Genomic DNA, 54,699 nt, shown 5'->3' on the forward strand with positions numbered 1-54,699 from the left:
GCGCAGCGCGCCAATATGATACTGCTGTGCCCAGCCACGGCGTGCATATTCGCTACCCAGCCACACCAGCACTGCCGTTTTAAACTGTGCCACCTCTTCTTGCGTCGGTGTAGCCCCTTGCAGACGGCGCGCCAGAATGCCATCCAGCGTGCTTTCGTCGGCTTCGGCAAACAGCACCACGTCCAGCGCATGGTCAGAGATTTTGCAGCCGTGTGCCGCAAAGTGGTCGAGCCGTTGACTTAAGCCACGCAGCAGATCATCAAAGCGTTGCACGTTGATGTCGGTGACCTGCTCCAGACGCTGAATCCACGGCAGGAAAGTATCCAGTTCAATATTAAATGCCTTGTCAGGACGCCAGCTCGGCAACACTTTGACGTTAAAGCTGGCATCTTCAGACAGCGTGCGGTGGTGTTGCAGATCGTCCAGTGGATCGTCTGTGGTACCGACCATTTTGACTTTCATCTGCTGCATGATGCCGCGTGCGTGAAAAGCGTCCTGTGCCAGCAGTTCGTTGCACTGCTGCCAGATGCGGTCGGCGCTTTGCTCATTCAGCAGCACATCGGTGATACCAAAAGGACGGCGCAGCTCAAGATGCGTCCAGTGGTAGAGCGGATTGCCGATAGTGTGCGGCACGGTGCGCGCCCAAGCGTTAAATTTATCCTGATCGCTGGCGTCCCCGGTACAGAGTGCCTCTGGCACGCCATCCGCGCGCATCGCACGCCATTTGTAGTGATCGCCTTTCAGCCAGATGTCATAGAGGTTGGTGAATCGGTAATTTTCGGCAATCTGCTGCGGCGGCAGGTGGCAGTGATAGTCGAAAATCGGCTGGTCTTTGGCGTAGTCATGGTACAGACGACGGGCGAACTCGCTATCGAGTAGAAAATCCTCACTCATAAAACGCGACATACCTGCTTCCTCATGTTTGGTGCCCTTAGGCTTCTGACTTAAAGTTATCATACCAATTTTCGCAATCGACAAAATTGTTTGCGATACATCTCACAATAATGACAGTTTCACTGTGGGTATATGGACAAAAATGTCAGGCATAATGCACTAAATTGCTGTTATGAAGGCTTTTGTGGCGAACACACACAGCATGCAGGGTTTTTGTGATGGCATTCAACTTTTGAAGTTGTATAACAAGTTAACCTCTCGCCTCGTTGTTGCCGAACTGAATGGCACAGGTAAGGAAAACAAGGCGGCTCGATAAAGCGCCTGCGGGCGTGAAGCCAGGTGCTTCATGGCGGTCCCGATCCAGATAACTACAGCGGCATCGCCGCAACGACAGACTGGTAGAGGTTAATGATGCGTAAGATTAAAGGGCTACGCTGGTACATGATTGGGCTGGTGACGCTGGGCACTGTGCTCGGCTACCTGACGCGCAATACCATTGCAGTTGCCGCACCGACGCTGGAAACCCAGCTGGGTATTACCACACAGCAGTACTCGTATATCGTCGCCGCCTATTCGGCGTGCTACACCGTCATGCAACCTGTGGCCGGTTATGTGCTGGATTTGCTGGGCACCAAGATCGGCTACGCGGTATTTGCCGTACTCTGGGCGATCTTTTGTGCTGCCACCGCTATGGCAGGGAGTTGGGGAGGCTTTGCACTGGCGCGCGGTGCTGTTGGCGCGGCAGAGGCGGCGATGATTCCTGCCGGGCTGAAAGCCAGCAGCGAATGGTTCCCAGCCAAAGAGCGCTCAGTGGCAGTGGGTTACTTCAACGTGGGATCGTCGATTGGTGCGATGCTGGCACCACCACTGGTGGTATGGGCGATTCTGGCACACAGCTGGCAGCTGGCCTTTATTATCACTGGCGTGCTCAGTATGGCTTGGGCGCTCTGCTGGTTAGTGTTTTACAAACATCCAAAACAACAAACCAAATTGAGTGAAGAGGAGCGCCACTACATTATTTCCGGCCAAGAGGTGCAACATCAGACCGGGAATAACAGCAAAATGTCAGCGCGCCAGATCCTGCGCAACCGCCAGTTCTGGGGGATTGCGCTGCCGCGTTTCCTCGCTGAACCGGCATGGGGCACCTTTAATGCGTGGATCCCGCTGTTTATGTTCAAGGTCTACGGCTTCAACCTGAAAGAGATTGCCATGTTCGCTTGGATGCCGATGCTGTTTGCCGATCTCGGCTGCATTGTCGGGGGCTATTTGCCGCCGCTGTTCCAACGCTGGTTTGGCGTGAATCTGATCGTCTCACGCAAACTGGTGGTGACCATGGGAGCGATACTGATGATTGCGCCGGGCACCATTGGCCTGTTTACCAGTCCGTATGTCGCCATTGGCTTGTTATGTGTCGGTGGCTTTGCTCACCAGGCGCTTTCCGGCGCACTGATTACGCTCTCTTCCGACGTATTCGGGCGTAATGAAGTCGCTACGGCGAACGGCTTGACTGGCATGGCCGCCTGGACCGCAAGTACCCTGTTCGCGCTGGTCGTGGGTGCACTCGCCGATACCCTTGGCTTTAGCCCTCTGTTTGCCGCACTGGCGGTGTTTGATCTGCTCGGCGCTTGCGTCATCTGGACCGTTCTGAAGAACCAACCGGTCTCTGAACTGGACGATCACAACCTTGCTCAACCGGCGACAGCACGCAGTTAATCTCTTCGGGCTGACGCACGTCAGCCCATTTCCTCCGTTCTGCCAAAGTGGTATAACAACTCTACCTTTACCACTACAGCGAACCGCGCAATGGATCTGAACGAATCCCGTCGTCTTTACCAACAACTTGCCAGTGAACTTAAGCGACGTATTGAAGCGGATGAATATCGCGTCGGCGATAAGTTACCCGCTGAACGCCTGATTGCTGAAGAGATGGAAGTCAGCCGCACGGTCGTCCGTGAAGCGATCATTATGCTCGAAGTGGAAGGTTACGTTGAGGTCCGTAAAGGTTCAGGCATTCACGTGATTAGTAATCAACAGCAGAATCGTGAAACCACCCCGAGCCAGCTGGAGTTCGCCAGTTTTGGGCCGTTTGAACTGTTGCAGGCGCGCCAGTTGATTGAGAGCAATGTCGCTGAATTTGCCGCCACGCAGGTCACCCGTCAGGACATCATGGCGTTGATGGCGATTCAGGAAAAAGCGCGCCAAGAAGATTATTCCCGTGATTCCGAATGGGACATGCATTTCCACGTGCGCATTGCACAATCAACACAAAACAGTGCGTTAGCCGCGATTGTCGAAAAGATGTGGTTACACCGCCTGCACAATCCTTACTGGCTGAAGTTGCACGAGCATATTGATGAGCGCAACCTCACCAGCTGGTGCGACGATCACGACCAGATTCTGAAAGCACTTATGCGCAAAGATCCCGCCGCCAGCAAGCTGGCAATGTGGCAGCACCTGGAAAATACTAAACAGATGCTGTTTAACGCCACCGCCGATGATTTTGAATTCAATGTCGACCGTTACATGTTTGCGGAAAATCCCGTCATCCTGCCGGAAGGTAGTGACAATTCACATTGATTCTGCTGAATTTCCAGGCGAATAAGTCAGTTAATCTGCAATAGTGTCAGCTCATGTAAAGCTCCTTTTGACCATCTGCGTCAAAAGGTAAAACTCCTGTGCGGCGGCCACTTTACACTGTCTGACTACCGTGATTTTTGTTACAGTTATCGCCCTTTTCTTACCCTTTGCGACAGGGCTTTAAAAAGTCGCTGATTTAACAATCAATTCTGGAAGGATCCGGAAACCCGCTCAGGCTGCATACCTAAAATGTATAACCTAACCAGCCTGCGCCTCAGCCCCTCACGGGCACGATTAACAATGATGTTCAGGAATGATTGATGGATATTTTGAAAGCATTGCTGCATGCCTTGTGGCAGCAGGATTATGAAATGCTCTCCGACCCGACGCTGGTGTGGGCCATATACGGTTTGCTGTTCCTGATCCTGTTTTTGGAGAATGGCCTGTTGCCCGCGGCTTTTCTGCCGGGTGATAGCCTGTTGATTCTTGTAGGTGTGCTGATCGCCAAAGGCACCATGGGCTTCCCCCTCACATTACTGGTCCTCACCACTGGCGCCAGTCTCGGCTGCTGGGTCAGTTATATTCAAGGACGATGGTTGGGTAATACGCCCACCGTGCAAAAATGGCTCTCGCATTTGCCTGCACAATACCACCAACGCGCCCATAGCTTGTTCCATCGGCACGGTTTGTCTGCCCTGCTGATTGGCCGCTTCATTGCCTTTGTGCGCACCCTCCTGCCAACCATTGCTGGGCTTTCTGGTCTGAGTAATGCTCGTTTTCAGTTCTTCAACTGGATGAGTGGCTTCCTGTGGGTGTTGATTCTCACCGTGCTCGGCTTTGCACTGGGGAAAACCCCAATTTTCCGCCGCTATGAAGATGAACTGATGTTCTGTCTGATGCTGCTGCCGCTGGTGCTGCTGGTGATCGGATTGGTGGGTTCTCTGGTGGTGTTGTGGCGTAAACGTCAGGCATCTCGTAATGGGAATTCACAGTCATGATTGCGCTTCGTGGATTCCCCAGGCGTTTCCTGCCCTGGGCGGTAGCGGGTGCCTTGGCGCTGCTGGCCGTGATTATTGTCCCTTCGTTGATGCAGCACGATACGGTCGTCAAAATTCGTGTTGCTCATAGCGGCACCAATCTGCCTGATGGTTTTTACCTCTATCAGCAACTATCGGCACAGGGCGTGCGTATCAAAAGTATTACACCTTCGGGTGATGCGCTGGTCATTCATTTCGAAAACGAAGAGCAGAGCCTGGCCGCGCAGAAAGTGCTGCGTCGCCTGCTGCCACAAGGTTTTGTGGTGGCAAGCGGACCGCAAGCTTCACAGCAAGTCCCCGACGCCAATCGTCCAACTTATAGCTGATTTTACCCGTCTGGCGATAAGCCAGACGGTAGATCAATCCTCGCTATCCCCGCGTCTTCTTTGAATTTTTTCGTCTGCTGTCTATGCTTAAAGTAGCGCGCTAAGACAAGCTGGGATGCCTCTCCTGCCCGGTTTGTGGCAGGTCATTAACAATGGAAGGTCAAAACCTGATGAAACATCAATTACTACTGGGTGCTATTCTTTTCTCTCTTTCGGGTTCACTGCTGGCAGCCGAGTCACTTTGCCAGCAAAAAGAGCATGATATTCAGCGCGAAATCGACATGGCTAAACAGCATGATAATCAGCGCCGGGTCACTGGGCTGGAGCGTGCGCTGACCGAAGTCCGCGCTAACTGCACTGACGAGAGATTGAAATCCGCCCATAGTGAACGTATCGCAGCACAGAAGCAGAAAATTGCAGAACGTGAGCGTGAACTTCAGGAAGAGCGCAAGGATGGCGATGACAAAGAGAAAATTGAGAAGCGCGAACGTAAGCTGGAAGAGGCCCAGCACGAGCTGAAGAAGCTCGAAGCTGAGCCTTACTAATCGGACTTAAATAAATGATGTAATGGAGAACTTCATGTCAAAAGACACCACATCTGAACATCTGCGTGCGGAATTGAAAAACCTTGCTGACACCCTGGAAGAAGTGCTGAGCAGCTCAACGGATAAATCCAAGACTGAGCTGGACAAACTGCGCAGTAAAGCGCGTGGTGCTATCGAAAGTTCACGCGAGCGTCTGGGTGACTCAGGCGAGCGTATCGCACAGTCCACGCGTGAAGCGGCGGAGAAAGCTGACGAATACGTGCGCGACAACCCGTGGCACGGCGTGGGCATCGGTGCAGCTGTCGGTGTACTGATTGGCATCCTGATCTCACGTCGTTGATATGAGCGATAGTCAGAGCCAAGGCCCAGGCAAAGGGGTCTTCAACATTGGTCAGCGCGTAGTGACCACGCTGGTAGGCATGGTAGAAACGCGTGTCCGCCTGGCAATCGCCGAGCTGGAAGAGGAAAAAGCCAATCTGATTCAGATGCTGATGATGGTTGGGCTGACCATGCTGTTTACCGCTTTCGGTTTAATGAGTCTGATGGTGCTGATCATCTGGGCGGTGGATGCGCAATATCGGTTGATGGCGATTGCCATTACGACCGGCGTCCTGTTTGCGCTGGCGCTGATTTTCGGCTTGTGGACACTGCACAAGTCACGCCAATCCACATTGCTCCGTCATACACGTAAAGAGCTGGAAACCGATCGCAAACTGCTGGAGGAGCACCGCTCATGAGCCGCCGTGAACGTGAAGCGCGTATTCACGAACTGCTGAACCACGTGCAACAACAACGGTTGGACCTCAGTGCCGCCCGCCGCGACTGGTTGGACAGCACCGCACAGTATGATCGAGGTTGGTTAACGCTCATCAGTATGCGTCGCTATCTGGCTATTGGCAGCAGTGCGCTGGCTATATGGTCCATTCGCAGCCCTAACCGTATTTTACGTTGGGCAAAACGCGGTTTTGGCCTGTGGAGCACCTGGCGCATGATCAAATCCACGCTCGAACCACGCTAATTCCTTCATTTAAAACCGGATCGATAAGGTCCGGTTTTCTCTCCATCAGAATTCCTGAATAACATTGACAGTTTATCTCGCTTACAACTGTTCCATCCTGCGACTATCATCTCTTTCCATCAGCCCAGCGAATTAAATCATTCGATTCGCCGGGATTAAAACCTTGCAGGCCAACAACCTGCTACATAATTCTTGTTGGAGTAAATGATGAAAAAATTCGAAGACTCAGGTCTGCTGCTGGCACGTGTACTGATGACTATTCTGTTCATTACTGCAGGTTGGGGCAAAATCACCGGTTACGCGGGTACCGCACAATACATGCAGGCGATGGGCGTCCCTGGCTTCCTGCTGCCACTGGTCATTTTGCTGGAGTTTGGCGGCGGTCTGGCAATTCTGTTTGGTTTCCTGACTCGCTTCACTGCACTGTTCACCGCTGGCTTCACCCTGCTGACCGCGTTCCTGTTCCACAGCAACTTTGCTGAAGGCGTTAACCAGCTGATGTTCATGAAAAACCTGTCCATCGCCGGTGGTTTCCTGGTGCTGGGTCTGGTAGGTCCAGGTGCTTATAGCATTGACCGTCTGATTCGTGCTCGTTTCGCACCAGCAGCCGCACGCTAAGCACACAAGCGTTGCCAGAACACATATACTGATTTGCAGGGGCGGGGATTTTCCTCGCCCTTTTTCTTTATGGAGGGCTTATGGGACAGCTGATTGACGGTGTCTGGCATGACACCTGGTACGATACGAAGTCAACCGGTGGCCGCTTCAAACGTACAGAAGCAGTCTGGCGTAACTGGGTAACGGCGGATGGCAGTGCTGGCCCAACCGGCAATGCCGGATTTGCCGCCGAGCGCGACCGCTATCACTTATATGTTTCTCTTGCTTGCCCATGGGCGCACCGCACACTGTTAATGCGGCAGCTTAAAGGGCTGGAGGAGATGATTTCCGTCTCCGTGGTACATCCCTTGATGCTGGAAAACGGCTGGACCTTTGACGATGATTTCCCAGATGCAACAGGGGACTCACTCTATCAGAACGAATTCCTTTACCAACTTTACCTGCACGCCGACCCGCAATACACAGGCCGCGTGACCGTTCCGGTGCTATGGGATAAAACCCAGCACACCATCGTCAGTAATGAATCGGCTGACATCATCCGTATGCTCAACACGGCCTTTGATGCGCAGGGTGCCCGCGCCGGAGATTATTATCCGCCAGAGTTACGCGACAAGATCGATGAGCTGAACGGCTGGATTTACGACACGGTGAATAATGGCGTGTACAAGAGCGGGTTTGCTACTTCGCAGGCGGCTTATGATGAATCAGTCACGGCTTTGTTCCACTCGCTGGCGCGCCTTGAGCAAATTCTTGGCCAGCATCGCTATCTGACTGGCGATAGCCTCACTGAAGCGGATTTGCGTTTGTGGACCACATTAGTTCGCTTCGATCCGGTATATGTGACCCACTTTAAGTGCGATCGCCACCGCATCAGTGATTACCGCAATTTGAGTGGCTTCCTGCGCGACATTTACCAGATGCCGGGCATTGCCGATACCGTCAATCTGCCGCATATTCGCCATCACTATTATTGCAGCCACAAAACTATCAACCCGAGCGGCGTGATTTCGCTGGGCCCGGCGTTTGACTGGGATGAGCCACACGGCCGCGGTTGAGTTTGGTGCGGATCGTTGTGCTCAACACACTCTTTTCCTAAAGGAGTGCGTTGAGCACGGTTTTACAGGTTAACTGCGAGGCGTAAAAACGCCGACTGATCATTCCTGTTACGCGCAAGCAGGTGAGCAACCGTGCCACTGCACCCACTTTTAAGCGAACTTGATTAGCAGCATCCCAGCAATCAGCAACCCAACGCCTAGCCAGCCGATGCGATTCAACCGTTGACCAAACAGCACCCAGCCGGCAGCAACCGTGGCCACCAAGCCAAACCCACCCCACAACGCATAAGCTACCGAGAGGTCGATCCCTTTTACCGCTTGAGACAAGGCACTGAATGCCCCCAGCACCGCGACCAGCGAGATCACACCATATAGCACGCGACGAAAACCATCGGAGTATTTGAGAAAGATATTCGCGACGATCTCCAGCCCAATCGCCAGCGCCAGCCAGGCCACATGCACAAGATTAAACGAGCTCATGCTGTTGCTCCTTACGTGTCAGCGTACCGGATTTGATCAGCGCGATCCCCGCCACCAGCGTGATTAAGCCCGCCACTTTCATCAGCGATAGGGTTTCATCAAACAACGTCACGCTAAACAGGGTAATAACAGGATGCCAATGCCTTCCCACATGGCGTAAGCGACACCCAAGGCAATGCGTTTTACAGCAAAAGATAAGAAAATATAAGAAAGTGCGATCATCACCAGCATAAAAATAAAACCCGCACTGTCATCATTGACGCTAGCCCATTTCATTGACAGCGTACCGGTTATTTCAGCCACGATGGCCAATGCTAATAAAAGCCAATACCACATGATTTCTCTCCCTAATGAGAAATAGCGTTTCGCCACGCAAAAAATTGCGCGTGAGAAAATTTAGATAAAATATTTTGCTAAGGAGAGAATGGAACTAAAGCGCAAAGCGCCAGTGCTGGTCGAAGATCAGGCAGTTGGATTGAGTATGCAGAGAAGAAGGGGATGCCATCATTGGGGCGAACATTTTGTCCATAATTTTACAACTTATCCACGTTGTTGCTTTTCCTCAGTGTGGATGAAAAATTGTCCTCAGTAGTTATACACGCGCCTATTCTGGCATAAGACCGAAATTTTTAGATGGGATTTTCATTTCTTTACGCTACAGGTGATTCAAACTATGCATAGAGTGATGCTGAGACCTAACATAAATGAAAATTTCTTATCTATAAGCCCTCTAAAATACTTTGAATAAATACTGAGATCATCTTTGCAGGAGGGATGCTAATTATCAGATTAGTAACGTTAATTCTCTAAAAAATCCCATTAAGTAGCCTTATAGCATTAGTTGACATCGTCATTATTTTACCTTATCAACCATCGAGACAATAACTGTTATCGGATCTTCCTCGATACCTACTGATACATTTATGTTGGGTTCATTGCCGGTCCAACAAACTCCTCGATAATCACAAACACCACCTTTTTTAAATCCATTCCTTTCTAAATAGATATCTATTTTACTGGTGTCACTTGTGCCGATAAATCTTATCTGGTGAATCAGTGCGGGGTTGGGCCCAGACTCATTGTTGTAAGTGAATCTAAAATCCTTAGTAATTCGCGGTATATTTTTAAGTAATTCTGGCGTATAAAAATCGTAGTCTCGCCTATCCTTTTCTGAATATTCAGCGCCTTCTGCGAATACCATCTTAAGGTAGTGCAAACCATAGGTCATACCAATAGCTAAAATCGCAAAAGTGATGAGCACAGGCTTTATTGCATTTTTCATAACCGTGACACTCCCTTGCCAAAGTGAATAAATCCACGATTAGAGTCGATGATACCAACATCTCCCGATCTCCAATTTTTATAGGGAGAGACAGCTTTCATAAAATTCGGCAACTCCCCTAAGTAAGGTCTTGTGTTTGGAAAAAAGGATGGGTCAGGAAAAAGTAGCGGTCGGAATGTTTCATTTTTCCAAGAACCTACTTTTCCGTAATGATCCCACCGCTTTAGGGCATCCGCTTTACTTATCGGTTTCAAGTAGCTAAATATATTATTCATGCAAGACATAACCCGGTAATAACCTAACAGGTCAGAAACAAGGTCTTCACAACTAAATCCGCTGTCAGTCACCCAGTTGTAGGGGAAAGAACCTTGAAGATCTTCAAACCTGCGAGCCAGTGTCATCATCATCGTAAGAGCAATACTTTGCTTTTGCTGATATGACAAACCTTTTTTGATGCGCCATGTGATTGATTTCCCGACCGTGAAACGCTGTCCAAGACCGACCATTGACTGTTTATAAGTCACATCATAAGTTGACCCGCTTCTAGACTCGCCTTGGAGCAACTGCGACCACAACATTCTAATGTCTGTGCCCTGCGCATGACCAAGATCCACCCAGCCTAGGACTTCTGTATATATAAGCCCGTGCCTGGCTGTTTCAGCTGCTGCAGCATCAAGTATATCCGTTCGTTTGCTCATCCCTGACATCCTTACTTTTAATTAATCAATTTTCCATTTGTAGACTCAAACGCCCAGAAAAGTAGCCCATTGAGTTTGAACATAAAGGTTTTCACTGTTTATCAACAGTCAATGCTTTGAGCTAAAAGTAAGCTCTTAATATGGGTTTTTTAGGTATGAAAATCTCCAAGAAATTTCTTGTTTTTTCTCATGAGCTAAAAAATGTGACGTAAAGGATTCGAATTAAATTTCGGGATATATTCTTAGAATAGTGCGCAACAACAACATAATTTAGCAATCAATTGCGAAGAGTTATGAAGTGGACCATTATTCATCTCACCACTGTGAGCCAGATAGCAAAAACCCCGCCGGAGCGGGGTTTTCACCTGAAAAGTCGAAACTGACCGGTAAGCCGGGTTCTGTCTTGGACAGTCATTCATCTAGGCCAGCAATCGCTCACTGGCTCAAGCAGCCTACCCGGGTTCAGTACGGGCCGTACCTTGTGAACCCCTATTTGGCCTTGCTCCGGGTGGAGTTTACCGTGCCACGAACTGTTGCCAGTCGCGCGGTGCGCTCTTACCGCACCCTTTCACCCTTACCTGATCCCATTACTGGGCCATCGGCGGTTTGCTCTCTGTTGCACTGGTCGTAGGCTTGCGCCCCCCAGGCGTTACCTGGCACCCTGCCCTATGGAGCCCGGACTTTCCTCCCCTCTGCCCGTCTCCCCCGAAAGGGACGACGACAAAGCGGCGACTGTCTGGTCAGCTTCGGCGCGGGATAATAGGCGATCCGCCCGCGTTTGTCACGCCTCTTGCTGCTCTAGCGCGTACTTATACAGTGCGTTCTTCTTAACGCCATGAATTTCCGCTGTAAGCGCTGCGGCTTTTTTCAACGGCAACTCCGCTTGTAGCAATGCCAGCGTACGCAGTGCTTCAGCCGGTAGAGCCTCTTCATCGGCTTTATGACCTTCAACGATCAGCACCATCTCGCCTTTGCGACGGTTTTCATCTTCCAGCACCCATGCCAGCAGCTCACCCACCGGCGCGCCCTGGATGGTTTCCCAGGTTTTGGTAATCTCGCGCGCCAGCACCACATAACGATCGGCCCCCCACACGCTCACCATATCCTGCAGGCTATCAATCAAACGGTGGGTGGATTCATAAAAAATGAGGGTACGAGGTTCATTCTCAAGGGAGCGCAGCACATCGCAACGGCCTTTACTTTTGGCGGGCAGAAATCCTTCGTAACAGAAACGATCTGACGGTAACCCCGCCGCGCTTAATGCTGTAATCGCCGCGCAGGCACCCGGCAACGGAACCACGCGCACACCTGCTTCACGGCAGCGACGCACCAGATGATAGCCGGGATCGTTAATGAGAGGCGTGCCCGCATCCGAGACCAAGGCAATGCTCTGGCCCTCTTGCAGCTTGGCTAACAGCACCTCTGCTTTCTGTTGCTCGTTGTGGTCGTGAAGTGCGAACAGTCGCGCATTGATGGCGAAATGTTGTAGCAACAGCCCGGTATGACGTGTATCTTCCGCTGCGACCAGATCGACGCTCGCGAGCACCGTCAACGCACGTTGTGTGATATCACCCAGGTTACCGATCGGGGTAGGAACGATATAGAGCGTACTGGCAGAAATCTCTGCCCGATCGAGTTGTTTCATTGTTTCATCCGAATTGCCGATTTAATATTGAGCATCTAGAAAAAAACATCACTGGATACAGTATGCTTCCTTCAAAAGTCGTACGTCATAAAGCAGGACGCTTTGTACCTGTTCTTCTCGCTGGACTGATTTTAGCCGCATGTAGCGGTCAGGGGCCGCAGCAAACCTCTAACGTCAATATTCAGGGCCCTGCAACAGGCCGATCTGACTATTATCTGCAGCAGGTGCAGCAAAGCAGCGATGATAGCAAGACCGACTGGCAATTACTTGCCATCCGTGCCCTGTTGAAGGAAGGAAAGTATCCGCAGGCAAACGATCAGATATCGCAACTGCCGCAACAGCTCTCCGCTGTGCAGCAGCAGGAGCTGCTGTTACTGCGTGCGCAAATGCAGATTGGTCAACAAGATTTCGGTGGTGCTCAGCAGACGCTGGGGCAGGAAAAAACCGATGGCCTCTCTGAAGATCAGCAAGTGCGCTACTACGCACTGCAAATCGCCGCAGCACAGAATCGCCCTTCTCTGGCCCTGCTGCGCGCCTATATTGCTCAGGAACCGCTGCTGAAAGGCGCCGACCACCAGAGCAATATTGACGCCACCTGGCAAGCACTGACGCAGATGACACAAGACCAGTTGAACGCGCTGGTGATCAATGCCGATGAAAATACTCTGCAGGGCTGGCTGGATCTGTTGAACACCTGGCACACCAATAGCCAGGACCCGCAAATGCTGAAAGCCGCGATCAAAGACTGGCAAACGCGCTATCCGCAGAACCCAGGCGCGAAGTCGCTGCCTACTCAGCTCAGCCAGGTACAAAACTTCACGAAAGCTTCGACCAGCACCATCGCGCTGCTGCTGCCAGTGAATGGACAAGCACAGGTTTTTGCCAATGCGATTCAAAAAGGCTTTAACGATGCCAAAAATGGCGTGTTAAATGCCCCAGCAGCGCAGCCCGCCCCTGCTGCAACCGATGCCAATGCCCAGCCGTCAACACCTCAGACTGGCGCCGCCAATGCTCAGCAACCTACAGAGGCCAACGCCGCCGCTAACACGGTTGTCAGCCCGGCCATGGCGGGCAATATGCCGCCGCAGACCGAACAGTCTCAGCCCGCCGCACAACCGGCAACAGCTGCCGCTCAGCCAGACAGCAATGCGCAGGTCAAAGTGTATGACACTAGCAGCCAGCCGATTGCGCAGGTGATGCAGCAAGCCCAGCAAGATGGCGCCACTATCGTGGTCGGCCCACTGCTGAAAAACGACGTTGAATCGGTGGTTAACAGCCAGACGCCACTCAACGTATTGGCGCTGAATGAGCCAGAACAGGTCCAGAACCATCCGAATATTTGTTATTTTGCGCTTTCTCCTGAAGACGAAGCGCGCGATGCCGCGCACCATATCTACGAGCAAGGCAAACGCCAGCCACTACTGCTGGTGCCGCGCAGCAGCTATGGCGATCGCGTCAGTAAAGCGTTCGCGCAGGAATGGCAACAGCTGGGCGGTTCCACCGTACTGCAACAACGTTTCGGTGGCGTTTCCGAGCTGAAGCAAGGTATCAATAGCGGTGCAGGTATCGCGCTGAGTGGTACACCGCTAACCGTTGAACAGCCGCAATCCGCGGGTGTAGCCATTGCGGGCCTGACCATTCCGGCGCCACAAACCAGCACACCAGCGCCAGCGGCGGATGCCAGCAGCGGTGGCAGTGTGGATGCGGTGTATATCGTGGCCAGCCAGGATGAACTGCAGCTGATTAAGCCGATGATTGCGATGCGTACCAGCAGCCGCAATAACATCGCACTGTACGCCAGCTCACGCAGTGCGCAGGCGGGTGCCGGCCCTGATTTCCGTCTGGAAATGGAGGGTCTGCAGTTCAGCGACATTCCGCTGCTCTCCGGGAGTAATCCTGGCCTGATGCAGCAGGCGGCGAAGTCGTTTAACAACGATTATTCGCTGGTTCGTCTTTATGCGATGGGCATTGATGCCTGGACGCTGGCGAATCACTTTAACCAGATGCGCCAAGTGCCGGGTTTTGCCATTGATGGCAATACTGGCAAACTGAGCGCCGACACGGATTGCGTGATCAACAGGAAGTTGGCATGGAACCAGTATCGCCAGGGACAAATCGTTCCGGTGCAGTAAATCGCCAGCGCATTGGCGCTGAGCAAGAGCAGCAGGCGCGCCGCTATCTGGAGCGCGCCGGGCTGCAGTGGGTTGCCAGTAATGTGCGTTGTCGCAGTGGGGAAATTGACCTGATCATGCGCGATGCGGATTACTGGGTGTTTGTCGAAGTGCGCTATCGGCGTGATGCGCGATATGGCGGTGCGGCTGCCAGCGTGACGCGCCAGAAACAACAAAAGCTGCTGCGAACGGCCGCATTGTGGTTGCTGGCTCGCGGTGGCAGTTTTGATACGGTGAATTGCCGTTTTGACATCATCGCCATTACCGGGCGCGATCTGGAATGGCTGCCCGATGCCTTTAATGCCGATGGATAGAACCAGGTGGTCTTGTGCAGGACAGAATTAAAGCGTGTTTTACCGAAAGTATTCAGACTCAAATCGCTGCTGCGGAGGCGCTACCCGATGCCATTTCCCGCGCGGCTATGACGCTGGTGCAGTCGCTGCTGAACGGTAACAAAATCCTGAGCTGCGGGAATGGTGCTTCCTCGGCCAATGCCCAGCATTTTGCCGCCAGTATGATTAATCGTTTTGAGACCGAACGCCCCAGTTTGCCTGCGCTGGCTTTGAGTGCCGATAACGTGATGCTGACGGCGATCGGTAACGATCGTCTGCATGATGAAATTTATGCCAAGCAGGTTCGTGCGCTTGGTCAGGCCGGCGATGTTCTGCTGGCCATTTCAACCCGTGGCAACACCCGCGATATTGTTAAAGCGGTTGAAGCTGCGGTTACCCGCGATATGACCATCGTCGCGCTGACCGGCCATGATGGCGGTGAGCTGGCGGGCCTGCTGGGTCCGCACGATGTGGAAATTCGCATTCCGTCACATCGCAGTGCACGCATTCAGGAAATGCATATGCTGACGCTGAATTGTCTGTGTGATTTGATTGATAACACTTTGTTCCCACACCAGGAATGACTGAAGGAGCTCAAATGAAAGCATTGAACGCTGTCGCCATTCTGTTAACCGCCATGCTGCTGCAAGGCTGTGTCGCCGTTGTCGCGGGCGGTGCCGCGGTAGCCACCAAAACGGCAACCGATCCGCGCACCGTCGGCACGCAAGTGGATGACGGTACGCTGGAACTGCGTGTTACTAACGCGCTGGCTAAAGATGAACAAATTAAAAACCAGGCGCGCGTCGTAGTGACCGCCTATCAGGGCAAAGTCCTGCTGACCGGTCAGTCACCGTCACCCGATCTGGCGAGCCGTGCCAAACAGATCGCCATGGGCGTAGATGGTGCGACCGAGGTGTATAACGAAATCCGCAACGGCCAGAAAGTGAGCCTGGGCACATCGTCCTCGGACACCTGGATCACCACCAAGATTCGCTCACAGCTGCTGGGTAGCGATCAGGTGAAATCGTCAAACGTGAAAGTCACCACGGAGAATGGCGAGGTGTTCCTGCTGGGTATGGTGACACAACAGGAAGCAGCGGCAGCGGCAGATCTTGCCAGCCGAGTGAGCGGCGTGAAGCACGTCACCACCGCGTTTACTATCCTCAAGTAAGCGTGAGCAGAGGCGGCCTTCAGGCCGCCTTTTTTATGCAGGCAGATCAATCACCAGCGCACGCAACGGCGTTTTCGCCTGAAGCATAATCTGGTTCTCATCACTCAAAAACGCCCCATCGCCACAACTCAGTAACTCCTGATTGGCACTACTTGCCTGCAAATCCAGCGAGCCGTGAATCGATTGCAGATAAGCGCGAGATCCGTGCAATTTCACCTTGTACTGCTCACCCGGCGCTAACGTCACCTGATGCACCCATACCTGCTGGCGCAGTTGCAAGCTGCCCGCTTCACCATCCGGCGAGGCAAGCAAAAAGCTGGTTTGCTGCGGTAAGGCCATTTTTTGCAGTAAGGCATTTTCACGGTCAGGGCAGGCAGCCAGCCAGAGTTGCATGCGTGTCAGCGGGCGGTCTTTGCTGATATTGATTTCGCTATAGTTTACGCCCTGACGAGCCGACAGCAGCATCGCCTCACCTTCACTCGCCACCATGTGGTTGCCTTCGCTGTCACGGTATTCTGCTTCACCTTGCAGTACCAGATTCAGCACATCCACCTGAGGATAGCTGCGTGGCTGAAACGCCGCACCTGGCGCCAGTACCTCCTGATTGAGCACGCGTAATGAAGCGTAGCCCATCATCTTGGGATCAAAATAGTGGCCAAAAGAGAAGCTGTATCGCGCCTGCAACCAACCGAAATCAGCTTGGCCACATGCGGACGCGCAGCGGGTTTTCATCATGATTTACCTCCGACGCGCTGCGGTGAGATCCGACCGCAGGCTTTATACGTCAATGGTAAAAGGCTGGACGCCGGATTGTAAGCCAGTTAATCTGCCTGGCATGTTCAAATTTACTGACAGAGAACCGACATGGCAAAAGACCGCGCGTTAACCCTCGAAGCTTTACGTGTGATGGATGCTATTGATCGTCGTGGCAGCTTTGCCGCAGCGGCCGACGAATTAGGTCGCGTTCCGTCTGCATTGAGCTATACCATGCAGAAGCTGGAAGAGGAGTTGGATGTGGTGCTGTTTGACCGCTCCGGTCATCGCACCAAGTTTACCAACGTAGGGCGCATGCTGCTGGAGCGTGGTCGCGTGCTGCTGGAAGCGGCCGATAAACTCACTACGGACGCCGAAGCACTGGCCCGCGGTTGGGAAACCCATCTCACCATCGTCGCCGAAGCACTGATACCCACCGATCTGCTGTTCCCGATCGTTGAAAAGCTGTCAGAGAAAGCCAATACCCAGATTTCACTGATTACGGAAGTGCTGGCCGGTGCGTGGGAGCGCCTTGAGCAAGGCCGGGCAGACATTGTGATCGCGCCCGATATGCATTTCCGCGCCTCAACCGAGATCAACACCCGTAAACTCTACAGTATGATGAGCGTTTACGTTGCCAGCCCGGACCATCCGATTCACCAGGAAGCCGAGCCGCTGTCAGAGGTGACGCGCGTGAAATACCGCGGTATCGCGGTGGCAGATACCGCACGCGAACGCCCGGTTTTAACGGTACAGTTGCTGGATAAACAGCAGCGCCTGACGGTCAGTAGCATGGATGATAAACGCCGTGCACTGCTGGCAGGGCTCGGTGTCGCCACCATGCCCTACCCGATGGTGGAACAGGATATCGCCGAAGGTCGTCTGCGTGTGGTGAGTGCCGAGTACACCCGCGAGGTAGATATCATCATGGCGTGGCGCCGCGACAGCATGGGTGAAGCCAAGGCGTGGTGCTTACGTGAAATTCCGCGGTTGCTGGCGAAGCAGCGTGGTTGATTAACACAAGGGCGGCATAAATGCCGCCCTGGTTTACGTTCACATCCGACTCAAACAGTCGATCGCCACCGCTTTAAAACTCACGAAATCCCCGCAGTCGCGCAGCCTGCTCATCGCCCTCTCCCGCAGAAAGGTGACAAACAAATCGTAAATCGCCATCGCCTCTTCGTATTCGCTTTTGCTGATCGCCAGCAGGAAAATCACCGAGGCGGTTTCATCACCCCAGCTCACACCATGCGGTGCCAGCACGGTGTAGACCACGGTTTTTTTCGCCAGCAATCCCAGCGAATGCGGCAGCGCGATGCCTTCACCGAGCAGTGTGCTGACAATCGCTTCACGTTCCTCTACGGAAGGATAAAAGTCGGCATCCACATAACCTTCCGACTCCAGCTGATCGCACAATACGCGGAACAGCGCTGATTGTGTCATTGGTTTGTCCAGCACCATAAAGTGCTGCGCATCGAAGTACTTCTCCAACATATACGGGCGCGTGCGATCCACCAACACCAGCTTGCCCAACTGCTCTAGCTGAAACTCGGTAGGAAACGGTGACATCACCACAATCGGCTTGTTCTTCTCACTGAGACGCGCGGTGGAGATCACGAAATCTTCGTCGATGTGTTCACGCATCTCGTAATCACGCTGCGACAAACGCGCCGTGACCACTAGCTGTGGATATTTGCGCAGCAGCAGTGCTTCAATCATGCGTAGCGTCGAGTTACCGCTGTCACACACCAACTGCACCTGTGGATGCCGCTGATAGCCGACATCATAATGCCGCTCCAATCCCACACCGATATGCAATACCAGAAAACCGATTTCGTTCTCGCTGATGCTGTAAGGCGTATATTTGCCCCAACTGGTCACCGCCGCCAACGTCACGTCATATGCCATCGGATAGTGCTGTTTGATATTGCTCAGCAAAGGATTGGGGATATGGATCTGGTAGCGCACCCGGGTAATCATGGTTTTAATGTGGGTGAGCAAATCGGCCCGCAGTTGCTCATCCTGCTGCAGGCGATAGTTGTAGTGCGTGTTGATGTAGTTCAGCAGGTAATCGACCAGTGCATCGGCATCGTCGGCATTGATGGTGCTCGGTGCCAGCGCCTGAATTTGTCGCGCGGCAATGTTCACTCGCAGCCAGTTTTCCTCCGCCTGGGAAATCGCTTTGCCGACCAGCGGCTGCATCAGGTCCACTAAGTGATGAGCCGCTTCACGGACCTCTTCCCCCACATCTTCTGCACCGGGATCGTTGAGCGGAAAACCTTCGCTGATGCGTCGCACCGCCACCGCACAGTAAATTTGCAGATAGCGCTCGCCCTCATCGCTAAGGCGAATCCCGTGTTGCGTAAAGCAGTGTTGTAGCAAGGGTTCGATCTGCGTCAACATGCCAGCGTGCAGCGCTTCCACCGTCAGCAGCGGGCTATCCGGGGTTTCCTGATCGATTTGCCACAGCAGATCGGTCAGGCAGGTGCGGATCGCCGCCTCACTGCCGAACAGCTTCATGCCGTAGCGCGGCTTGGTTTCAATATTCAGATGATAGCGGCACAGCCATTCACGCACTTCCGCCATGTCGCTTTGTAAAGTTGCCCGGCTGACAAACCACTCTTCCGACAGGTCTTCCAGCTTGAGCGAATAGGCTGCGGTTAGAAAGCGCGTCAACAAATAGCGCACGCGATCCTGCGAGGTGCGCGGAACGCGCAGCGGTGCAGCGCTCTCTTCCTGTAACCGGTCGAAACGCGCCACGTCATCAATCTTCAGTTGATATCCCGCGCCGCGTGCCAGCACGAACTGTGCGCCATGCTGTTCCAACAGCGCATTCAGCGCGGTGATATCGGTGCGCACCGTGCGCGTTGAAACAGCAAAACGCCGCGCTAGCTCATCCTGCGGCAGCGTTTCGTTTTGCAGCGCAGCGAAAAGTTGGGCCAGACGCTGGTTGGGAAATCTCACGGAGCCTCACCTGTTACTGATGGGTTATAGCAATTTCTTGCACGTTGCCAGAAGCTGACGCACATCGTCAATGCGCGTGTCACCGGTTGCGCTATCGATAATCGAACTATAGACGTGTGGGATAACTTTGCTGACACCCGCATCGAGCGCAATCTGCACGATGGCTTCGAAATTGTTGAGGTCGATGCCGCCAGTCGGTTCCAACCAGAAGTCGTGACGCGCACAGGCTTCCGCCACCGCACGATACTCATTCACCGCTTTCAAACCGCCCATCGGGAAGTATTTCACCGAGCTGCCACCCATGTCTTGCAGCATCGCGATGGCGCTATCAATCGGCACAATCGCATCTTCAGCTTGTGAGCTGCGTGGTCCGGTAGAGATTTTCACCAAGCCCGGCGTGCCGGTTGGTGAGATCAAACCGTTCACCACGGTGTGATTCTGGCCGAGCAAAGCACGGCTGGTCGCGACACCGGTAAACACCTGGTTGACGTGCTGAGGTTGCAGCACCGCAGAGATTTCACTCACCATCGCCGACTGATTCGGATCGCCCGCGCCCAACCCTACTGACAGGGCATTATCGATTAGCGCGGCATACTCGCGCATATCAGCGATCGCTTCTTCGTTGGTGGCGTAGTTTTTTGACAGTACGCCGACCAGCACATGGCCTTCTGCGGCCTGCCAAATCTCTTTGGCATTCTGCTTTGAACCGGCCAGGACGTTAAGGCACAGACGGCCCTGATAAAAATTCGGGTTCAGACTCATGCGCGTTTTCCTCCACTGAGTAACGCCTGGATACGGCTAAAGATGATGTGTAATTGGTCAGCGCTGACGCTGCGCACGTCGGCTTCGATAATGCCTTCGTTGGCTTTGTAGCCACGGAAATAGATAGCGATGTCGCCGGTTTTCAGCGCCTGCACCAGCTCACCGGTTGGCCACTGCGTTACCGCTTCATCAAACTTGATCTCCCCACGGGCGATATCGCGCCCCGCCGCATCCCACACCACGCGCGCCGTCACGCCGTTAAGCGTGTTGAGGTTGTCGATAAACGGCGTCATGTTGGCCACCATCTCAGCGCCCGTCGTTTTTGGCTGCACCAGATAGTTTTCAATTGCCTGCGTCAGGCCAAGAATGCCCTCTTTGCCGACTTTCATGGCGCGACCAATGCCGTTGCTTTGACGTTTGACCCATTCAACATACTGGGTACGCCCCATCACCAATCCGCTAGTTGGTCCTTCAATCGCCTTGGCACCACTGTAGATCACCAGATCCGCGCCCTTCTGGTAGTAGCACTGCAGATCTTCCTCTGCCGCCGCATCCACGATTAACGGAATGCCATGTTTGCGGGCGACGACCGCCGCCTGCTCCACGCTGAGGTGGCTTTTCTGCACGCAGTGATGTGACTTGATGTACAGCAGCGCCGCCGTGGTTGGCGTGATGGCTGCGGCCAGCTGTTCAGGCGAACATTCGTTGCTGTAGCCGGCTTCAACCAGACGTCCACCGCCCAGCGCCACCATTGCGCCCACCGGGGCACCGAAGTTCACGTTATGGCCTTTTGGCACCACGATGTCGTGCGGCACGGTCAGCGGTGCGGCATGCAGGTTGTCCAGCAGCCAGTCGTTATCTTTGACGATCACCGCCGCCACGCTCTGTGCGATGCCAGCAGACGCACAGGAGACCACCACCGCGCTCTCGACATCCAGCAACTTCGCGATGTAAGCGCCGGTTTTGTTGACCAGATCTTTGATCTCGAAATAGTGATTCAAACCGTAGCTGACGGTCTCCACCACATCGGCGGAAGGCGTTGAAACACCCAGAATGGTCATACGACCGGAGGCATTGATGACCTGTTTCAGGTCATATTTTTCATAAATCGAAGACATGATTGGTTTTCCCTTCATCAGTCAGATGCCACTCACCCGCGACAACCACGGCCAGCGGCAGCAAATGTTGCTCACCCAAAACCCGTTCGCCTTCAGCATCGACGAACGGGAGGGCTTCCTCTTTGACGGTAAAAATGGTCAGGTCGGCGTCATAACCTTCGGTTAAGCGCCCTTTGCCCGCTAAGCGCAGGCCAGCCGCGGCATGACAGGTGACGCAGTCAATGACCTGCGGCAGCGTCATGCCAATGCTGAAGAATTTCGACATCACATGCGCCAGGCTGTGTACCGGGCCATTGATGCGGTTGCGACAGTAAATGTCGGAGCTAATGGTGTCGGGCAGAATGCCCTGTGCGATGGCCTGACGGGCCACTTCAAAACTGAAGCTGGCGCTGCCGTGGCCGATATCCAACTTCACACCACGCGCGATGGCATTTTTTACCGCAGCTTTCAGTTCACCTTGTGGCGACAGAATGCGGTTCGGTTTGCCGTTAAAGCAGTGAGTGATGATGTCACCGGAGGTGAGCAGATCGGCGATCTCTTCCAGCACCGGTGGATTGTTGCCGATGTGCACCATCAGCGGCAGATTTCCCGCCGCCTGTTGAATCGCTTTGGCGCGAATCAGCGGCTGAATGCCGTTTTCACCCACCACGCTGCTGCTCATACGCGCTTTCAGACCCACGATGAAGTCTGGCCGACGCTTCACTGCCTGCACCACCGCTTCGCCGTCGATCTGCGCCATGTCTGCCAGCTCGTTCTGCGTGATGATGCCGGTGCGCGAAATGTTGATCAGGGCGCGCACCTGTGTCGTGGCAGAACGGGTAAGTTGATAGAAATCGTCGATGTGGTCTGCACCAGTGCTGCCTGCGTCGACGACAGTGGTCACACCCTGTGCCACGCCAATCGCATCGGCTTCATCATGATAAATCGGGGATTTTGGATAGCAGTGTACGTGGCTGTCGATCCAGCCTGCGCTGACATAGTAGCGCCCCGCCAGATCGCGCTCCTGCTGTGCCACGCCGCTCACTTCACCCACGGCGGCAATCTTGCCGTGCTGAATAGCAATATCCACCAGCTGTTCGTCGCACAGACGCGCGCGGCGCAGAATCAGATCAAACATATTTACTCCTTAACGTGCATTCTGCCCGGTGCGCATAAATGCGCACCCTACAAAACACGAGCCGCGATCGACTGCCGAACCCTACAAACCGCGTCGAGCCGTTGTAGGGTCGCCATTAATGGCGACCTGGTAACACATAAAATCAGAGAGAAATCGGGAACATCGCGCCCAGCACCATGGCACCGAGAATCGCACCACCGGTGATCGGTTTGTTCCAGAGATAGAACAGCAGCGCACCCACCAGCGAGCCGAGACCAATCGGAATCGATGCCGCCATCGCAGACAAGATGATCAATGGCCCAAGGAAACGACCTGAGGCATTACCTGCCCCCATCATCACGTCAGCACCGTAAGTGGAGTCGCTTTGATTAATGGTGAACTTACGCGCCAGGATGATCAGATAGCCAATGGCTAAGCCCACCACCAAGCCGGTTGCCAGTGATGCAGCAAAGTTCGCCACCGGGAACACGATGCCTGCACCGAGCAGCAAGGCCGGAACGCCCAGGCCCACACCGGTTTGAATCGCTCCGCCGATATCGAGAATCCCGACCAGCGAACCTTCGATGATACGGGCAAACAGGAAGCTGGCACCAAACGCCGCGACTGCGCCGTACACGCCGGTTTCCATCCCAGAACGCAGCATCGAAACAAATGCCACTTCGTTAAATGCGCCGATGCCGTACAGGTAGTACATGTGCGTACCGGCAAACACCCCGGCGGACAGCAGGCCAACAAAGATCGGGAACGACCAGTCGGCATACCAGAACCCTTTGTTTTCAGTCTCGTTCATTCTCGAGGCTCCTTATTTGCCGCTCAGGCTGTTGTGAATCATGTCCAGCCAGCCAGGAATGCCAAGTTGGAAGGATTGCAGCAGTTTCATGTCGAAACCACGGAAGAAGCCGCTCAGAGCAAACAGCAGCACGATAGCGAACATCATCACTTTGGTGACCTTGTTCCAGCCGCTCTCTTCCACGCCTTTGCCAATCAGGATACCCAGCACCAGACCCGGTACCGCGTTACCCATAATCAGTTGCGCCAGACCACCAAAAATGGTCGCCCAGAAACCGGATTTTTTACCCGCATCAATCGCGGCCAGCCAGAAGATCACTGGCATGACGGTATTGACCAGCAGGTTCGCCGCCGGAACCAGCACTTTTACTGCCGTCACCTGCAACGCAGCAGGCACTGCAGAAGCGGTACTGTTGAGGAACGCCACCACAATCATGCCGATAATGCCGCAGGCAATCGCCATGCGTTTCGGGTTATGCAGGGTTTCCGCGACGTTACGATTTTTCACCATCAACGCTGCCGCACCCCAGTTAGGCAGAATGCGGTGGTCAACGTCCTGTGTGAAGGAGCCTGCGGCGACAGACGATGCCCAAGCGTTAAAGAAGAAGCCAAGACCAAAGGAGAAGTGCGATGCAGGATCGCCTTCGCAGGAGTTCAGTTCACCCAAAGTACGAAACGCGCCCATACCTTGGGTGGTCGGTGCATGAAACATGCGCGCCGCGCCTGCTCCTACCCCAACACCCACCAATCCGCCAATGATCAACGACTTAAACAAAATGATTAAAAACATGTTGTTGTACCTTTTGTTATCGTCTTTATTGAGTCGCTGTGAATTCCACCTTATCGGTATCAATCACGGTGACGCTGACGGTGATCTCCAGCTCAACGCTGTAATTCCGCCGTTCGCGCGCCAGAAAGAAGAACAAGAACTTCTCTGTGCGCACGCTCTCCTGTGCGCGCAGCACCCGCACATCTATGGGTTCAATGCGCAACAGAATCTTTTGACTGGTGCGCAGCACTTGCTGCTGCACCTTACTCAGTGCATCGGCAAAGGCTTTTGCTTTGCTGTCGCCTTTGCCCTGCACCGTGACCTGAGTGTCATATTGCTGTTTCATGCTTAGCTGCCGTGTTTTTTGTTCCAGGCCTGCACCAGACGTTCACCCAGCTCTTCTTTATCCATAAAGCCGAAGCCCAGTACCGTGGCCCCTTCATTGATGGCGGTGACACCTTCGTCAATCGAACGCATACCGTGTTTGGCTTTGTAGCCATATTTATTCTGCGCGGTGATAGCACCCGCGCCGCCGCTGCCGCAGAAAGAGATGCCGAAGTCAGCGTTTTCCGCTTTCATCACATCGCCCAGCTTCATGTCGGCTGCCACGCCCGGCACCACAACGGCACGTCCGCCAGCTTTCTCGATACCGGCTGCTACTTTCTGGCCTTTACCCAGACGATCACCAATCACGACTGTTACCATGTTCATTTCCTCTCAATTCATGCTTCGTTCGATTTCGCCACTTCAATGTGCACAGACAGCAGCCATGCTTCTTCTTTTGGCAGGTTGCCAAACAGATCCACCACTTGCTGTGCCAGCGCCATGGTTTCTGGCGAGATATCTTCAAACAATTCGGCTTCCACATCCGGCAGCGCTTCACCCGTGAGGGAACGCGCTGCCATCGCCCGCACATGCGAGGCCAGCATCTGTTGCTGAACGGCGTTGGCTTCAATGTGGTGCGCGGTGTAAATCGCCGCAATCTGCTTCATCACGTTATCCGCCAGCGCCTGAATTGCTTCCGGCGTACTCTGTTTCAGCGGGACAGCTTCACTCCTCACCTTGTAACTCCTGTTAACTGCGGACCATTAGAGATAATTCGCGTTGAAAAGAAATTACGCTTTCCGTTAGCGTCTGTGGAGACGCATCTTTTCCACCTCGAAGTGGAAATCCCACGGCTGAGTGTGCGCCAGATCGCAGTACGCACGAACTGTGCGAAACAGGTCACAAAATGCAGAGATGTGATGGTTTTAGGCAGGATGAGCGTTAAAACAAGCGGGCTTGATGAGAGAAATAAGGCCAGCAGGGGTGCTGGCCTGGGTTATCAGCGGAATTTCTTATGGTTGGCGTTACGGATATCTTCCAACTTCTTCGCTTCAGTTTTGGCTTCGTCCAGTTTATTGGCTTTCGCCAACTGGTCGACGACATCAATCTGCGCAATCAGAGAATCAAGACCGGCGTGATAATCCTTAATCTGGGCACTGTCGGCAGCCTGACCTTCCAGTTTTTCCGGCGTGGATTTTTTAGCATCCTCCGCCGCCTGGCGCATCTTGCCGAGTGCGGTTTGCATTTCCTGAGCATCAGAGGTTTTCTTCACCACGCTCAGGCCATCTTTCAGGGTATCCATATCTTTCTCCAGGTCAGCGGCAAAAACGCTAGCCGAGGAGAACAACAGCGAGAGAGACAACATTGCAATCAAATGCTTACGCATAAATATTCCTTATTTCCCCGTCATACTTCACGCTTCAGACACGTTGGCTACGCTCACTCACCCCAGTCACTTACTCATGTAAGCTCCTGAGGATTCACTCGCTTGCCGCCTTTCTGCAACGCGAATTATTTAGGGGTATTATTGTCGGGCAAAAAAAAAGCAGCCACATGGGCTGCTTTCATGAAGCGATGTCTTTATTGTCCGGCGATTTTCATCTCCGGCAGCAGCACCGACCCGCATTGTATATTGCTGCGAGTTTCAATGTCGTTACCGAGCGTTACCATATTGAGCCACATATCCTTGAGGTTGCCCGCAATTGTGATCTCGCTCACAGGATATTGGATTTCACCGTTTTCAACCCAGAAGCCTGATGCACCACGTGAATAGTCACCGGTCATGGCACTAACGCTGGAACCCATCATTTCGGTGACGACTAAACCACGTCCCATCTGCTTGAGGAGATCGTCAAAGCTGTGACCCTGACCTGCGATGCGCCAGTTATGAATACCGCCCGCATGGCCGGTGCTCTGCAGACCTAGCTTGCGCGCCGAATAGCTGGTCAGTAGCCAGTTTTGCAGCACGCCATCTTTAATGATGTCACGCGCCTGGGTGCGCACGCCTTCGCTGTCGAACGGCGTAGACGCCAGCCCTTTCAGCAGGTGCGGCTTCTCTTCAATAGTCAGCCATTCCGGCAGAATCTGTTTGCCGAGCGAGTCCAGCAGGAAAGTGGATTTACGGTAGACGCTGCTGCCGCTGATCATGCCCACCAGATGACCAAACAGGCCCGTCGCCACTTCCGGTGCGAAGATCACCGGTGCCTTCATGGTCGGCAGCTTACGCGGTGCTAAACGCGACAACACGCGACGCGCGCACTCCTGTCCGACCCATTCAGCACTTTGCAGATCGTCGATTGAACGCCCAATGGTGTAAGCATAATCACGCTCCATGTCGCCATCTTGCTCGGCAATCACGCAGCTGGAGAGTGAATGGCGGCTGGAGCAGTAGCTCTGCAGCATGCCGTGGCTGTTACCGAAAACTTTGATACCTACATGGCTGTTGAAGCTGCCGCCTTCGGTGTTGGTAATGCGTTTGTCTGCCTGCAGCGAAGCCTGCTCCGCCTGTGCGGCGAGTTCGATGGCACGATCGGCGTCGATCTCCCACGGGTGGTAGAGATCGAGATCCGGTGCCTCAAACGCCAGCAGATCGGGATCGGCCGGTGCACCAAAAGGATCGACCGAGGTATAACGCGCGATGTCGATCGCCGCCTGCACGGTGCGTTTAATCGCATCCGGGCTAAGATCGGTAGAGGAAGCACTGCCTTTGCGGTTTTGATGATAGACGGTGATGCCAAGCGCACCATCGCTGTTGAACTCGACGTTTTCAACTTCGCCGTAACGGGTGCTGACGCCGATGCCGGTGGTTTTGGTGACTGCCACTTCTGCACCATCGGTGTTGGCTTTCGCCAGTTCCAGCGCCTGTGCGACAGCCTGTTCTAACACTTTACGTTGTTCTGCAACCTGAGTAGATACGTTCATCGACCTGCCGTCTAATCTTAAGTATGAATTTATTGAGTCTATCAGACTCAGAGAACAATTTCGCAGTCGCCCGATAAACTGGTAGGATTAGCCTCTTTTTTTTAGGGAGCCAAGAGATGACCAAGCAGCCCGATGACTGGCTCGACGATGTGCCAGATAATCAAAACGAAGAAGATGAAGACGAAGAGATTATCTGGGTCAGCAAAAGCGAAATTAAACGCGACGCCGAAGAGCTGAAACGCCTTGGCGCCGAGTTAGTTGATCTGGGGAAAAACTCCCTCGACAAGATTCCACTCGACGAAGATTTGCGTGCCGCCATTGAACTGGCGCAGCGTATTAAGAAGGAAGGCCGTCGCCGCCAGTTACAGCTGATCGGTAAGATGTTGCGCGCGCGCGACGAAGATCCGATCCGTCAGGCACTGGATAAGCTGAAGAACCGCCACAACCAGCAGGTTGCGCTGTTCCATAAACTCGAGCAATTGCGCGATCGTTTGATTGAGAAAGGCGATGACGCCGTCGCAGAAGTGATTAACCTCTATCCCGAGGCCGATCGTCAGCAACTGCGCAGCATGATCCGCAATGCACAGAAAGAGAAAGCCGCGAACAAGCCGGTAAAATCCGCCCGTCAGATTTTCCAGTATCTGCGCGAGCTGGCAGAAGCGTAAGTTTACTGCGCGCATTAAAAAGGTCGCCATCAATGGCGACCCTACGGTGAAATTGCGCGGTTGATAGGGTGGCCATTCCTGGCCACCACTTAATCAACGCCCTAATCTCTCCAGCAATTTCTGGTGAATCCCACCGAACCCACCGTTACTCATCACCAGGATTGAATCACCTGGCTGAGCTTCCTTCGCCACCATTTCTACCAGCGTATCAATGTCGGCACTCCACTGAGCGGGCTGAATACAGGCTTCCGCAACATCCGAAACCTGCCACGGGATGTGGTGTGGTTGGAACAGGAACACTTTATCCGCACGGCCCAATGAGGGTGCCAGGTCGTTTTTGCTGACCCCCATTTTCATGGTGTTGGAGCGGGGTTCTAGCACCGCCAAAATACGCGCGGTCCCGCCCACTTTGCTGCGCAACGCCGCCAGCGTAGCGTGAATCGCGGTGGGATGATGGGCAAAATCGTCATACACCTTGACGCCATTAACATCACCACGCAATTCCAGACGACGACGCGCATTGATGAAGCTGCTCAGCGCTTCACCGGCATCGACAGGTTTCACGCCCACATGACGCGCCGCGGCAATCGCCATCAGCCCGTTGTGCATGTTGTGTTCACCCACCAGCGCCCAGTTCACCTCCCCGACCTTCTCACCGTCGAGCCAGATTTCCCAATGCGATGAGTCAGGCGTCAGCTTTTTCGCCTGCCAGTGGCCGTTGTCGCCGACGGTTTCCTGTTCGCTCCAGCATCCCATCGCCATGACCTGCTTGAGATTGTGATCGTGCTCCGGCAGCAGGATTTTGCCCTGGCCAGGTACGATGCGAATCAGGTGATGGAACTGTTTCTGGATCGCACGTAGATCGTCAAAGATATCGGCATGATCGAATTCGAGATTGTTGAGGATCAGCGTGCGCGGGCAGTAATGGACAAATTTCGAGCGTTTGTCAAAGAAGGCACTGTCGTACTCATCCGCCTCAATGACGAAGAATGGACTTTTTCCTAATTTTGCCGAAACCTCGAAATTTCCTGGCACCCCACCGATGATAAAGCCCGGCTCAAGGCCACAGGCCTCCAGAATCCACGCAGCCATGCCTGCTGTGGTGGTTTTTCCGTGCGTCCCCGCCACCGCCAGTACCCAACGGTCACGCAGCACGAAATCATGCAGCCATTGTGGGCCAGAGAGGTAGGGAATATTGCGTTCCAGTACCGCTTCCACACAAGGATTGCCGCGCGTCATGGCGTTGCCAATGATCACCAGATCCGGTTGAGGATCAAGCTGACTGGCATCGTAACCTTCTGTTAATTCAATACCTTGCTGCTCCAGCAACGTGCTCATCGGCGGGTAAACATTGGCGTCCGAGCCGGTCACTTCGTGTCCCAGCGAACGGGCCAGCATTGCCAGTCCGCCCATGAAAGTGCCACAAATCCCAAGGATGTGAATACGCATAAAGAGATCCATTACTCAAAAGTTCGGCGCACAGTGTAACCCCGAGCAGAGTGGGAAGAAACGGATTAGGACTATGGTTTTTAAAGTTCAATCGGCTAAACTGCGCTCATACGTTGGTAGCGTGTTACTACTGCTACCACTCCATCGTAGATTCAGGGAATGTGTTATGAAAACGTTAGGCGAATTCATCGTCGAGAAGCAACACGACTTTCCACACGCCACAGGTGAACTGACGGCGCTGATTTCCTCCATTAAGCTGGGAGCGAAGATTATCCACCGCGACATCAACAAAGCGGGTCTGGTGGATATTCTGGGTGCCAGCGGCGTGGAAAACGTGCAGGGCGAACAGCAGATGAAGCTGGACCTCTTCGCGAATGAAAAACTGAAAGCTGCCCTGAAAGCGCGTGGTGTGGTTGCCGGTATTGCTTCCGAAGAAGAAGACGAGTTCGTGATCTTCGAAGGTTCAGAAGACGGCAAATATGTGGTGTTGATGGATCCGCTGGACGGTTCGTCTAACATCGACGTTAACGTTTCCGTTGGCACCATCTTCTCGATCTACCACCGTATCAGCGAGCCGGGTACACCGATCACTGAAGCGGACTTCATGCAGCCGGGCAACAAGCAAGTTGCTGCAGGCTACGTGGTTTACGGCTCCTCGACCATGATGGTGTACACCACCGGCGTGGGCGTGCATGCCTTTACCTACGATCCTTCACTCGGTGTTTTCTGCCTGAGCCACGAGCGCATGACCTTCCCAGAGAAGGGTTACACCTACTCTATCAACGAAGGTAACTACATTCGCTTCCCTCAGGGCGTGAAGAAATACCTGAAGTTCTGCCAGGAAGAAGATATCGCCACTAAGCGCCCATACACCTCGCGCTATATCGGTTCACTGGTGGCAGACTTCCACCGTAACCTGCTGAAAGGCGGCATCTATCTGTATCCAAGCACCGCAAGCCACCCGAAAGGCAAGCTGCGTCTGCTGTATGAGTGCAACCCAATGGCATTCCTGGCTGAACAAGCCGGTGGTAAAGCCAGCGACGGTGCCAACCGTATCCTGGATATTCAGCCAGAAACGCTGCACCAGCGCTGCCCGTTCTTCTGCGGCAACGATGCGATGGTCGATGACGTCGAGCGCTTTATGCGTGAGTTCCCAGACAGTCACGAGTAAGTGGATCTGAGATGAAAAAAGCCCGCTAACCAGCGGGCTTTTTGTTGCTTACTCCACCCTGCGTATTTTGGCCTGGCGATCAATCAATTCACCCTGTGATGAATAATATCGACTTGGCCATATTTCATCCGGTGTAACACCAATGGCTTCAGCAATTAGCCATTCACCTTTCGGCCAAGGTCGAATCAACGCATTGCCCAGTGTGGTCGAGCATAAACCCGCCTCTCTTGATACAGCGGCTAATGAAGTCCCTTTCTTACGTAAGGCAGCAATGATATCGGCCTGATGCCAGTCTTGCTTGGTTTCACCCACGTTACTCTCCTTAGTTATCGTTATACGTTTCAATAACGATACTACGTTACTCGTAGTATCTGACAAGCAGTAAATCTACGATTCTCGTAGCCATGAAACCGACCTCCTCCCTGCAAGACACTTTCTGCCGACGCCTGAAACAAGCGCGTCTTGGGAAGGGTTTTTCGCAAAAAGGGTTAGGAATTGCCGCTGGCATTGAAGAGTTTTCCGCCAGTGCGCGCATCAATCGCTATGAAGTGGGTAAGCACCAGCCTGATTTACTGACGCTGCAACTGCTGGCAAAAGCGCTGGAGATTCCCGCCGCCTATCTTCTGGCAGAAGATGACCAGTTGGCCGAAATGATCTTGCGCTTTCCCGATGAGAAAAATACCAACGCGCGTTAATGCGCTTTGCTAATGCTTTACGCGGTTACCACGCGGAATTGCGCCATCGATTCCTGTAGCTGCTGTGATTGCGCTTCCAGCGATTGCGTTGCCGCGCTGGCTTCTTCCACCTGCGCGATGTTCTCCTGCCTGTAGCATTGAATCTTACAATAATCCTGGCTATAGTATTTTTTACCACAGCCAGGGCGATATCAAATGGAAATTGAGTTAAGAATTTTCGTCGAGTGGAGCTACAACAAGAAGCGAAAGAAATCAAAAATCAGTGATACTGATTTACGCACTGTTGCAGCTGAGCTTCTCGAAGACATTAAGAATGGATCAACTAAAGCCGCATTGGGCGGTGGAGTGTTTAAAAAGCGTTTGGGTGACGAAGATAGCGCAAGAACCATTGTTGCCTATCATCATGGTGATAAGCTCTACTTTATCGATGGTTGGGAAAAAAAAGAGATCCCTAAAAACAAGCGTGAGATAGATGACTCTGATCTAAAAGTGTTCAGACAAATCTCCAAAGCTGCTAAGGCTTACACCGCAGAACAAATCGAAAAGCTAGAGAAAAATCGGATTTATGTAGAGCTACCCTCTATTAATCAGGAGAGTACAAAATGAGGATTAATAGGCGCGTACTGAAAATGCACGCAATGATGAAACGCCAGTTTAAGGCGGGTCTAATCTCAGCAGATATGATGCAAGAGGCTGATGCAATCTTTGCAGAAGCAAAGTTAGAGGCAATGAAAGATTCAATCACTGGCGAACGCATCAAGGCGATGCGCGCACGTGAGAAATTGAGTCAAAGCCAGTTTGCCGAACGTATCGAGGTTTCTACGACCTGTCTCCAGAAATGGGAGCGAGGCGCAACAAAACCTAAAGGGATTGTTGCACTGGCATTGAGGCACATTGAGGCTAAAGGGCTTGATGATTTTTTAGCGGTCTAAACTGCACGAACCAACCCGCGCCGGCGCTGAACAATTACCAGTAACGGGCGGGTATAGAGATAATTAAATAGTATTAGTCGTCACGCGGAACTGCGCCATCGACTGCTGTAGCTGCTGTGATTGTGCTTCCAGCGATTGCGTTGCCGCGCTGGCTTCTTCCACTAACGCAGCGTTTTGCTGTGCGGCTTCATCCATCTGCGTCACCGCCTGATTCACCTGCTCAATCCCGCGACTCTGCTCTTCAGACGCAATCGAAATCTCCTTCATCAGTGAAGTGACGCGCATCACTTCACTGGAGATCTCATCCATGGTTTCGCCTGCGCGGGTTGCCATGTCGCTGCCCTCTTTGACGCGCGTCTGCGATTCGCTGATCAATTCACGAATCTCTTTTGCGGCGGTGGCACTGCGTCCGGCCAAGGTACGCACTTCGTTAGCCACCACGGCAAATCCGCGCCCCTGCTCGCCTGCACGTGCCGCTTCTACCGACGCATTGAGCGCCAGGATGTTGGTCTGGAAAGAGATGCCATCAATAACACTGAGAATGTCGCCGATACGGTTGGAACTTTGGGTAATCTCCTGCATCTTCTCCATCACATAGCCCACCACTTCGGCACCGCGATCGGCACTGTCAGACACATTGCTGGCCAACTGGTTGGCCTGCTGCGCGTTGCTGGCGTTAAGACGCACAGTGGCGGTGAGCTGCTCCATGCTGGCAGCGGTTTGCTCCAGTGAAGCCGCAGATTCCTCAGTGCGCTGCGATAAATGGACTGTGCCGGCGGCCAGTTCACGGCTGCCCACATCAATCTGCAAGCTGGCTTCACGCACCTGACTGACTGACTCACTCAGCGCCAGCTGCATTTCAGCCAATGCGCCGTTTAAGCGACCAATTTCATTTTTGCCTGCTTGCGGCAACGGCTGTGATAAATCACCCGCCGCGATTTGCTCCAGATGCTTGATGGCTTGATTCAATGGCTCCATAAACAGACGGCGCAAAAGCTGCCATGACAGCACGATAAGCAGCAGCGTTAAGACCATTGCCACACCGATGAGCACTTTCATTTTTACTTCATTATCAGCAGCTTGCTGCATGCGCGCAGCGGAGACTTCATCGGCATAAATACTGAAATCATTGACGGCTTTGGAATAGTTAGCGGCAAGTTGAGATTGTTTGCCTTCCAGCACCTGATAATACTCATCGGTATACTGTTTAGTCAGCGCATCCATCATCGGTTGAATGCCCTCTTTATCGTAAATCGTATAGGTCGACACGATAGCATCCGCTAGCTCCTTACCGTGGGCCGTGACGGTACCTGCATCCACAAAGGCTTTGAGCAGTTTGTGCGAGCTATCCACCGCAGCCTGCGCCTGTCCGGTCACTTTAGCCCCATCATCTAACAAACCGATTTCAATTTTACGCACTGCCAAGGCGGCGTTGGCACGAGCACGCATCAGTTCAGAACGGCTTTGGTACAGCTTGTTCAGCTCAATGCCCTGAATACGGTTGATGGCATCCAATGACTGGTTGCCCGCATTGATGGCATAAATGCCCATAAAACTTACCGCCAGCAGTAGCAGCGTCATGCAGAAGAGTAAGGCACGTATTCCATTTCTAATCGATAGCTGTTTCATGATCATTCCCGTGTGTATGAAAAAAGGCAGAACTCCACTGGCCCTAAAACGGAGAGATTATCGGCAGCCGATCGTAGAAACTTTATCCAAAGTTGAGGGAGTCATGACAATCAATCAACAAAGGCAGTTGCACCCGTCCCACTGATTGTTGATAAATGGGGGCGTAAAAAAACGTCAGCGCGGGCACTGACCCGTGCATCCATCAATCTTCAGGGAGAAATCATGGCTGCTTATGCCTCTACCATTATTCTGGTCTGCCTCGCCGTCCTGAGCTATTTCGTTCACAACAGCGCTGTCACTATCTCGATTCTGATCCTACTGGCCATTAAGCTCACTCCGCTGTCGCAGTTCTTCCCGTATGTGGAAAAACAAGGCATTCAGATCGGTATTATTATTCTGACCGTCGCGGTAATGGCGCCACTGGCGAGTGGGACGCTGCCTGCTTCATCCTTGCTCAAGTCATTTGCTAACTGGCAATCGATCGTGGCGATTATTGTGGGGGTGTTTGTGGCCTGGCTGGGCGGACGTGGTGTCAGTTTTATGAGCGTGCAGCCTTCGGTGATTGGTGGATTGTTGATCGGTACGGTGATTGGTGTGGCCTTTTTCCGTGGTGTGCCGGTCGGACCACTGATTGCTGCAGGGATTGTCTCGCTGTTTGTCACCGCTAAGTAGGCCGTTGGAGCATTCCGAAACGCCAAAAAGGGGGCATACTTTCAGAGTCAGTTGGCTATAATAGCCGTCACTCAACATACGACCAATGAAGGAAAGCCAGATGAGTTTGAACCAGGTGCCTGCAGGTAAAGAACTGCCAGAAGATATCTATGTCGTTATCGAGATCCCAGCTAACGCCGATCCGATCAAATATGAAGTGGACAAAGAGTCTGGCGCCCTGTTTGTAGACCGTTTCATGTCTACCGCCATGTTCTATCCGTGCAACTACGGCTACATCAACCACACCCTGTCTCTGGATGGTGATCCGGTTGACGTGCTGGTACCAACCCCGTATCCGCTGGTGCCGGGCTCAGTGATTCGCTGCCGTCCAGTTGGCGTGCTGAAAATGACCGACGAGTCTGGCGAAGATGCCAAGCTGGTTGCGGTTCCGCACACCAAACTGAGCAAAGAATACGATCACATCAAAGATGTGAACGACCTGCCAGAACTGCTGAAAGCGCAGATCACCCACTTCTTCGAGCACTACAAAGATCTGGAAAAAGGCAAATGGGTAAAAGTTGACGGCTGGGACAACGCTGAAGCGGCCAAAGCTGAAATCATCTCTTCTTACGAGCGCGCACAGAAGAAATAATCTTCTCTGCCTCGCAAGCATAAAAAAACACCGTCCAATGGACGGTGTTTTTATTTATGCCTCGGGTGCGTCGTCGCGCTTTAGCCAGTCACCGCTCGCAATGCGGGTGCGACCCGCAATCGAACGCTGATAGACATACAGCCAGGCACTGCCGTAAGGCGTCTGGATGAGTTGGCGTTTGTATTCGCCATTCTTGGTGCGCAAGGCATCGAGTTCGCCCAGCGTGCTGGCGTCGATGCGATACACTTCGCAGAAGACGGTTCCCTCATCTTCAACGACGCCCGGGTAGTGACCCAGATTGTAGAGCGCAAACCCTTCAATCTGATGGTCGCCGAGCCATTGCGCATTCGTCATCCAGTGACTGTTTCCCTGTTTGCGCCGTAAACTGCCGTAGACAATTATTCGCATTGCTAAAACTCAAACTGATAGAGCAAATCCAGTGCCTGATCGAGACCGGACACGGCTTCCAAATAGAGTTTGGGCATCAGGCGGTAACGCAAGGTTAACGTCGCCAGTGAATCAAATATGCCAACACCGTATTTTACTTGTAGACCCGGCAGTACATAACCGCTCACCTGCACCTGCTGGCTGTCGCCCACACCGGTGGTATCAAGCGCGAGGTTACTGACGCCGAATGTCTCGCCGATTTTACCCATAACCTGACCACTTTGTGCAACCCCTAACCCCACAAGTGCTGAAGTTAATGCATTACTGTCGCCATCACTGCTGAGTCCCTGACCGCGTAATAAGTAAGAAAGCGCTTCCTGCTGCGACATGGCGGGGTCAGAGAACACCTCGACTTTCGGCTCATCGGCCAGGCCGGTGACGCGAATACCGGCGGTGACATCATCTTCGGTGGCTTCCGGGTTACGTATCGCTTCAAGGTTAACGTACGGCTGATCTGGCGGCCCGGCAAACTGCAACTCGCCTTTACGCACAATCAGATCCTGCCCGTAAGCGTGGAAGCGGCCATCAGGAATATTGATCTGTCCGTTTAAGCCCAGACCGGTTTTATCCTGCACCAGTTTAAGATCGCCATTCAGCTTGGCTTTTAGACCAAAGGCTGACAGCCGCACATCGTTACCGACATGGATCACTAGGTTGCTGTTGATCGGAATGGCGGCGGTCTTCGGTTGAATCGGCTTGAGATCTTTATCCAGCATCACCTCATCCGAGGAGACGCCAGTGGCGCTTTCCGGCACTTCCTGCACCGTGATGCGCGCCCACGGAATATCGACCTTACCATCCAGATTAAAGGCGGCTGGCGTGGCTTCAAACACCAGGTCTGGCGACACGTCCATGCGCACCATCGGCGGCACGGTAACGCGAATACGGTTGCCCTGCGCGGTGATACGCGCTCGCCAGTTATCCAGCTGGCTCCAGTCGGCATTGCCGCCCAGATTGAGGTTGCCCTGCGTCGTCTGTAACAGGCCGTTAAGCGTCGAACTCATGCCATTGAACACCATGTTCAGATTGGCGGAGGTGAGTGTGACCGGCATAAAGCTGGCCTGCACGTTGACATCGCTCAACCCCAACTGGCCAAACACCTGCGGCTGTTGCAGTGTGCCGCCCAGACGCAAGTTGCTATTGAGGTTGCCTTTGATCTTCTCACCCTGCATCAACGCCGGATTAAACATCGCCAGCGACAGATTGCTGATGCCGATGTTGCCGGACAGCTGACGACGGGTTTGCGGATCGGCAATCTGCACATTACCGCTCAGCTGACCGTTGTTGACGATGTGGATCAGCCAATCCAGCTGAGCACGTCCATTACGCATCGCCGCATTCAGGTTGAGCGTATCGAAGGCAATCGGCAGCGTGTTGCCCTGCACATCTTGTTCGACTTTAACGCCGCTACCCTTCAGTGAGACCGTACCGGTTGGCAGTGCGCCATCAGCCGTCCAGTTCACCCGTGCATCGCCACTGAACACGCCGTTCAGTTTGGTCGCATCGGTGAGGAAAGGTTCGATCATCGCCAAATCAAAGCGGTTCAGCACCACATGGGCGTGACCGCTGGCCCCGGCTTCAATCGGCTCCGGTACACACAGCTGCGCGTTCGGGTTCTGCCAGCAGTGTGGCCCGATAGTGGCGGTCTGCTTGCTGTTGAGGTAATCAATCGCCATCGCACGCGTCAGACGCCATTCGCCCACCGGGGTATCAAAGTGCGTGTTGTTGAGATTGCCCTGCCAGCGTTCAGTTTTGCGATCAAAGCTGCCGTTGAGTGCCAACTGGCCGGAGACCGGCTCGCCCTGCACGTTCAGCTTAAGCTGATGCTGCTTCTCGTTGCCGTCCGCATTCAGCGTCAGCAGGTTAATCTTCAGCGCGTCCTGTTGCAGTTGCTCAATGCGCAGTTGCAGCTTACCGGCGATTTGATCGCTGGATTTCACATCACCTTCCAGCGCCACACGACGAATCTGCAGCTGCTGCCAGCGCAAGCCGGTTGCAGTGAGATCGGCCAGCAGTTGCGGTGCCTGCAAGGTGCCGCGTGCTTTTACCGTGCCTTTCGCCACGCCGCCGAGTCCCGGCAGTGCGTTATCCAGATGCGGCGCATCGATATTGGCATCCAGGTTGAGCTTGTCGCCCAGTTCACCTTTCACGTCCAGATGGTTGCGGCCCAGCGCGATATTAATGCCCGGGATTTTCCACTGGTTATAGCTGTTGCCGGTGAGTGAGCCATTGGCGCTGACGGCGTTCTGCTTCACGTTCCCTTTCAGCTCCAGCTGCGGCACGCTGAGCTGCCAGCTACCGCCGTAGAGGCTGCCACGCGTGGCTATCTTGCCATCGAGTTTGGCTGGCCAATCCGGGTACTGTTTGGCGGTGTTGATGCCGGAGAGCGTCAATTCGCTGCGCCAGCTGATGGCTTTGCTCCAGTCCACCAGCGCCGTCAAATCGACATTGCCCTGCAATGCCGCCACGCGCAGCTTGTCCAGACTGAACTGCTGCACGTTGCCTTTCCCGTCGAGCGAAAGGGTCGCGGGCGGCACGCCTTCACCTTTCACAGCGGTGCGCAGTGACATCACGTAATCAGTAGCTTTGCCTTTGAACTGATAATCCAGGTTATCCGCCTGATACTGCACCGGGCCGGTAAGCGGCCAGCGCAACTCCGGGCTGGTGAGTTTCAGTGACAGTGGCAGACCCGCCACCGCCGGTTGCGCAGCGGCATCCAGCTGTGCGCGGACCGGGCCAGAGAGATTCAGCCCCAGCTTAAGCTCTTCACGCATCGCCCCGCTGAGATTCATTTTGATCTTCTCGCCCTTGATCGGATCGAGATTTAACGATCCGCTGAGCGCGAAATTCACTGGCCAGTTATCCGCCAACTGCGCATCACCGCTGGCGTTCAACTGCCCTTGCGGTGAATCAATATCAAAGGTTTCTAACTGAAGATGGCGGTCGGCGGTTTTGGCTTTCAGCAACAGACGGGTAATCGACACATCGGTATCGCCGGTCAAGCGCAACTGTTCGCCGAGCAGCTCCTGTACGGTAATATCCAGCGGCAGCTGGAAGTCAGGCAGTTCGGGTAACAGCGGTTTGGCGAACATCTCTTGCAGCGTTTCACCCAAGGGTTTCTCATCCGGCTGCGGCTGCTGTACTTTCGGCTGCACCACTTGCTCATCAACCACTTTAGCCGCCTTAGGCAACGCTATCAGCAGACTTTGAATATGCGTTGGGGTTAACGTCAGCGCGCGTCCCTGCCAGTTGAGGCCAGTGGTGAAGTCCAGCAGTGAAATGGACGTATCATCCACCTTCACATTGATGTTATGCAGGCCGACCTTGTTCAGCGTAATAGGATACGGCGTACTCAGGTTGGTGCTGCCGCTCTCTTCTGGCGGCGGAGGCGCAGCAGCAGGAGCCATTTTCTTGCTATCCACTACCACGCTAACATCCTGCAGGCCAATGTCGTTAACGCACACTGACGAGTGCAGCAGGCAGTTAAGATTGAGCGCCAGATGGAAGCGCCCGGCATCCACGCTCACGCCCGGCATCTCATACTTCACGCCGCTCAGGGTGAGATCGCGCCAGCCGCCTTCGACTTTGTTGATCGACAAACCTGGCACCCAACGATCGGCGCCTTTCAACAACAGATGCAGCCCAGGCGTGGTGCCAATCAGAAACGCGATACTGCCAAACAGCACCACCAGAAAAATACCGAACCCAATCAGGAGCTTTTTCCACAGCTTCATAGTTCAGGCCCCAGTCCTACATAGAATTGCAAACCATGTTCCTTGTCATCGCCAATCGGTCGTGCGATATCAAATTTGATCGGTCCCACCGGTGAAGCCCAGCGCACGCCAACACCGGCGCCGGTTTTGAAATCGCTTTGCTTGATGTCATTTACCGCTTCACCCGAATCGACAAACACCGCACCCCACCACTTGCCGGTCACGTTGTACTGGTACTCCAGCGAGCCGGTGGCCATTTTTGACGCACCGGTCAACTTGCCGTCGCTGTCGCGCGGCGAGACATCTTTGTATTTGTAACCACGAATGCTGCGGTCGCCCCCGGCGAAGAAGCGCAGGTCTGGCGGAACTTTGTCGAAATCGTTGGTTTCGATCCAGCCAAGGTTACCGCGCACCACAAAGCGATTTTTCTCACCCAGCATACGGATCCAGACGTTTTGCGCCTGCAGGATCAGGAAGTCGACATCCGATCCCCAGGTGGTATCAGAGACATCCACTGAATAGCGCTGTGAATCACCCCAGGTCGGCATCAAGCCTCCGCGCGAACGCGTGCGGCTCAGACTCACGCCCGGATAGAGCAGCATGGTGGTGTTGGTCACACTGCCTTGGGTGAAGTGATCAAGACTCCATTTCAGGTTAACTGCGCGCTGCCAGCCGGAGCTACTGTCCCAGTTGCGCGACACGCCCAACGTGGTGGTGTCCGCTTTGGTGTCGTTGAGATCGGTACGCTTCAGGCCACCAGAGAAGGTGTAATACTGCTCCAGCGGGCTTTTCAGCAAGGGCACTTTATAGCTGAGATCGAGCTGTTGTTCAGGCGCGGAAATATAGGAGCTGGCAGTCAGACTATGACCGCTGCTGTTAATCCAGGGTTTTTTCCACGTGCCTTTCAGGCGCGGGCCGACGTCGGTGGAATAGCCCACACCGGCTTCGATGGTATTCTCAACCCGTGGCGATACCGCCGCATTGAGCGGTAGCACTTTGGTCTGACGACCTTTGTCGAATTCAGGAGCGACGACCACCGAGTTAAACCAGCCCGTTGCGGATAAACGACGGTTTAATTCCGCCAAATCGCGCGAGCTGTACGGATCGCCTTTTTTAAACGGCACAAGGTTACGCAGATAGGCTTCGTTGATTTGCGAGCCCTGGAAACTGACATCGCCAAAACGGTAGCGCGGGCCACTGTCGTAGTCGATATCCCAGAATGCTTCGCGTCTTTCGACCGAAACGCCAAGCTGGCTTTGCTTAAAGTCACCGTCGAAGTAACCATTACGCAGTGCCAGGCTGGAGAAGCCGTTTTTAAATTTGTCGTATTCGCCGTGATTCAGTTGAGTGCCGATTTTCGGCGTGCCCTGTTTTACCCAAGCTTTGTAATCGTCATCGTTTCTGGCGGCACCTTCGACCACAATGTGACTGCCACCAATTTTCACCGGTTCACCCGGTTTGACGTGGGCAATCAGCACCGGCCTGCCACCCTGTGGCGGTGCAGGACGCGACTCGAAATCGATTTCGGGTTCGTAATAACCGAGTGCCCGCAAACCTTCTTTGATCGCCTGCGAGACACGCGCCTGGAAGCGCCCATCGCTCGATACTTCGTCAGTACCAATGGTAGACAAGCGCGCCCTGACGTTCTTCTGTAAATCCCCGGTTAGCCCTTCAAGCTGCAAGCGCACCTTCGCTGCCTCAACAGCAGGTGCAGCAAGCAACAGGCTGGCCAAACAATAAATATGCAATCGCGGCACGCGTACTCCTGTTAATAATGCCTGCCCCTTATTCCGCAGGGGCGTTATTTCTCATCGGAGGCTATCACCACCACTCGCTTACCCATCAGCATAGCCGCTCTTTTTGGCGGATGGCTGAGGAAAAATGGTCACTAAGCCAAATCATTTCCTATTGTCGGTAAATGGGGGGGGCGATACAACACCGAAGCCGCACTTCTGCGACTGTGGGTCGCGCACTCGGATTATTCCGACCTCCTTGTGCGCGCCTCTGGCGGCGGCATAAGCGCTGCTGCTATAATCAGCACCCAGCAGGCATGACCTGCTTTCCTTTCTGCCCCGACGTTCACGTTCCTTGTCGAAATGGCGCAGACATTTTTGGCACGGATAGCCCTGTATGACAGGCGAATACTGGATGTTCTCCTGCGCTGCCCAGGCCAAAAATGACAAGTGATTAACCCAACGGATCTTTTATGCTCGATAGCTTACTTGTCATTCTTTTACTGATTGTGATCAGTTCATTCTTTTCTCTTTCTGAGATCTCGCTGGCGGCTGCCCGTAAGATCAAACTGAAACTGCTGGCCGATGAAGGCAACATCAACGCGCAGCGCGTACTGAAAATGCAGGAACAGCCTGGCATGTTCTTTACCGTGGTGCAGATTGGCCTGAATGCCGTGGCCATCCTCGGTGGTATTGTCGGCGATGCGGCTTTCTCTCCCGCCTTCAATAGCCTGTTCACGCGCTTTATGCCCGCCGACCTGGCCGAGCAGCTCAGCTTTATCTGCTCCTTCACCGTGGTCACCAGCCTGTTTATCCTGTTTGCCGACCTCACGCCAAAGCGCGTCGGTATGATAGCGCCAGAAGCCGTGGCACTGCGTATCATCAACCCGATGCGCTTCTGTTTGCTGGTGATGCGGCCGCTGGTATGGCTGTTCAACGGTCTGGCGAACGTGTTCTTCCGTATATTCAAACTGCCCATGGTGCGGAAAGATGACATCACGTCAGATGATATCTATGCCGTAGTGGAAGCGGGTGCGCTGGCGGGGGTGTTACGTAAGCAAGAGCATGAGCTGATTGAGAACGTGTTTGAACTGGAATCGCGCACGGTGCCCTCGTCAATGACATCTCGTGAGAACGTCGTCTGGTTCGATTTGCATGAAGATGAAAACAGCCTGAAAACCAAAATCGCTCAACACCCTCATTCTAAATTCCTGGTGTGCGATGGCGATATCGACCACATCGTCGGTTACGTCGATTCAAAAGAGCTGCTGCTGCGGGTGCTTGGCAACCAAAGCTTAACGCTCAGCAGCGGTGTGCAGATCCGCTCCGCATTGATCGTGCCCGATACACTGACACTTTCAGAAGCGTTAGAAAGTTTTAAAACCGCGGGCGAAGACTTCGCGGTCATCATGAACGAATATGCGTTGGTGGTGGGGATCATTACCCTCAACGACGTGATGACCACGCTAATGGGTGATTTGGTCGGCCAGGGTCAGGAAGAGCAGATTGTGGCACGTGATGAGAACTCATGGCTGGTTGAAGGCGGCACACCGATTGATGACGTGATGCGCGTGCTGGATATCGATGATTTCCCACAGTCCGGCAACTATGAAACCATTGGTGGTTTTATGATGTATATGCTGCGCAAAATCCCGAAACGCACTGATTTCGTGAAGTTCTCAGGGTATAAATTTGAAGTGGTGGATATCGACAGTTATCGCATTGACCAGTTGTTGGTCACGCGAATTGATGAGCGTCCGCCCGTGCTGAGTGTGACCAAGAGCATCACGGATGAGCTTGAGTCGCCATAATCCTCAGCAATAGAAAAAAACAAGGCGCGATTAATCGCGCCGCTACAGGGCGCCTAACTTCATGGCGCCCTTTCTTTTTACTGCTTAGTTGTACTCGGCTTGCAGTCGCAGCACCTGGCGATTGATTTCAGACATCACGCTGAGATGCTGTTTATCTTTGACGCGTGGCAACATCACTTTGCCTTTATCAAACTCAAACGCGCCAACATCCTTGATGTACAACCTTCCTTTAAATAGCGTTTTTACGTATTTCGCAATTTGCAGCGGATTATAGCGCTGGAAGATTTTCATGCTGTTTAACTCCTGAACAGATGTAATACGCTTCGCCGTTGCCAAATTCGGTACGAGCCCATGAAGCGCAAATGAGGCATAAATATAGAACATGATTCGTTGCGTATGTTCCGAAAAAGTGAATTTTTTACTGAATTGACACATCATTACAGAACACTCTGTTATGACGCTCACATTAACCAGTATAAACCTTCACTCATTAAGGAATTGTGGCGTGGGTTGCAAAGCTGTTAACTCATCGCGACAGGCGCATCATCCACGCCTAATATTGCAGAAACATGAATAACTGGTCGGATCACTAAGGAGCATCACCATGCGTTTGGTACACTCTCTGATAGCACTGGCACTGCTGGCCCCTGCCCTTGTCTCAGCCCACGCCATTAAGCTTGGCGATCGCGTCCCACCGGTTGGCGTGAGCGATAGAGGTGAGCTGCTTTATCAACAAGATAAGTTTAGCTATCAGCCCTGGAATAGCGCGCAGCTAAGTGGAAAAGTGCGAGTCATCTTACATATTGCCGGACGTTCTTCCGCCAAAGAGCAGAATGCCGCGCTGATTGAGGCCATCAAAGCGGCAAAATTCCCGCATGACCGTTACCAGACCACCACCATTGTGAACACTGATGATGCGATTCCCGGTACCGGTATGTTTGTGCGCAGTAGTATTGAGAGCAACAAGCAGCAATACCCTTGGTCGCAGTTTATCGTCGACAGCAACGGCAACGTGCGTAAGGTTTGGGATTTGGAGAAAGGCGGTTCAGCCATTGTGGTGCTGGATAAAACCGGACATGTCCGTTACGCCAAAGAGGGAGCGTTGACACAAGATGAAGTGCAGCAGGCGATGACGCTAATTCGCCAGCTTTTGCAGTAAAACATAGGGCGCCATCAATGGCGCCCCTGCATTGCCCGACTGAATATCTTTAGCCATTTCGGATTTTAATCGCGAAATGGCTGAGTGCAATTTTCGTAGGCTGCGCATTTATGCGCGCCAGGAATCAAAACAGCGAGACGCGAAAACCCGGATTCAGGAAAGATTCACGCGGTGCATAATCCAGCGTTTTTCCCTGCCAGTCATGCACATGCGCGCCAGCGGCAATCGCCACAGCGTGGCCTGCACCGGTATCCCAGATGTTGGTCGGTCCAAAACGCGGATAAAGTTGTGCTTTCCCTTCAGCCACCAGGCAAAACTTCAGTGACGAACCAATCGCGGTGGTTTGGTGCTCGCCCAGCTGTGTAAGATACTCTTTAAGCTCTTCATCCTTGTCGAAGTGCGAGCGGCTAACGACCACCAGTAAAGGACGCGCTTCACGCACCTGAATCTGGGTTTTATGGCCGCCCTCTTCTTTCCACGCCTTACCTTCTGCAGCGGAATACATCACTGCTAGCGCAGGCGCATACACCACACCCAACACCGGCTTACCGTTTTCAATCAGCGCGATATTGACCGTGAACTCACCGTTACGCTTTATAAACTCTTTCGTGCCATCAAGGGGATCGACCAGCCAATATTGGGTCCAATGCTGACGCACTTCCCAGCTGGGTGGATCTTCTTCGGACAGCACCGGTACGCCCGGTGACAATGCCGTAAGACCCTCGATGATGACATGATGGGCCGCAAGATCGGCCGCAGTGACGGGGGAGTCATCCGATTTGCGTGTCACGTCCATTGGCTGCGCGCCATCGTAAACCTGCATGATTGCATCACCCGCTTCACGGGCTAGCTGGCAAATTTTCTCTAACATTTTCCACCTCTTATTCTCTGATTCTGCCTGTCACACATCGGCAGCCAACTTCTCTTGAGTTTAGCAGCTGCGTCTCATGGCTCTGACGGGCTCGGTAATCTATTTGATTATCAATACCATAGTTAACAAGCGGCGGCTATCGCGCGATGCTGAATCAGTCGATGTTCATGGCGAGTGAAGGAAACGGTGCAAAAGTACGGGTTACATCACAAATTGAAATGATAAATCGTAATCGTTTTACATTATTTTGGGAGGCCCACTAGTAAAACAAGGAGAAAGCCATGTTCAAAGCGAGCATGTCGTTACTGGCGCTGTGTGTGACAGCCGCCTCCGTGCAAGCCGCTACCGTGGATCTGCGCATTCTGGAAACCACCGATCTGCACAGCAATATGATGGATTTCGATTACTACAAAGACACGCCAACGGAGAAATTCGGTTTAGTACGAACCGCCTCGCTGATTCAGCAAGCGCGTGCAGAAGCGAAAAACAGTGTGCTGGTCGATAACGGTGACATCATTCAGGGCAGTCCACTGGGCGATTACATGGCCGCTAAGGGATTGAAAAAGGGCGATGTGCATCCGGTTTACAAAGCGATGAACACATTGAACTATGAGGTTGGCAACCTGGGAAATCACGAATTCAATTATGGATTGCCCTATTTGCAGAAAGCGATTGCCGGCGCGCGTTTCCCCTACGTCAATGCCAACATTATCGATGAAAAGAGCGGAAAACCGCTGTTCACCCCCTACTTAATCAAAGAAACCACCGTTACCGACCGCAGCGGCAACGCGCATCGCTTAAAAATTGGCTACATCGGCTTCGTTCCGCCGCAGATTATGGTGTGGGATCGCAACAATCTGCAGGGCAAAGTGCGCGTTGATGACATCACGGAAACAGCGAAGCGCTATGTGCCGGAAATGCGCGCAAAAGGTGCTGAAATAATCATCGCCATTCCACACTCGGGATTAAGCAGTGAGCCCTATCACGCCATGGCGGAAAATTCGGTCTACTACCTTAGCAAGGTGCCCGGCATTAACGCCATTATGTTCGGTCACGCGCATGCCGTTTTCCCCAGCAAAGAGTTCGCCGCGATTAAAGGTGCTGACATCGCACAAGGCACATTGAACGGTGTTCCCTCGGTGATGCCTGGCATGTGGGGTGATCATCTCGGTGTGGTCGATTTGGTGCTGAATAACGAGGGTGGCAAATGGCAGGTTACACAGGGCAAAGCTGAAGCACGGCCTATCTATGATCCCGTCGCCAAAAAGTCGCTGGCGGCGGAAGACACAAGTCTGGTGAAAGTGCTGGAACAGGATCATCGCGCCACGCGTGAGTTTGTCGCCAAACCTATCGGTAAATCGGCTGATGTGATGTACAGCTATCTGTCGTTGGTGCAGGACGATCCCACTGTGCAGATCGTCAATAATGCGCAGCGCGCTTATGTAGAGCACTTTATTCAGGGCGATCCCGATTTAGGGCGGCTACCGGTACTTTCTGCTGCCGCGCCATTCAAGGCAGGTGGCCGTAAAAACGATCCCGCCAGCTATACCGAAGTGGAAAAAGGCGAACTTACCTTCCGTAACGCCGCCGATCTCTATCTTTATCCCAATACCCTGGTGGTGATGAAAGTCAGCGGTGCGCAGGTGAAAGAGTGGTTGGAGTGTTCGGCTGCACAGTTTAATCAGATCGACCCTCACAGCAGTAAGCCGCAAGCGCTGATCAACTGGGATTTCCGCACCTATAACTTTGATGTGATTGATGGTGTGCAGTATCAAATCGACGTGACACAACCCGCACGCTACGACGGTGAGTGTGCGTTGATCAACAAAGACGCATCACGCATTAAAGACCTGATGTGGCAGGGCAAGCCTATCGACCCTAATGCCACCTTCCTGGTCGCCACCAACAACTATCGCGCTTATGGCGGGAAGTTTGCTGGCACGGGCGATAAATATGTCGCGTTTGCTTCACCGGATGAGAACCGTTCGGTAGTCGCGGCTTATATCAGCAGCGAAACCAAAGCGCATGGCGAAGTGAAACCGCAGGCCGATCATAATTGGCGTTTAGCGCCGATTCACAGCGATACGCCGCTGGATATTCGCTTTGAAACCGCACCGGGCGAGAAAGCCACGCAGTTTATTGAGAAGTACGCTGATTATCCGATGAAAGCGGTGGGCAGTGACGAGATTGGCTTTGCGATTTGGCAGGTGGATTTGCAGAAGCAGTAACAGGCTATAGCCGGGCTGCCAAATGAAGGGAGGGCACCCGGCTTTGATGCATCACCGCGAGCACAATAATTCCCTGTTGGATTGCCTGGTAATAAATCATATGACTCACAAAGGGAAAACTGAGTACGCCTTCTGCAAGATCGGATGCTCTGCTGATCCCCATTGTTGGCAGTTCAGACAGCGTATGCAATGTGCGCTGCAAACGTCTCAAGTATTGATGAGACTGCGCTTCGCCCCAGTGCTGTAAAGTGAATTGACGAATATCGACAAGATCCTGCCGCGCTTCATCCGTGAGCTTAAATTTGGCCATTTAATCCAGTAGTTGATTGAAAAATGTTTCACCATCGGTCAGTCGCCCGTTGGCAACGTCTTCTCTGGCTCGGACAATTTTTTCCTGCAAAAACTGCTGCTTCATGAGTTCAATTGCCTGAAACTCTTCAGCAGATATGACAACGGCGACAGGTTTTCCGTTCCGACTGATTTGTACCGGTTCACGCTGAGCTTTGAGAAGCATATCCCCAAATTGTGTTTTAGCTTCGTTGGCAGAGAGTAAATACATTTCGCACCTTCCGCTTAAATCATTCGATTCGCTCATTGTATTAGCCCATCGGATAAAGATCAGCCAGATTTACAAACAAAAAAAACCGGCATTTATGCCGGTTTTAATGAATTGCTGAATGCTTACAGAATTTCCAGCAGCTCGACTTCGAACACCAGAGTGCTGAATGGCGGGATGGATGCGCCAGCACCGCGCTCACCGTAGGCGAGGTTTTGTGGAATCACTAATTCCCACTTAGAACCTACTGGCATCAGGGTCAGCGCTTCAATCCAGCCCGCGATCACGCCGCTTACCGGGAATTCAGCCGGTTCGCCGCGTGCCACTGAGCTATCAAACACCGTACCGTCGATCAGCTTGCCAGTGTAGTGCACACGGACACGATCCTGACGAGATGGGATTGGGCCATCGCCTTGAGTGATCACGCTGAACTGTAAACCAGATTCCGTGCTGCTCACGCCTTCACGCTGAGCGTTCTGCTCCAGGAATTTATGGCCATCAGCAGCCATAGCTTCAACGCGCTCACGACGCACGCCTTCCGCACGTTCGTGCACTTCACGCAGCGCGCGGTGTACCACATCAACAGGGACAGCCGGTGAGTTGCCTTCCAGCGCATCACGCAGACCCGCAAGCAGTGCTTCCGGCTGCAGACCCTGCAGTCCAGATTCCTGCAGCTGCTGGCCAACCTGTAAACCGATACCGTAACTTGCTTGTGATTCGACGCTGTCGAATGAAGGGGTGGTCATTTTGATTCCTTAATCCCGGAGAAAATAGAAACGGCAGCATAACAGCGCGGGCGGCTGGCGTAAAATCTGCAGCGGCAGAGATGACATTTCTCAGCGAAAGAGAAACAATACACAGGTCAAATTTTTCAATGCTGGCAGGCACTTCGCGCCCGTATTGCCCATACTATAGCTGTAGCGCTAAGAAAGAGAGAATACATGGGCCAAATCGCCCCACGACGTCGCAGGACGCGCGCACCGCGTACTTTTACATTACCGAGGTTGCAACGTTGGCTGCCGCAGATGAAACGCAAGGCCGCCAGCGAGGAGGATTCAAGAATGGCTTCTGACACCCCTTCCCGCGTTCCCGCCGTGCTGTTACGTGTCTGGCATCTGCTGGATAATGTGCGCTGGATGGATCCGCTTCCCGCCTTTCATCGTCGCGGTATTGTGATTGCTCTGCTGGTGCTCCTGCTCGCCTTTCTCTGGCCCAGCAGCACACCGCAATATCCGATTGAACGCCAAGCGGAGAACAGCAGCAAAGAGGTTCCACTGCAGGCCGAGATTTACGACAACAAGCAGCCGCCGAAAGCAGATTCCCAAGGTGAATGGCACAGCTACACCGTGGCATCAGGTCAGACACTGGCACAGCTGTTCCGCGACAATAATCTGCCGGTAAATGACGTGTTCGCGATGGCGCGCGTGGAAGGCAGCGATCAGCCGCTCAGCGCACTAAAAAACGGACAGCAGGTGAAGGTGCGCCAGAATGCGCAAGGCGTGGTGACAGGCTTAACGGTAGATGGCAGTGACGGACCGGTGCTGTTTACCCGTCAGCCCGACGGCAGCTTTATCCGCGCCCAGTAAATCGCAGAAACAAAAACGCCGGCACATGGCCGGCGTTTTCGCGTTACCGAGTATACTCGTCATACTTCAAGTTGCTGATGCGTTGGCTTCGCTCATTCACCCCAGTCACTTACCTAAGTAAGCTCCTGAGATTCATTCCCTTGCCGCCTTCCCGCACCTTGAATTATTTAGAGTAGATTACTCAGCCACGACATTCACAACCAGTTTAGCGAACACTTCGCTATGAACCTGGAAGTCAACTTCGTGCTCACCGGTAGAACGCAGAACGCCGTTTGGCAGACGCACTTCGCTCTTAGCCACTTCAACGCCAGCTGCAGTTACTGCGTCAGCGATGTCACGGGTACCGATTGAACCGAACAGTTTACCTTCGTCGCCTGATTTAGACGCGATGGTAACGGTGCCCAGTGCGTTGATTTTCTCTGCACGTGCGTTAGCAGCAGCCAGAACGTCAGCCAGTTTGGCTTCCAGTTCAGCGCGACGTGTTTCGAAGAACTCAACGTTTTTCTTGGTAGCAGGAACAGCTTTACCCTGTGGAACCAGGAAGTTACGAGCGTAGCCCGCTTTAACGTTAACCTGATCACCCAGGCTGCCCAGGTTTGCTACTTTATCAAGCAGAATAACTTGCATTACCTTATCCTCTTAAAGTCGTTAATGGACAACTACCAATTACTGATGACGATCAGTGTATGGCAGCAGGGACAGGTAGCGAGCGCGCTTGATGCAACGAGCGAGCTGACGCTGGTATTTTGCACGAGTACCGGTGATACGGCTCGGGACAATTTTACCGCTTTCGGTAATGTAGTTTTTCAGTGTAGCGATATCTTTGTAATCAATCTCTACAACGCCTTCCGCGGTGAAACGGCAGAATTTGCGACGACGGAAATAACGTGCCATTTGGCTAGTCTCCAGAATCTATCAATTCAATCTGCTCGGCATGTAACACCATTCTGCTCTGACCATTGCGTGCCTGATGGCAGCTAATGAAACCTTCGAGAACGAGTTGCGTACCGACCGTTATATGTTGAGTAATCACCTGATGGGTGCTGCCGCTGATAATCACCGGCATCTGACACCAGGCTTGCCGGTGAAAACCGGCTTCCTCCTGCACAGAACGATGCTCAAGCACGAACTGGCAGTGAGGAATCCCTGACGGACTGACTTTTCGAACTGGCGTCTTGCACACAGTGCCTGACAGGCGCAGTCGATTTGCCGTCATGTCGGATTACTCTTCAGAATCCCCAGCATCTGAGTCATCTGATGATTCGTTAGCGAAGTCTTCGCGACGATCACGACGCTCATCTTTCGCTTTAACCATCGGAGATGCTTCAGTTACCGCGTGCTTAACGCGCATAACCATGCTGCGGATAACGGCGTCGTTGAAGCGGAAGTTAGTTTCCAGCTCGTCAATCACTTCCTGCGGCGCTTCTACGTTCAGCAGAACATAGTGAGCTTTGTGCAGTTTGTTGATTGGGTAAGCCAGCTGACGGCGGCCCCAGTCTTCCAGACGGTGAATCGTGCCTTGTGCACCGGTGATAGCACCAGTGTAACGCTCGATCATACCTGGAACCTGTTCGCTCTGGTCAGGATGGACCATAAATACGATTTCGTAATGACGCATCGATAGCTCCTTACGGATTATTCAGCCTCCTGTCGGGGTCAGCTGCGGCCCATGGAAGCAAGGAACGTTATAGGTTGTGAGTCATTTAAATGAAACACACCTCTGAATGCAGCTGAAAAATTGACGCGTAATCATACTGGCGTCCCCCTAGAAACTCAAGCGCACAATTCATCAAATCGCGGGAGTCGTGCCAGTTAAGCGCACATTATGTGCTAAGGATTAGGATTCAGCAGGTTAGCGAGGGTTTGTTCAAAATCACTGATGGAGGCGTTCAATGGGACGATCTGGCATCAATGTGGCAAACAACTAAACTATTTACAGACGCAACGGTTTGGCTTATTCGGCGCGTCTGAGAGTGAAATCCCTGTGAGTAGGAGGTCGATAATGAAAACCCTCATTTTCGCCACTTTACTGGGTCTCTTCCTGTCTACACCCGCTCTTGCCAGCTCCGCTGACTATGCGCAGCAGATGAGAAGTAACAGCAGCAATGCGGCTTCAGGCTATGTCTACGTCAACCGGCTGGATACGCCTGGCAGTAGTAACCCAGTCAGTGCGAATACCAGTGCAGCAGATCGTTTGGCTTCACAACTGTAATATCGGATGACGTAACGGGCTGGCATCGTTTGCCAGCCCGAGTTGTTTCTACAGATGATGTTTGAAAAAGCTCACCAATGCGGTAAGCGCGGATGGCGTAATTTTGTGGCCGATCTGCTTTTCCGAAAGGTAGGTCATATTCCCGTCCAACTGCGCGTCACGTAGCGCTTTCTCCAGCCGGACCGTTTCGGCAAACGGCACCACCTCATCAGCTTCACCGTGCCACAGCAGCAAGGGGCGATTAGCCAACTTGTCTAATTGCTGACTGGGATCGTAAGGTGCCAAGGGTGCCATACGCGCGGCAAACGTCTCCTTTTGCTCGGGAGTACGTGCCACCAAGGGGGGAAACAGGGTATGGCTGAGTTGCATAAAGTAGCCCGAGCCCATCATGCAAGCGATGCTGTGAATCTGCGGATAGCGCGCCATCGCACCCAGTGCCGTCATGCCACCCATCGAGGCCCCGGCCACCGCAAAACGCTCATCAGCAATCCAATCTTTCTCACGCAGTGCAGCTTCTAGCAACGGGACTTCGTCAATGTTCTGTCTAAGGATCTCCCAGAAGTGCGTCATACGCATTTCGGTGTCACCGTTGTAGCGAGAACCGTGCATGTCAGCATCCGGCATCACCACGCGAAAACCCGCCTGGGCCAGCGCCACCGCAAAGTAGCTATACACCTCTTTCGATGACGTAAAGCCGTGATAAAACAGGATGGTGGGTAAACACGCCTGCCGCTGTCCTGCGGGGGCTGCGTGAATGCATTCAATACCGGCCAGGTTCTCCGTCGCCAACTCAATCATACCGCCTCCGTTGAGAATGATTATCACCCGTCACAGTGTAAGCGCTGAACGGCAAAACGCGAGCGACTTCACATGTAATCAGAATAATTTCTGTACTAAACCTTTTGCTGCATTTGCCGTTGATCTTGTACCCCCTCAAATATTCTTTAATAGGTACTTTATGAAGCGTCTCTCTCTCAGCGCCATGAGTCTTGGCATTAAACTGTCTGTATTGACGTCTATCAGCGTAGCCATTGTGCTGTTTGCCCTCACTTTGACCCTCAGCCATAACGCCGCTCGTCAACTGGAACAACTCGCCACAGACGATATGCAGAATCAGGTATCCGGCATCAATGAGATGGCCACGATGTTCAATGCCACCTTGTCAGAAGAAGTGGCGAATTACACCAGACTGTTCCAGAGCTTTCTGCCCAAGCGCTTTAGCCGTGATGAAAGCGAACGCATTCAGGTGGGTGAGTTCAGCACCCCGACCCTGCGCGCAGGGCTGAAAACCCTTAATCTGGATCAAATCGCGGTGGATGATTTTCTGGACCGCACCAGCGCGGTATCGACCATTTTTGTGCGCGACGGTGAGGATTATGTCCGTATCGCCACCTCATTGAAAAAGGAAGATGGCAACCGCGCGATAGGCACCAAACTGGATCGCAGCAGCGCGGCATGGCGCAGCGTGAATCAAGGGGAAGTGTATCGTGGCTTAACAACCCTGTTTGGCCATCGTTATATCACGCAGTATCAGCCCGTTAAGGACGACAGTGGTAGCGTGATCGCCATTCTGTTCGTGGGTGTGCAAATCGATGCGCAATATGCGCTGATGCGTGACAAAGTGCTGGCACGCCATCTCGGTGATAGGGGCAGCTTCTTTGTGCTGAATGGTGCGCCGGGTAGCACACAAGGACAGTATCTGTTTGATCGCCAATCAGAAGGCCAATTACCGCGCTGGAATTCCGCCGTGCAACAACAGTTGCTCACGCAGCCAAAAGGCTTGCTGAGTATTGAACTCGATGGCGAAACCAAACTGCTGGCGTGGCAACAACTGCCGGGTTGGAACTGGGTGATTGCCGGGGAAGTCAGTCGCGCCAGCCTGCTCGAGCCAATCACTCAGAGCCGTAACCTGTTTATGGCGATGGGCCTTGCACTGGTGATCGCCTTTGCCGTGGGCTTTATGTGGTACAGCCGCCGCGCGATTACCCACCCATTACAGCAGGTGATCCATCTCGCGGAACAATATGCAGCCGGTAACTTGCAGGCGCATCTCGACTCCTCACGCCTGGATGAAATCGGCCAACTGATCTCGGCCATCAATGGCATCGGTGATGGGCTTGAGAAAGTAGTGAGCCAGGTACGCCATGCCGCGCGTGATATCAGCCGGGGCACGGATACCATCGCGGCCAGTAGCTCCAGTATTAGCGAACAGATTGGTCGTCAGGCCAGCAGCGTGGAAGAGACCTCTGCCAGCATGGAACAGTTTGGCGCGACCGTGGCACAAACCGCCGCCAACGTGCGCCAGGCCATGGCGCTGGTGAGTGAAGCGGCCAGCACTGTCGATCAGGGTGGCAATACTGTCGCTCGCTCAGTGGAAACCATGACTGAAATTCGCATCGCATCACAGAGCATTGTCGACATCACTCATGTCATTGAATCCATTGCCTTCCAGACCAATATTTTGGCGCTCAACGCTGCGGTTGAAGCCGCGCGTGCCGGTGAGCATGGCAAAGGCTTTGCAGTGGTAGCGGCGGAAGTTCGCGCCCTGGCGCAACGCAGCGCCACGGCGGCGAAAGAGATCGATACGTTAATCACGACCTCAATCGACAAAGTCGCGGCGGGACATACGCTTTCAGAGCAGACGCGTGAAGCGATGCAGCACATCGTCAGCCACATTGAGCAGGTAAAAACGCTAATGGGCGAAATCAATATTGCCGCACAGGAGCAGGCGGCTGGCATTGGTCAGGTCAATCTGGCGATGAATCACATTGGCCAGGCCACCCATCAAAGCAGTGATATGGTTTCCCAATCCGAGTCCACTGCACACACGCTAAGCCAGCAAGGCCATCATTTAACCCAGTTAGTGAGCGTTTTTCATTTAAAGGACTGATACAAGCCAGGAAGATGGCATAAACTGGAGCTATCTTCCTCTTTCTGGAGCAAGCTATGCGTCGCCTTTTTTTGGTCATAAGCCTGTTGTTAAGTGGCTGTGCTGCGTTCAAAACCACGCCTCAGGCACCGCCACCGCCCACCAGCCACGCGCAAGAGATTACTCGTGCGCAAAGTGACGGCTTGCGTAAACTCGGCAATATCACGGTCACCACACGTGGATCGCCCGATGATGCGGAGCGCGCACTGGCCGCGCGAGCCAACCAACTGGGCGCGGTCTATT

Annotated in this window: 62 protein-coding genes, 1 other RNA gene and 1 pseudogene (2 of these 64 cut by a window edge); 29 read left to right on the forward strand and 35 right to left on the reverse strand. The window is 53.3% G+C overall.

Annotation, left to right across the window (positions count from 1 at the left end; genetic code table 11):
- On the reverse strand, nt 1-906 hold the 5' portion of the coding sequence (gene uxaC / locus F3J38_RS18190; RefSeq protein ID WP_167140784.1) for a glucuronate isomerase. It extends 510 nt beyond the left edge of the window; 906 of the gene's 1,416 nt are visible here — the first part of the coding sequence; its start codon is at nt 904-906; its stop codon lies beyond the left edge, outside the window.
- Between the two features lie 399 nt (nt 907-1,305).
- Here uxaC and F3J38_RS18195 point away from each other — a divergent pair, with 399 nt between their 5' ends.
- The 10 genes from F3J38_RS18195 (at nt 1,306) to F3J38_RS18240 (ending at nt 8,070) form a co-directional block, all read left to right on the forward strand.
- Nucleotides 1,306-2,607, forward strand: a complete 1,302-nt coding sequence (locus tag F3J38_RS18195) for an MFS transporter (protein WP_167140944.1) — start codon at nt 1,306-1,308, stop codon at nt 2,605-2,607.
- Between the two features lie 90 nt (nt 2,608-2,697).
- Nucleotides 2,698-3,471: a transcriptional regulator ExuR gene (exuR, locus tag F3J38_RS18200; RefSeq protein ID WP_167140786.1), complete on the forward strand. Its 774-nt coding sequence runs from the start codon at nt 2,698-2,700 to the stop codon at nt 3,469-3,471.
- A 320-nt stretch (nt 3,472-3,791) separates the two neighbouring features.
- Nucleotides 3,792-4,469, forward strand: coding sequence for a DedA family protein (locus tag F3J38_RS18205; protein ID WP_167140788.1), 678 nt, complete (start codon nt 3,792-3,794; stop codon nt 4,467-4,469).
- Entirely contained in the window at nt 4,466-4,834 is a 369-nt protein-coding gene (mzrA, locus tag F3J38_RS18210) for an EnvZ/OmpR regulon moderator MzrA (protein WP_167140790.1), read from the forward strand. The genes F3J38_RS18205 and mzrA overlap by 4 nt, the downstream gene beginning before the upstream one ends.
- A 170-nt stretch (nt 4,835-5,004) precedes the next feature.
- Nucleotides 5,005-5,379 carry a DUF1090 domain-containing protein gene (locus F3J38_RS18215; protein ID WP_167140792.1) on the forward strand — a complete coding sequence of 125 codons (375 nt, stop codon included), beginning with the start codon at nt 5,005-5,007 and terminating at the stop codon, nt 5,377-5,379.
- 34 nt (nt 5,380-5,413) lie between these two features.
- Entirely contained in the window at nt 5,414-5,719 is a 306-nt protein-coding gene (locus F3J38_RS18220) for an ElaB/YgaM/YqjD family protein (protein ID WP_167140794.1), read from the forward strand.
- A gap of 1 nt (nt 5,720) precedes the next feature.
- Nucleotides 5,721-6,116 (forward strand): phage holin family protein, encoded by a 396-nt coding sequence (locus F3J38_RS18225; protein ID WP_167140795.1) that lies wholly within the window; start codon nt 5,721-5,723, stop codon nt 6,114-6,116.
- Nucleotides 6,113-6,397, forward strand: a complete 285-nt coding sequence (locus tag F3J38_RS18230) for a YqjK-like family protein (protein ID WP_084937944.1) — start codon at nt 6,113-6,115, stop codon at nt 6,395-6,397. Before F3J38_RS18225 ends, F3J38_RS18230 begins: the two co-directional genes overlap by 4 nt.
- Nucleotides 6,398-6,604: 207 nt before the next feature.
- Nucleotides 6,605-7,015 carry a DoxX family protein gene (locus tag F3J38_RS18235; RefSeq protein WP_034829198.1) on the forward strand — a complete coding sequence of 137 codons (411 nt, stop codon included), beginning with the start codon at nt 6,605-6,607 and terminating at the stop codon, nt 7,013-7,015.
- A gap of 80 nt (nt 7,016-7,095) precedes the next feature.
- Nucleotides 7,096-8,070, forward strand: coding sequence for a glutathione S-transferase family protein (locus tag F3J38_RS18240; RefSeq protein WP_167140796.1), 975 nt, complete (start codon nt 7,096-7,098; stop codon nt 8,068-8,070).
- 150 nt (nt 8,071-8,220) lie between these two features.
- On the opposite strand, the gene mdtI is transcribed toward F3J38_RS18240, so the two are convergent.
- The 6 genes and pseudogenes from mdtI to rsmI all read right to left on the reverse strand — a co-directional run bounded on the left by mdtI (nt 8,221) and on the right by rsmI (nt 12,175).
- A complete protein-coding gene (mdtI, locus tag F3J38_RS18245; protein ID WP_167140797.1) occupies nt 8,221-8,550 on the reverse strand; it encodes a multidrug/spermidine efflux SMR transporter subunit MdtI in 330 nt (109 codons plus the stop codon).
- Nucleotides 8,537-8,889: pseudogene (gene mdtJ, locus F3J38_RS18250) on the reverse strand (multidrug/spermidine efflux SMR transporter subunit MdtJ). The gene mdtI and the pseudogene mdtJ overlap by 14 nt, the downstream one beginning before the upstream one ends.
- A 514-nt stretch (nt 8,890-9,403) precedes the next feature.
- Nucleotides 9,404-9,832, reverse strand: a complete 429-nt coding sequence (locus F3J38_RS18255; RefSeq protein WP_167140798.1) for a hypothetical protein — start codon at nt 9,830-9,832, stop codon at nt 9,404-9,406.
- Nucleotides 9,829-10,530 (reverse strand): hypothetical protein, encoded by a 702-nt coding sequence (locus tag F3J38_RS18260; protein WP_167140799.1) that lies wholly within the window; start codon nt 10,528-10,530, stop codon nt 9,829-9,831. Before F3J38_RS18260 ends, F3J38_RS18255 begins: the two co-directional genes overlap by 4 nt.
- 371 nt (nt 10,531-10,901) lie before the next feature.
- Nucleotides 10,902-11,278: RNase P RNA component class A (gene rnpB, locus F3J38_RS18265), an RNA gene on the reverse strand.
- Nucleotides 11,279-11,311: 33 nt separating this feature from the next.
- Complete coding sequence (gene rsmI, locus F3J38_RS18270) at nt 11,312-12,175, reverse strand: 16S rRNA (cytidine(1402)-2'-O)-methyltransferase (RefSeq protein ID WP_167140800.1); 864 nt, start codon at nt 12,173-12,175, stop codon at nt 11,312-11,314.
- 62 nt (nt 12,176-12,237) lie between these two features.
- On the opposite strand from rsmI, the gene F3J38_RS18275 reads away from it, so the two are divergent.
- Genes F3J38_RS18275 through dolP form a run of 4 tightly spaced genes read left to right on the forward strand, consistent with a single transcriptional unit; the run spans nt 12,238 to nt 15,849 of the window.
- Nucleotides 12,238-14,307, forward strand: coding sequence for a penicillin-binding protein activator (locus tag F3J38_RS18275; protein WP_167140801.1), 2,070 nt, complete (start codon nt 12,238-12,240; stop codon nt 14,305-14,307).
- On the forward strand, nt 14,265-14,660 hold the full coding sequence (locus F3J38_RS18280; RefSeq protein ID WP_167140802.1) for a YraN family protein: 396 nt from the start codon (nt 14,265-14,267) through the stop codon (nt 14,658-14,660). The genes F3J38_RS18275 and F3J38_RS18280 overlap by 43 nt, the downstream gene beginning before the upstream one ends.
- Before the next feature lie 14 nt (nt 14,661-14,674).
- Nucleotides 14,675-15,262, forward strand: coding sequence for a DnaA initiator-associating protein DiaA (gene diaA / locus F3J38_RS18285; RefSeq protein ID WP_007890352.1), 588 nt, complete (start codon nt 14,675-14,677; stop codon nt 15,260-15,262).
- 14 nt (nt 15,263-15,276) lie between these two features.
- A complete protein-coding gene (dolP, locus tag F3J38_RS18290) occupies nt 15,277-15,849 on the forward strand; it encodes a division/outer membrane stress-associated lipid-binding lipoprotein (RefSeq protein ID WP_167140803.1) in 573 nt (190 codons plus the stop codon).
- Nucleotides 15,850-15,882: 33 nt separating this feature from the next.
- Here dolP and F3J38_RS18295 read toward each other — a convergent pair whose 3' ends face one another.
- The gene (locus F3J38_RS18295) at nt 15,883-16,584 is read right to left on the reverse strand and encodes a pirin family protein (RefSeq protein WP_167140804.1); all 702 of its coding nucleotides are present in this window, start codon (nt 16,582-16,584) and stop codon (nt 15,883-15,885) included.
- 129 nt (nt 16,585-16,713) lie between these two features.
- Here F3J38_RS18295 and F3J38_RS18300 point away from each other — a divergent pair, with 129 nt between their 5' ends.
- Complete coding sequence (locus F3J38_RS18300; protein ID WP_167140805.1) at nt 16,714-17,616, forward strand: LysR family transcriptional regulator; 903 nt, start codon at nt 16,714-16,716, stop codon at nt 17,614-17,616.
- Between the two features lie 39 nt (nt 17,617-17,655).
- Here F3J38_RS18300 and F3J38_RS18305 read toward each other — a convergent pair whose 3' ends face one another.
- The 11 genes from F3J38_RS18305 to pmbA form a co-directional block, all read right to left on the reverse strand.
- Entirely contained in the window at nt 17,656-19,566 is a 1,911-nt protein-coding gene (locus tag F3J38_RS18305) for a BglG family transcription antiterminator (RefSeq protein WP_167140806.1), read from the reverse strand.
- A 24-nt stretch (nt 19,567-19,590) separates the two neighbouring features.
- Nucleotides 19,591-20,328 carry a 2-dehydro-3-deoxy-phosphogluconate aldolase gene (gene dagF, locus F3J38_RS18310; protein WP_167140807.1) on the reverse strand — a complete coding sequence of 246 codons (738 nt, stop codon included), beginning with the start codon at nt 20,326-20,328 and terminating at the stop codon, nt 19,591-19,593.
- Nucleotides 20,325-21,446, reverse strand: a complete 1,122-nt coding sequence (locus F3J38_RS18315; protein ID WP_167140808.1) for a DgaE family pyridoxal phosphate-dependent ammonia lyase — start codon at nt 21,444-21,446, stop codon at nt 20,325-20,327. The genes dagF and F3J38_RS18315 overlap by 4 nt, the downstream gene beginning before the upstream one ends.
- Nucleotides 21,430-22,563, reverse strand: coding sequence for an amidohydrolase/deacetylase family metallohydrolase (locus F3J38_RS18320; protein WP_167140809.1), 1,134 nt, complete (start codon nt 22,561-22,563; stop codon nt 21,430-21,432). Before F3J38_RS18320 ends, F3J38_RS18315 begins: the two co-directional genes overlap by 17 nt.
- Before the next feature lie 142 nt (nt 22,564-22,705).
- Nucleotides 22,706-23,353 carry a DUF4310 family protein gene (locus F3J38_RS18325; RefSeq protein ID WP_039331390.1) on the reverse strand — a complete coding sequence of 216 codons (648 nt, stop codon included), beginning with the start codon at nt 23,351-23,353 and terminating at the stop codon, nt 22,706-22,708.
- A gap of 12 nt (nt 23,354-23,365) precedes the next feature.
- On the reverse strand, nt 23,366-24,142 hold the full coding sequence (locus tag F3J38_RS18330) for a DUF4311 domain-containing protein (protein WP_034829226.1): 777 nt from the start codon (nt 24,140-24,142) through the stop codon (nt 23,366-23,368).
- Between the two features lie 25 nt (nt 24,143-24,167).
- A complete protein-coding gene (locus tag F3J38_RS18335; protein WP_084937187.1) occupies nt 24,168-24,467 on the reverse strand; it encodes a DUF4312 family protein in 300 nt (99 codons plus the stop codon).
- A 2-nt stretch (nt 24,468-24,469) separates the two neighbouring features.
- On the reverse strand, nt 24,470-24,826 hold the full coding sequence (locus F3J38_RS18340; protein WP_009087404.1) for an SFCGS family glycine-rich protein: 357 nt from the start codon (nt 24,824-24,826) through the stop codon (nt 24,470-24,472).
- A gap of 17 nt (nt 24,827-24,843) precedes the next feature.
- Entirely contained in the window at nt 24,844-25,182 is a 339-nt protein-coding gene (locus tag F3J38_RS18345; protein ID WP_167140810.1) for a glycine dehydrogenase, read from the reverse strand.
- A gap of 263 nt (nt 25,183-25,445) precedes the next feature.
- A complete protein-coding gene (gene cybC / locus F3J38_RS18350; RefSeq protein WP_084937191.1) occupies nt 25,446-25,832 on the reverse strand; it encodes a cytochrome b562 in 387 nt (128 codons plus the stop codon).
- 194 nt (nt 25,833-26,026) lie between these two features.
- Complete coding sequence (gene pmbA, locus F3J38_RS18355; RefSeq protein ID WP_167140811.1) at nt 26,027-27,367, reverse strand: metalloprotease PmbA; 1,341 nt, start codon at nt 27,365-27,367, stop codon at nt 26,027-26,029.
- 116 nt (nt 27,368-27,483) lie between these two features.
- Here pmbA and yjgA point away from each other — a divergent pair, with 116 nt between their 5' ends.
- Nucleotides 27,484-28,032, forward strand: coding sequence for a ribosome biogenesis factor YjgA (gene yjgA, locus F3J38_RS18360; protein WP_167140812.1), 549 nt, complete (start codon nt 27,484-27,486; stop codon nt 28,030-28,032).
- Between the two features lie 93 nt (nt 28,033-28,125).
- On the opposite strand, the gene mpl is transcribed toward yjgA, so the two are convergent.
- Nucleotides 28,126-29,481, reverse strand: coding sequence for a UDP-N-acetylmuramate:L-alanyl-gamma-D-glutamyl-meso-diaminopimelate ligase (gene mpl / locus F3J38_RS18365; RefSeq protein ID WP_167140813.1), 1,356 nt, complete (start codon nt 29,479-29,481; stop codon nt 28,126-28,128).
- Nucleotides 29,482-29,647: 166 nt separating this feature from the next.
- Between mpl and fbp the strand changes: the two genes are divergently transcribed.
- A complete protein-coding gene (gene fbp / locus F3J38_RS18370; protein WP_034829242.1) occupies nt 29,648-30,652 on the forward strand; it encodes a class 1 fructose-bisphosphatase in 1,005 nt (334 codons plus the stop codon).
- Between the two features lie 48 nt (nt 30,653-30,700).
- Here the strand turns inward: fbp and F3J38_RS18375 are convergent, their stop codons facing one another.
- Nucleotides 30,701-30,964 carry a helix-turn-helix domain-containing protein gene (locus tag F3J38_RS18375; RefSeq protein ID WP_167140814.1) on the reverse strand — a complete coding sequence of 88 codons (264 nt, stop codon included), beginning with the start codon at nt 30,962-30,964 and terminating at the stop codon, nt 30,701-30,703.
- A gap of 92 nt (nt 30,965-31,056) precedes the next feature.
- On the opposite strand from F3J38_RS18375, the gene F3J38_RS18380 reads away from it, so the two are divergent.
- The 3 genes from F3J38_RS18380 (at nt 31,057) to F3J38_RS18390 (ending at nt 32,279) form a co-directional block, all read left to right on the forward strand.
- Entirely contained in the window at nt 31,057-31,347 is a 291-nt protein-coding gene (locus F3J38_RS18380; protein WP_167140815.1) for a helix-turn-helix domain-containing protein, read from the forward strand.
- 195 nt (nt 31,348-31,542) lie between these two features.
- Nucleotides 31,543-31,953: a type II toxin-antitoxin system RelE/ParE family toxin gene (locus tag F3J38_RS18385; RefSeq protein ID WP_167140816.1), complete on the forward strand. Its 411-nt coding sequence runs from the start codon at nt 31,543-31,545 to the stop codon at nt 31,951-31,953.
- Nucleotides 31,950-32,279, forward strand: a complete 330-nt coding sequence (locus F3J38_RS18390) for a helix-turn-helix domain-containing protein (RefSeq protein ID WP_052696599.1) — start codon at nt 31,950-31,952, stop codon at nt 32,277-32,279. The genes F3J38_RS18385 and F3J38_RS18390 overlap by 4 nt, the downstream gene beginning before the upstream one ends.
- A gap of 63 nt (nt 32,280-32,342) precedes the next feature.
- Here F3J38_RS18390 and F3J38_RS18395 read toward each other — a convergent pair whose 3' ends face one another.
- Entirely contained in the window at nt 32,343-33,908 is a 1,566-nt protein-coding gene (locus F3J38_RS18395; protein WP_167140817.1) for a methyl-accepting chemotaxis protein, read from the reverse strand.
- Nucleotides 33,909-34,130: 222 nt separating this feature from the next.
- Here F3J38_RS18395 and F3J38_RS18400 point away from each other — a divergent pair, with 222 nt between their 5' ends.
- Nucleotides 34,131-34,580 (forward strand): DUF441 domain-containing protein, encoded by a 450-nt coding sequence (locus F3J38_RS18400; protein WP_038644476.1) that lies wholly within the window; start codon nt 34,131-34,133, stop codon nt 34,578-34,580.
- A gap of 100 nt (nt 34,581-34,680) precedes the next feature.
- On the forward strand, nt 34,681-35,211 hold the full coding sequence (gene ppa, locus F3J38_RS18405) for an inorganic diphosphatase (protein WP_034829250.1): 531 nt from the start codon (nt 34,681-34,683) through the stop codon (nt 35,209-35,211).
- A gap of 54 nt (nt 35,212-35,265) precedes the next feature.
- Here the strand turns inward: ppa and F3J38_RS18410 are convergent, their stop codons facing one another.
- Genes F3J38_RS18410 through tamA form a run of 3 tightly spaced genes read right to left on the reverse strand, consistent with a single transcriptional unit; the run spans nt 35,266 to nt 41,128 of the window.
- Complete coding sequence (locus tag F3J38_RS18410; protein ID WP_034829253.1) at nt 35,266-35,619, reverse strand: gamma-glutamylcyclotransferase family protein; 354 nt, start codon at nt 35,617-35,619, stop codon at nt 35,266-35,268.
- A gap of 2 nt (nt 35,620-35,621) precedes the next feature.
- Complete coding sequence (tamB, locus tag F3J38_RS18415; protein WP_167140818.1) at nt 35,622-39,392, reverse strand: autotransporter assembly complex protein TamB; 3,771 nt, start codon at nt 39,390-39,392, stop codon at nt 35,622-35,624.
- Nucleotides 39,389-41,128: an autotransporter assembly complex protein TamA gene (gene tamA / locus F3J38_RS18420; RefSeq protein ID WP_167140819.1), complete on the reverse strand. Its 1,740-nt coding sequence runs from the start codon at nt 41,126-41,128 to the stop codon at nt 39,389-39,391. Before tamA ends, tamB begins: the two co-directional genes overlap by 4 nt.
- 449 nt (nt 41,129-41,577) lie before the next feature.
- On the opposite strand from tamA, the gene paeA reads away from it, so the two are divergent.
- Nucleotides 41,578-42,915: a polyamine export protein PaeA gene (gene paeA / locus F3J38_RS18425; protein WP_167140820.1), complete on the forward strand. Its 1,338-nt coding sequence runs from the start codon at nt 41,578-41,580 to the stop codon at nt 42,913-42,915.
- A gap of 84 nt (nt 42,916-42,999) precedes the next feature.
- On the opposite strand, the gene F3J38_RS18430 is transcribed toward paeA, so the two are convergent.
- The gene (locus F3J38_RS18430) at nt 43,000-43,206 is read right to left on the reverse strand and encodes a DUF1107 domain-containing protein (protein ID WP_031280153.1); all 207 of its coding nucleotides are present in this window, start codon (nt 43,204-43,206) and stop codon (nt 43,000-43,002) included.
- 313 nt (nt 43,207-43,519) lie between these two features.
- Here F3J38_RS18430 and F3J38_RS18435 point away from each other — a divergent pair, with 313 nt between their 5' ends.
- Complete coding sequence (locus F3J38_RS18435) at nt 43,520-44,074, forward strand: YtfJ family protein (RefSeq protein ID WP_167140821.1); 555 nt, start codon at nt 43,520-43,522, stop codon at nt 44,072-44,074.
- 124 nt (nt 44,075-44,198) lie between these two features.
- On the opposite strand, the gene cysQ is transcribed toward F3J38_RS18435, so the two are convergent.
- The gene (cysQ, locus tag F3J38_RS18440; RefSeq protein ID WP_167140822.1) at nt 44,199-44,945 is read right to left on the reverse strand and encodes a 3'(2'),5'-bisphosphate nucleotidase CysQ; all 747 of its coding nucleotides are present in this window, start codon (nt 44,943-44,945) and stop codon (nt 44,199-44,201) included.
- Nucleotides 44,946-45,226: 281 nt separating this feature from the next.
- Here cysQ and F3J38_RS18445 point away from each other — a divergent pair, with 281 nt between their 5' ends.
- The gene (locus tag F3J38_RS18445) at nt 45,227-47,173 is read left to right on the forward strand and encodes a bifunctional 2',3'-cyclic-nucleotide 2'-phosphodiesterase/3'-nucleotidase (protein ID WP_167140823.1); all 1,947 of its coding nucleotides are present in this window, start codon (nt 45,227-45,229) and stop codon (nt 47,171-47,173) included.
- Nucleotides 47,174-47,177: 4 nt separating this feature from the next.
- Here F3J38_RS18445 and F3J38_RS18450 read toward each other — a convergent pair whose 3' ends face one another.
- The 3 genes from F3J38_RS18450 to bamJ all read right to left on the reverse strand — a co-directional run bounded on the left by F3J38_RS18450 (nt 47,178) and on the right by bamJ (nt 48,475).
- Nucleotides 47,178-47,483 carry a type II toxin-antitoxin system RelE/ParE family toxin gene (locus tag F3J38_RS18450; protein ID WP_167140824.1) on the reverse strand — a complete coding sequence of 102 codons (306 nt, stop codon included), beginning with the start codon at nt 47,481-47,483 and terminating at the stop codon, nt 47,178-47,180.
- Nucleotides 47,484-47,732 (reverse strand): type II toxin-antitoxin system Phd/YefM family antitoxin, encoded by a 249-nt coding sequence (locus F3J38_RS18455; protein ID WP_167140825.1) that lies wholly within the window; start codon nt 47,730-47,732, stop codon nt 47,484-47,486.
- Nucleotides 47,733-47,854: 122 nt separating this feature from the next.
- On the reverse strand, nt 47,855-48,475 hold the full coding sequence (gene bamJ, locus F3J38_RS18460) for a BamJ family beta-barrel-assembly machinery protein (protein ID WP_034829310.1): 621 nt from the start codon (nt 48,473-48,475) through the stop codon (nt 47,855-47,857).
- A gap of 195 nt (nt 48,476-48,670) precedes the next feature.
- Here bamJ and F3J38_RS18465 point away from each other — a divergent pair, with 195 nt between their 5' ends.
- Nucleotides 48,671-49,315 carry a LysM-like peptidoglycan-binding domain-containing protein gene (locus F3J38_RS18465; RefSeq protein WP_167140826.1) on the forward strand — a complete coding sequence of 215 codons (645 nt, stop codon included), beginning with the start codon at nt 48,671-48,673 and terminating at the stop codon, nt 49,313-49,315.
- 177 nt (nt 49,316-49,492) lie between these two features.
- Here F3J38_RS18465 and rplI read toward each other — a convergent pair whose 3' ends face one another.
- The 4 genes from rplI to rpsF are packed head-to-tail and all read right to left on the reverse strand — an operon-like array spanning nt 49,493 to nt 50,933.
- Nucleotides 49,493-49,942, reverse strand: coding sequence for a 50S ribosomal protein L9 (gene rplI / locus F3J38_RS18470; RefSeq protein ID WP_038644435.1), 450 nt, complete (start codon nt 49,940-49,942; stop codon nt 49,493-49,495).
- A 39-nt stretch (nt 49,943-49,981) separates the two neighbouring features.
- Nucleotides 49,982-50,209: a 30S ribosomal protein S18 gene (gene rpsR, locus F3J38_RS18475; RefSeq protein ID WP_002210155.1), complete on the reverse strand. Its 228-nt coding sequence runs from the start codon at nt 50,207-50,209 to the stop codon at nt 49,982-49,984.
- Between the two features lie 4 nt (nt 50,210-50,213).
- Nucleotides 50,214-50,531, reverse strand: coding sequence for a primosomal replication protein N (gene priB / locus F3J38_RS18480; protein WP_034829319.1), 318 nt, complete (start codon nt 50,529-50,531; stop codon nt 50,214-50,216).
- A 6-nt stretch (nt 50,532-50,537) separates the two neighbouring features.
- On the reverse strand, nt 50,538-50,933 hold the full coding sequence (rpsF, locus tag F3J38_RS18485; RefSeq protein WP_034829324.1) for a 30S ribosomal protein S6: 396 nt from the start codon (nt 50,931-50,933) through the stop codon (nt 50,538-50,540).
- Nucleotides 50,934-51,317: 384 nt separating this feature from the next.
- Between rpsF and F3J38_RS18490 the strand changes: the two genes are divergently transcribed.
- Complete coding sequence (locus F3J38_RS18490) at nt 51,318-51,527, forward strand: hypothetical protein (protein ID WP_084937238.1); 210 nt, start codon at nt 51,318-51,320, stop codon at nt 51,525-51,527.
- Nucleotides 51,528-51,575: 48 nt separating this feature from the next.
- Here the strand turns inward: F3J38_RS18490 and yjfP are convergent, their stop codons facing one another.
- The gene (yjfP, locus tag F3J38_RS18495; RefSeq protein WP_167140827.1) at nt 51,576-52,325 is read right to left on the reverse strand and encodes an esterase; all 750 of its coding nucleotides are present in this window, start codon (nt 52,323-52,325) and stop codon (nt 51,576-51,578) included.
- 160 nt (nt 52,326-52,485) lie between these two features.
- Here yjfP and F3J38_RS18500 point away from each other — a divergent pair, with 160 nt between their 5' ends.
- Nucleotides 52,486-54,417, forward strand: a complete 1,932-nt coding sequence (locus tag F3J38_RS18500) for a methyl-accepting chemotaxis protein (protein WP_167140828.1) — start codon at nt 52,486-52,488, stop codon at nt 54,415-54,417.
- Between the two features lie 56 nt (nt 54,418-54,473).
- A protein-coding gene (gene bsmA, locus F3J38_RS18505) for a biofilm peroxide resistance protein BsmA (protein ID WP_167140829.1) crosses the window boundary here: on the forward strand, nt 54,474-54,699 show its 5' portion. Its footprint extends 101 nt past the window's final position; only the first 226 of its 327 coding nucleotides appear in the window; the start codon lies at nt 54,474-54,476; its stop codon lies beyond the right edge, outside the window.

The organism is Candidatus Pantoea formicae (genome assembly GCF_011752625.1).
Taxonomy (GTDB): Bacteria; Pseudomonadota; Gammaproteobacteria; order Enterobacterales; family Enterobacteriaceae; genus Pantoea; species Pantoea formicae.

Excerpts from the sequence above, each read along its gene's own strand:
- F3J38_RS18445 (WP_167140823.1), top strand. The coding sequence starts at position 45,227 with ATGTTCAAAGCGAGCATGTCGTTACTGGCGCTGTGTGTGACAGCCGCC.
- F3J38_RS18435 (WP_167140821.1), top strand. The coding sequence starts at position 43,520 with ATGCGTTTGGTACACTCTCTGATAGCACTGGCACTGCTGGCCCCTGCC.
- F3J38_RS18205 (WP_167140788.1), top strand. The coding sequence starts at position 3,792 with ATGGATATTTTGAAAGCATTGCTGCATGCCTTGTGGCAGCAGGATTAT.
- F3J38_RS18195 (WP_167140944.1), top strand. The coding sequence starts at position 1,306 with ATGCGTAAGATTAAAGGGCTACGCTGGTACATGATTGGGCTGGTGACG.
- F3J38_RS18230 (WP_084937944.1), top strand. The coding sequence starts at position 6,113 with ATGAGCCGCCGTGAACGTGAAGCGCGTATTCACGAACTGCTGAACCAC.
- F3J38_RS18220 (WP_167140794.1), top strand. The coding sequence starts at position 5,414 with ATGTCAAAAGACACCACATCTGAACATCTGCGTGCGGAATTGAAAAAC.
- F3J38_RS18380 (WP_167140815.1), top strand. The coding sequence starts at position 31,057 with ATGAAACCGACCTCCTCCCTGCAAGACACTTTCTGCCGACGCCTGAAA.
- F3J38_RS18235 (WP_034829198.1), top strand. The coding sequence starts at position 6,605 with ATGAAAAAATTCGAAGACTCAGGTCTGCTGCTGGCACGTGTACTGATG.
- F3J38_RS18400 (WP_038644476.1), top strand. The coding sequence starts at position 34,131 with ATGGCTGCTTATGCCTCTACCATTATTCTGGTCTGCCTCGCCGTCCTG.
- rplI (WP_038644435.1), bottom strand. The coding sequence starts at position 49,942 with ATGCAAGTTATTCTGCTTGATAAAGTAGCAAACCTGGGCAGCCTGGGT.
- priB (WP_034829319.1), bottom strand. The coding sequence starts at position 50,531 with ATGACGGCAAATCGACTGCGCCTGTCAGGCACTGTGTGCAAGACGCCA.
- rpsR (WP_002210155.1), bottom strand. The coding sequence starts at position 50,209 with ATGGCACGTTATTTCCGTCGTCGCAAATTCTGCCGTTTCACCGCGGAA.
- F3J38_RS18280 (WP_167140802.1), top strand. The coding sequence starts at position 14,265 with ATGGAACCAGTATCGCCAGGGACAAATCGTTCCGGTGCAGTAAATCGC.
- F3J38_RS18455 (WP_167140825.1), bottom strand. The coding sequence starts at position 47,732 with ATGTATTTACTCTCTGCCAACGAAGCTAAAACACAATTTGGGGATATG.
- F3J38_RS18315 (WP_167140808.1), bottom strand. The coding sequence starts at position 21,446 with ATGTCTTCGATTTATGAAAAATATGACCTGAAACAGGTCATCAATGCC.
- rpsF (WP_034829324.1), bottom strand. The coding sequence starts at position 50,933 with ATGCGTCATTACGAAATCGTATTTATGGTCCATCCTGACCAGAGCGAA.
- F3J38_RS18225 (WP_167140795.1), top strand. The coding sequence starts at position 5,721 with ATGAGCGATAGTCAGAGCCAAGGCCCAGGCAAAGGGGTCTTCAACATT.
- dolP (WP_167140803.1), top strand. The coding sequence starts at position 15,277 with ATGAAAGCATTGAACGCTGTCGCCATTCTGTTAACCGCCATGCTGCTG.
- yjgA (WP_167140812.1), top strand. The coding sequence starts at position 27,484 with ATGACCAAGCAGCCCGATGACTGGCTCGACGATGTGCCAGATAATCAA.
- F3J38_RS18335 (WP_084937187.1), bottom strand. The coding sequence starts at position 24,467 with ATGAAACAGCAATATGACACTCAGGTCACGGTGCAGGGCAAAGGCGAC.
- rsmI (WP_167140800.1), bottom strand. The coding sequence starts at position 12,175 with ATGAAACAACTCGATCGGGCAGAGATTTCTGCCAGTACGCTCTATATC.
- mdtI (WP_167140797.1), bottom strand. The coding sequence starts at position 8,550 with ATGAGCTCGTTTAATCTTGTGCATGTGGCCTGGCTGGCGCTGGCGATT.
- cybC (WP_084937191.1), bottom strand. The coding sequence starts at position 25,832 with ATGCGTAAGCATTTGATTGCAATGTTGTCTCTCTCGCTGTTGTTCTCC.
- F3J38_RS18410 (WP_034829253.1), bottom strand. The coding sequence starts at position 35,619 with ATGCGAATAATTGTCTACGGCAGTTTACGGCGCAAACAGGGAAACAGT.
- pmbA (WP_167140811.1), bottom strand. The coding sequence starts at position 27,367 with ATGAACGTATCTACTCAGGTTGCAGAACAACGTAAAGTGTTAGAACAG.
- F3J38_RS18490 (WP_084937238.1), top strand. The coding sequence starts at position 51,318 with ATGAAAACCCTCATTTTCGCCACTTTACTGGGTCTCTTCCTGTCTACA.
- F3J38_RS18430 (WP_031280153.1), bottom strand. The coding sequence starts at position 43,206 with ATGAAAATCTTCCAGCGCTATAATCCGCTGCAAATTGCGAAATACGTA.
- exuR (WP_167140786.1), top strand. The coding sequence starts at position 2,698 with ATGGATCTGAACGAATCCCGTCGTCTTTACCAACAACTTGCCAGTGAA.
- F3J38_RS18215 (WP_167140792.1), top strand. The coding sequence starts at position 5,005 with ATGAAACATCAATTACTACTGGGTGCTATTCTTTTCTCTCTTTCGGGT.
- mzrA (WP_167140790.1), top strand. The coding sequence starts at position 4,466 with ATGATTGCGCTTCGTGGATTCCCCAGGCGTTTCCTGCCCTGGGCGGTA.
- ppa (WP_034829250.1), top strand. The coding sequence starts at position 34,681 with ATGAGTTTGAACCAGGTGCCTGCAGGTAAAGAACTGCCAGAAGATATC.
- F3J38_RS18275 (WP_167140801.1), top strand. The coding sequence starts at position 12,238 with ATGCTTCCTTCAAAAGTCGTACGTCATAAAGCAGGACGCTTTGTACCT.
- fbp (WP_034829242.1), top strand. The coding sequence starts at position 29,648 with ATGAAAACGTTAGGCGAATTCATCGTCGAGAAGCAACACGACTTTCCA.
- cysQ (WP_167140822.1), bottom strand. The coding sequence starts at position 44,945 with ATGTTAGAGAAAATTTGCCAGCTAGCCCGTGAAGCGGGTGATGCAATC.
- yjfP (WP_167140827.1), bottom strand. The coding sequence starts at position 52,325 with ATGATTGAGTTGGCGACGGAGAACCTGGCCGGTATTGAATGCATTCAC.
- F3J38_RS18450 (WP_167140824.1), bottom strand. The coding sequence starts at position 47,483 with ATGGCCAAATTTAAGCTCACGGATGAAGCGCGGCAGGATCTTGTCGAT.
- F3J38_RS18395 (WP_167140817.1), bottom strand. The coding sequence starts at position 33,908 with ATGAAACAGCTATCGATTAGAAATGGAATACGTGCCTTACTCTTCTGC.
- F3J38_RS18255 (WP_167140798.1), bottom strand. The coding sequence starts at position 9,832 with ATGAAAAATGCAATAAAGCCTGTGCTCATCACTTTTGCGATTTTAGCT.
- F3J38_RS18500 (WP_167140828.1), top strand. The coding sequence starts at position 52,486 with ATGAAGCGTCTCTCTCTCAGCGCCATGAGTCTTGGCATTAAACTGTCT.
- F3J38_RS18295 (WP_167140804.1), bottom strand. The coding sequence starts at position 16,584 with ATGATGAAAACCCGCTGCGCGTCCGCATGTGGCCAAGCTGATTTCGGT.
- F3J38_RS18330 (WP_034829226.1), bottom strand. The coding sequence starts at position 24,142 with ATGTTTTTAATCATTTTGTTTAAGTCGTTGATCATTGGCGGATTGGTG.
- F3J38_RS18390 (WP_052696599.1), top strand. The coding sequence starts at position 31,950 with ATGAGGATTAATAGGCGCGTACTGAAAATGCACGCAATGATGAAACGC.
- paeA (WP_167140820.1), top strand. The coding sequence starts at position 41,578 with ATGCTCGATAGCTTACTTGTCATTCTTTTACTGATTGTGATCAGTTCA.
- F3J38_RS18325 (WP_039331390.1), bottom strand. The coding sequence starts at position 23,353 with ATGAACGAGACTGAAAACAAAGGGTTCTGGTATGCCGACTGGTCGTTC.
- F3J38_RS18320 (WP_167140809.1), bottom strand. The coding sequence starts at position 22,563 with ATGTTTGATCTGATTCTGCGCCGCGCGCGTCTGTGCGACGAACAGCTG.
- F3J38_RS18465 (WP_167140826.1), top strand. The coding sequence starts at position 48,671 with ATGGGCCAAATCGCCCCACGACGTCGCAGGACGCGCGCACCGCGTACT.
- F3J38_RS18260 (WP_167140799.1), bottom strand. The coding sequence starts at position 10,530 with ATGAGCAAACGAACGGATATACTTGATGCTGCAGCAGCTGAAACAGCC.
- tamB (WP_167140818.1), bottom strand. The coding sequence starts at position 39,392 with ATGAAGCTGTGGAAAAAGCTCCTGATTGGGTTCGGTATTTTTCTGGTG.
- F3J38_RS18300 (WP_167140805.1), top strand. The coding sequence starts at position 16,714 with ATGGCAAAAGACCGCGCGTTAACCCTCGAAGCTTTACGTGTGATGGAT.
- mpl (WP_167140813.1), bottom strand. The coding sequence starts at position 29,481 with ATGCGTATTCACATCCTTGGGATTTGTGGCACTTTCATGGGCGGACTG.
- dagF (WP_167140807.1), bottom strand. The coding sequence starts at position 20,328 with ATGAGTCTGAACCCGAATTTTTATCAGGGCCGTCTGTGCCTTAACGTC.
- F3J38_RS18240 (WP_167140796.1), top strand. The coding sequence starts at position 7,096 with ATGGGACAGCTGATTGACGGTGTCTGGCATGACACCTGGTACGATACG.
- bamJ (WP_034829310.1), bottom strand. The coding sequence starts at position 48,475 with ATGACCACCCCTTCATTCGACAGCGTCGAATCACAAGCAAGTTACGGT.
- F3J38_RS18385 (WP_167140816.1), top strand. The coding sequence starts at position 31,543 with ATGGAAATTGAGTTAAGAATTTTCGTCGAGTGGAGCTACAACAAGAAG.
- F3J38_RS18340 (WP_009087404.1), bottom strand. The coding sequence starts at position 24,826 with ATGGTAACAGTCGTGATTGGTGATCGTCTGGGTAAAGGCCAGAAAGTA.